Here is a 54,289-nt window from a genome sequence, read left to right as displayed (position 1 = left end):
CCGCCGAGACGTGCAGGAAGCCCGGCAGCGGCAGATCCCAGTCGGCGTGGTTGGCCGTCAGGCCGGTCATTGAGGCGCTCGCCACCGTGACGCCGTGATAGCCCTTCTGCCGCGCGATGATTTTTTTCTTGTGCGGCCGGCCAAGCGCGTTGTTGTAGTACCACGTCAGCTTGACCTGCGTGTCGTTGGCCTCCGACCCGGACGAGGTGAAGAAGATCTTCGAGGTCGGGACCGGCATCAGCTCCTTGAGGGTCTCGGCGAGCTCGATCCCCGGATCGTGGCTGCGGCCCGAGAACAGATGGGTGAAGGGCAGGCGCGCCATCTGCGCCTGCGCGGCCTCGACGAGTTCGGCGTTCGAGTAGCCGAGCGCCGTGCACCACAGGCCCGACATGCCCTCGATATAGGCGCGCCCCTCCGTGTCGTAGACGTGGACGCCCGCGCCGCGCTCCAGGACCAGGGGGCCCGTCTGTCGGTGCGTCGACAGGTTGGTGTAGGGGTGGAGCAGGGTTTCGACGTCGCGGGTCGCGAGATTCGAGAGCATCGGTCGCAAGGTCCTCGTGCGAGGGGATCCGCCGCCACACTACCGACCCGATGCACCGGCAGGTAGCCCGGCGGACCCGCCTCCGGCCGTTGTCGGATGCATGCCGGACGCGCTGTACGCCCCATGCTCAATCCCGAAGCCTTCGTCGCCCAGCCCGCCCCCGGCCGCGCCTGCGGGGCCTGCACGCTCTGCTGCAAGGTCTACGACGTGCCGGCGGTCGAGAGCGTGGCCGGCCAATGGTGCCGCCACACCAAGGCCGGGCAGGGCTGCGCCATCCACGCCACCCGCCCCGACCATTGCCGCGCCTTCCACTGCCTCTGGATGACGGAGAGCTGGCTCGGGCCGGAATGGAAGCCCGATCGCGCCAAGATGGTGCTCGCCCTCGATCCGATCAGCCGCAACATGAACGTGCAGGTCGATCCCGGGCAGGCCAATGCGTGGCGGCGCGAGCCCTATTACGGACAGCTCAAGCGCTGGGCCGCGGCCTCGGTGCCGCTGCGCCGGCACGTGCTGGTCCACGTGAACAAGACCACGACGGTCGTGCTGCCGGACCGCGACGTCAGTCTCGGGGTCGTTTCGGCCGAGGAGCGCATCGTCTCGCGGGAGCGGATGACGCCGCAGGGGCCGAGCTTCGACGTGGAGAAGGTCCCGGCCTGAGCTCAGCGTTCCAACTCGGCGGCGCGCCGCATCACGGGGGACTCGACCACCAGGAAGGTCATCTGGAACAGGATGAGGCCGGTCGCGTCGGTCACCTCGATCCGCCAGTCCTCGCCCAGGGCGACCCGATGGGCGTCATGCTTCAGGATGTCGCCGGCGATCCGCATCGCTTCGAGCCGGGCCGCCTGCGGGTCCGGGAGCTCGGTCCCCTCCGTGTCCATCGCGGAATAGCCATCATGGACATGGAAGTGGAAGCGCGGCATCAAATGACCCGGATAAAGTCTAGGCAGGGGGCGCGATCAACCCTCACTCGCAGCTGTGCCGAACCCTGTACTGCGATTGGCGGATTTATACCGATCAAGCTTCCCTGCCGCTACAATCCACATTAGATTTACGGGCCGATCCGCTGCGGCGCCCGGCCCGCGGCACACGCCACCGCGCACCTTGCGGACCGGAGCGGTTTGCCCGACAGATCCCCCATGACCACGGTCTACGATTACAGCGTCACCGCTGCCGACGGATCACCCTATCCCCTCGCGCAGCATCGCGGGCAGGTGCTCCTGATCGTGAACACAGCCTCGCGCTGCGGTTTCACCCCGCAATACGAGGGGCTCGAAGCGCTCTGGCGGCGGTACCGGGATGCGGGCCTGACGATCCTGGGCTTCCCCTGCAACCAGTTCGCCGCCCAGGAGCCCGGCGACGCCGCCGAGATCGCGCGCTTCTGTACCCTGCAATACGATGTCAGCTTTCCCGTACTGGCGAAGGTCGCGGTGAACGGATCGGGGGCCGAGCCCCTGTACGATCATCTCACCCAAGCCCGCCGCGGGCTGCTCGGCACGCGGGCGGTGAAGTGGAACTTCACGAAGTTCCTGGTCGGGCGCGACGGCCGGGTCATCGCCCGATACGCTCCCGGGACGAAGCCGGCCGCCCTGGAGGCGACGGTTCAGGCCGCGCTCTCCGCGCCGGCCTGATGCGCTGGTCCAGCGCCCGTCAGCGTCCCGTGGCGGCCCCGCACATCCGCAGCACCGTCCGCAGGGACGTGATCGGGCGGGGCCGCACCGCCTCGCGCAGGATCCCGGAGAGGAAGCGGGCTTCCGCAAGCCTGGGCAAGGTCAGGGTGGAGGCGCCCCCGGCGAATGCACGGCCTTCAAGATCCATCAAGGCATTGAAGACTGCCTAGCGATCGCGACGCTCACCGCGCGACCGCATACGCGTCATGAGCGCGAACATTTCACGCTCGAACCCGCATTGCAGAGGCTCGGCGATGCCCATGGTCGATCCGAACACGATGCGTTCCGGACCTTGAATCAGTCCCCGTGCGGTGTCAGCCGACGGATGGACCGGCGGCCAGCGCGTTTCGGATTGATGCGCGGGTGCATCGGCCGCATCAGCGCCGGAGCGCGACGAGTTCGGCCGCCGCCTCGAATTCGGCGCGGCGGGCTTCGAGGCGGGCCTCCGCTTCGGCATCGCGGCCCCAGACCTCCGCCTGATAGGTTTCGTCGACATGGGCGGCGGCCCAGGCCTCGGCGGCCGTCAGGCGACCCTCGAGCACCGCCAGCGCGATCAGGAGGGAGCCCGTCAGGGTCGTCAGCGTGTGCAGGCCGGCGAGGCGGAACGGGTCGGTCACCGCCTCCACCGCGTCGGAGAGCGCCCGCACGGTGTCGGGCGGCTGGGTGACGTGCATCACGCCCTCGCTCAGGATCACCCGGGCGCCGAACGTCTCCCGCGCCCAGGCCAGGATCGGGTCCCAGGCCGCGGCCTGCGCCGCCACCAGCCGCTCCGGATCCCCCGCCCGGTAGGCGACGAGATCGGTGCCGGCATAGGCGCACAGGTCGGCGGCGACCGCCTCCAGCCGGGGCGCGACGCCGTCGATGGCCGTGTTGACGATGCGCGTCAGGGGCATCCGGGCCGGATCGATCTGTTCCTCCTGCGCCGCCCACTCGGCCGCGACGCGCTCGGCCAGGGTGCGGGTGGGCAGCCGCAGCGGGTTGCGGGCCGGCGTGTTGGCCGGGCGGCCGTCCAGAGTCAGCCGGAACCCGTCCGGATCCTCCGCGAAGCCGGCCTCCGTGTAGAACCGCCGGGGCAGGGCGGGCTTGGCGTGGCCGCGGGCGGCCCGCACCGGATCGGGTGTCTCGTCGGTGCGGGGGTGGCCGAGCCAGTCTGTCGTCTCATCGCTCATGGGGGCGAGATAGGCCTTCCCGGGTCCGCGTGCGAGCCTTCCGGATCCGGGTTTCCAAAGGGCTCGAGCCCTTTGGTGGGTTGTGAGGGCGAAGCCCGACACCGGACGAAGTCCGGCACCGGACCAAGTCCGGCACCAGGGCTCTGCCCTGGACCCGCGAAAGGGCACGCCCTTCCAAAACCAGGATTGGTGCGACCCGCGCTCCGGCAAAGCACAGTCTCAGGGACGCGGTGCCGCGGCATCGAGGAGCCGGGCCTCCAGCGCGCCGGCGCTCGGCACCACGACGGCGGCGCCCGCCCCGTAGAGCGCCTCGGGCGGGTGATAGCCCCAGGCGACGCCGACGGCCTCGGCACCGGCCGCGACGCCCATGGCGATGTCGTAGGTGGTGTCGCCGACCATCACGGTGGCCTCGGGCGGGCAGCCGGCCTCGTCCATGGCCTGCTGAAGCATGGTCGGATCGGGCTTCGACGGCGCGTCGTCGGCGCTTTGGGTCGTCACGAACCAGTCGGTCCAGCCGTGATGCGCCACGAGCCGGTCGACGCCGCGCCGCGACTTGCCAGTCGCCAGCCCGATCAAGACGTCGTCGCGTTCCCGGAGCCGGGCCAGGAGATCGGCCATGCCGGGGAACAGCGGCTCCTCGTAGGCGGGATCGAGCCGGAGCCGGTTGTAGGCCAGCTTGTAGCTCTCGGAGAGCTCGGCGACCGGCCCCTCTTCGCCGACGAGCCGGCGGAACGCCTGCGGCAGCGAGAGGCCCACCACCGACAGGGCCTCCCGTCGCCCGGGGGCAGGCAAACCGTTCTCCGCGAAGGCGAGACCCTGCGCCGCGACGATCAGGTGCTGGCTGTCGACGAGCGTGCCATCGACATCGAAGACCACCAGCCTCATGGCCGGCATCGGGCCGGTGCGGGGCCGATAGATCGGGATGCAGCGCAGCCGGACCGGGTCACGGCTTCCGGCCCGGCTGTACCGGCTGCCCGGCGGGCTGACCCGGCTGACCGCCGACCTGTCCCGTGGATTGACCGGCGGATTGGCCTGCCTGCCCGCGGGTCCGTTCGTAGCCGAGGCGGCAGCGGATCAGGAAGCGGCGGCGCTTGCCGCCGCGCAGCCCGCGCTGATGCGAGGCGCGGTTGCAGGCCGCGTAGGAGCGGCGGCGGCGCTCGACCCGGGCGCTCGTCCCCTGCCGGGCCGGCGCGGCCGCCTCGCCGGGCGCTGGGGCCGGATGCGGCGTGGCAGACTCGGCCGGCTTGACGCCGCTTGCCGGCTTGGCGCCGTTCGCCGCCTTGGACGCCTCGCCCGGGGCTGCCTGTGCGATCGGCCCGGCGAGGCACAGGGCGGCGAGGCAGGCCAGCATCGCGAGCTTCATGCGTCAGGGTCTCAAGCCGGGGAAGGGAGCCGCGACGGATCGGCGGCGCCGGGCAGCATATGAGGCGGCGCCTCCGCTTGCCAAGACCTTGTCAAACGCAGCGCGCCGGGACTCAGCGTCTTAAGACTCACCCTTGCCAAGACGCCCCTTGCCAAGTTGAGGGCAAGACACGAGACCCCGGGCGACATCCGGATCGTGATCCGCGTTTCACCGGAGATGGCCCGGTCGCGAACGCGGCCGGGCCATGCGACGCGGGATCGGCGATGAATCTCCTGCTGCTTCCGGGCTTCATGACGGACCGCGATCTGTGGTCCGATCTCGCCGACGACCTCGCGCAGGTCGGCCCGATCACGCACGGCGATCCCAGCAGGGACGCCACGATCGGCGCCCTGGCCGACCGGGCGATCGCGGAAGCGCCGGACCGATTCGCCCTGGTGGGCTTCTCCATGGGCGGCTACGTGGCCCGGGAGATCGCCCGCGGCGTGCCGGACCGGGTCCGCGCCCTCGTGCTCATCGCCACCTCGGCCCGGGCCGATACGCCGGCCCAGGCGCAGCGGAAGGCCGCCGCGGTCGCCCATGTGCGCCACCGGGGCTTCGCCGGGCTCAGCCGCAGCGCGATCCTGCAATCGGTGCATCCGGCGCGTGCGGACGACGCCGCCCTGATCGCGCGCATCCGGGCGATGGGCGACCGGCTCGGCGGCGCGGTCTTCCTGCGTCAGGCCGGGCAGGCCCGCGAATCCGACCGCGAACACCTCGGCCGGATCACCTGCCCGACCCTGGTGGTCGCGGCCGCGCAGGATGCCCTGCGCAGCCTCGAGGAGGCGCGCGAGCTCCAGGCTGGTATTCCCGGCGCGATCCTCGCGGTGATCGACGGGTCGGGGCACATGCTGCCGCTGGAAACCCCCGCCGCCCTCGCGGCGGTGATCGTGCCCTGGCTTCGCGCTCAGGCCTCCGGCGCCTCGACGATCGGGTCGTAGCGGGCGGCGTCGAAGCCGAGGAGGTTCCAGCTCTGGGCCATGTGGGGCGGCAGCGGGGCGCTGACGTCCACGGGCCTGCCGGTGCGCGGGTGCGGGATCACGATCCGCCGGGCGAGCAGGTGGAGGCGGTTCTGGATGCCGCCGGGCAGCTCCCAGTTCTCGACCGAGAAGTACTTCGGATCCCCCACGATCGGATGGCCGATATGGGCCGCGTGGGCGCGCAGCTGGTGCGTGCGGCCGGTGACCGGCTTGAACGACAGCCAGGACAGCTTCTGGGCCGCCTGATCGACCATCGCGTAGTAGGTCAGCGCGTGGCTCGCACCCTCGTCGCCGTGCTTGGCGACCCGCATCCGCGCATCGGCGTCGGTCGGCTCCTCCTTGGCGAGGTAGGTCGAGACCCGTCCCTGGCGGACCCGCGGCACGCCGGCGGTGAGCGCCCAGTAGATCTTTCGCGCCGCGCGCGAGCGAAAACTCTTGGCGAGCGTTGCGGCGGCGAGCCGGGTCTTGGCCACGATCAGGCAGCCCGCCGTGTCCTTGTCGAGCCGGTGGACGAGGCGGGGCTTCTGGCCGTCCGGGCCGGTCAACGCGGCCAGCAGGCCATCGACGTGCCGGACCGTCCCCGAACCGCCCTGGACCGCGAGGCCGAAGGGCTTGTTGAGGATCATCATGTCGGCGTCCTCGTAGAGGATCAGCGACCGGATGAATTCGGCGTCGTCCTGCTCGCGGGCGGCGTTGCGCGGGCGCTCCGAGGGCTGTTCGAGGCGCAGCGGCGGCACGCGCACGCTCATGCCGGGCTCCAGCCGGTCGTTGGGCTTGGCGCGCTTGCCGTCGACGCGCAGCTCGCCCTTGCGGACGATGCTCTGCACCCGGGTGAAGGGCAGCAGCGGAAAGCGGGCCGTGAGAAACCGGTCGATCCGCATGCCGGCCTCGTCGGCCTCGACCGTCAGGGTCTGCACCCCCGAGGCGAGGGTCGCGGAGGCGGCGGCCCGCTGCTCGCGCCGGGTCGGGCCCGGGGCGGGCGTCTCCGGGCGCCGCGCCGCGGGATTCGGCCGCTGCGGAGCCGTTGTGTCGCGTGGCGCGGCCGCGGCGCGGCGGACCGGCGCCTTGCCGGGAACCGGGCCGGACTTCGAAGGCCGGGCCGGTGCGGCGGCGGGACCCGCGCCGCCCCAAGGATCGCGCGCGCCGGCATCGTCGCCGCGGTTGCGTGCGGCGCGCTCGGCCGCGTCCCGCGCGCTGGTGCGCGGGCCCGTGCCGGCGCGGCCGGACGCCGTTGACCGGCCGCCTGAGAATTTACCCGCCGGTGGCTTTCGCCCCTTCGGGCCGCCGCGATTGGGAGGTCGTGTCGTCATGATCTGCCGAGGCCCGTCCCCGTTCGAGACGGCGCGTCCTGCCGTGCAAGCCGCAGCGTCGCGGACGGTCCGGATCGAGGGGGGTTGCCCGGCTGTAGCACCGCCCGCGCGCAGCGGCAAAGGCGCGGGGGCGAAGCGGTCCACTCGATCCGCCACCCAAGGGCCGGCAGCCGGCCCCCGGGCGCGGCGATCACCGCGCGGCGATCACCGGGCGGCGGCTTGGCCGCGCGCGTTCCACCGGCTCATGACTTGACGTAGCGCAGCAACGTCTTGTCGGTGACGAGCTCGAACGGAATCCAATCGTATTGCTGGACCGGCTCGCGGCGGATCAGCTTCACGGCATCGTCGACGGCGCGTCCCCCTTCGAGGGTCGCATCCTGGAACACGGTCACATGGATCCGCCGTCCCTCCATGGCGCCGATCCCGTCATGCGTCCCATCCACGCCGCCGATCAGGATCTGGTCCCGCGGGATCTTGGCGGCCTCGAGCGCGTCCGCGGCCCCCATCGCCATCTCGTCGTTGTTGGCGGCGATCGCGTCGATCTTCCGTCCCCCGGCCAGCCACCGCGCGACGAGGGCGGCGGCCCGCTTGCGGTCCCAGTCCGCGGCCTCTTCCGCAACGACCGTGATGCCGGCGAAGTCCTCCAGAACCTCCTTCACGCCCTGCGTGCGCAGGGCCGAGGCCGAATGGGAGGCCGGCCCCCGGATGATCGCCATCCGGCCCTTTCCGTTCAGCATCTGGGCCAGCATGGTCATCTGCAGCCGTCCGGCCACGAGGTCGTTCGGCAGGGCGAGGGCGACGCGCCCGGCAAACCAATCCTCGCGCGGCCCGTTGTTCACGTAGACCAGGGGGATATCCGCTTCCTGCGCGAGGCGCGTGATCTCCTGCGTGGCCGCAGCCTCCACGGGGAGGATGATCAGCGCATCGACCCTCTCGCGGATGAACGCCTTGACCTGCTCGATCTGCTTCGCGCCGTCTCCGGTCTCCGCATGGGCGAACCGAACGGCCAGACCCGCATGGGTCTTCGCCCACTCCTGGATTCCGTCACGGAGGAACTGGAAGAATGCGACGGGCGGCACCATCGAGACACCGATCGTGGCAGCCGATGCGGGGATTGGCCCCCCACCCAGCGCGATCAGAAGGAGCAGGATGAGCCGCGCGCCCAGAAGGCGGGCGGCGCGAGGTCGAGCTTTCGAAATCATTGCGCGTGTCTCTCCGAATCGATCGAGGCGGCGGTCGATCACCGTCGGCCGCCGCGGTGGCGTAGGCAGCGGCGCTCAGGCAGCCCGGATGGTGCGGAGAAAGCGGTCGACCTCGCTCCCCAGCTGCTCGGCCTGGCCCGACAGCGCGTTGGCCGCCTCCAGAACCTGCGCGGCGGCGGAGCCGGCCTCCTGCGCCCGGCTCGCGACGCCGGTGATCGTCGCCGTGACCTCCCCGGTCCCGGTCGCCGCCTGGCTGATGTTGAGCGCGATCTCCTGCGTCGCGGTGTTCTGCTCCTCGACGGCCGCCGCGATCGACGCTGCCGCGTCGCTCATCTCCTGGATGCGGGTCGTGATCCCCGTGATCGCCACGACGACCTCGGACGTGGATCCCTGGATCGTCGCCACCTGGCGCGCGATATCGTCGGTCGCCGCGGCGGTCTGGCCGGCGAGCGCCTTGACCTCGGACGCGACCACGGCGAACCCGCGCCCGGATTCCCCGGCCCGGGCGGCCTCGATCGTCGCGTTCAGGGCCAGGAGGTTGGTCTGCTTGGCCAGCGTCGCGATGATGCCGACGACGTCGCCGATCTGCGACGCCGCACCGCTGAGGGCCTGCACCAGCGAGGTGGTCCGTGCGGCTTCCCCGGCGACGCTGCCGGCCATCGCGGACGAGACCTCGGCCTGACGGCCGACATCGCGGACCGACATCTCGAGATCTCCAGCCGCCGCGGCCACCATCTTGACGTTGGCCGTGGCCTGCTCGGCCGCACTCGCCACGGCGGTCGATTGCCCCGCCGTCTCACTGGCGATCCCCGTCATCGCTTCGGCCGTCTTGCGCAGCTGCGCGGACGCCGTCGAGAGCGCGGTCACGATCCCGCCGACCGCCGTCTCGAAGCGACCGGCCAGTTCGACCATGGCTTGGTGGCTCCGTTCCTCGGCCTGCCGACGGGCTTCGGTCGCCTCGCGCTCCAGGATCCTGGCGCGCTGCATGTTGTCCTGGAACACCCGCACGGCCCCCGCCATGGCTCCGATCTCGTCGGCGCGGCCGACTCCCGGAACGGCGACATCGAGCTCGTTATCCGACAGGCGCCGCATCACGCCGGTCATCGTCATGATCGGCGTCGCCACCCTGCGGACGACGAAGACGCTGACCACCAGGGTCAGGAGCGCCGCCAAGCCGAGCGCGACGGTCACCGAGAGGGTGGACGTCCGGCCCACCGCATCAGCCGCCGCGCTCCGCTCGGCCACCCGCGCCTCCCGGTGCGCGAGCACCGCATGCACCGCCGTGCGGAACGCGTCCGCGTCCTTGCCGAAGGCCCCAAACACGACTGTGTCGGCGAGGGCGTGTTCACCGGCCCGGTCGAGGGCCGAAACCTGACTCTGGATCGCGAGGAAGTGCTGCCACGCCTCCCGAAGGCGGTGTGCGAGTGCCTGCTCCTCCGGGCCGGACACGGTCGGTGCGTAGCGGCTCCAGGCGGCGGAGAAGACTTCCTGCGCCTTCTGAAGTTGCGCCGCGTAACGACGAGCCTCCGCTTCCCCGCGGGCGCTGTGGGCGAGAACACCCAGGGCGCGGAGTTCCTGGCTGACTTCGTTCATGAGGCCCAGATTCGCCACCGCGTCGATTTCACCCAAGGCCGACTGCGCCGAGTCATTGATCAGTCGAACCCGCGTGATCGCGAAAAGCCCGATGCTCATTGCAAGAAAAAATAGAATCACGAACGATCCGACGATCACCTTTCTCAGACTTAAGAAAGACCCCCAACCGAGGGAATTAAAATTCAGTCCCATGAATGAACCTGCACCGTTGGCTGATTTGCCAAATCAATTAACGTCTCGCTTTGGCCACATCAACCACAATCCACTCTGACGGAAATGAGGCTCTATCAAACTATCGACGAACTATCGCAGCGAATAGGAGATCAGATCAGACGGCCATTCAGCTCCGATGCCATGTGATATCTAATATGAAATCGTCTTGGAGAATAATAAGTTGGACATGCCGACCGCATCGGCCCAGGTCCAGGCCCTGTGTTCGGCGGCGCCTCAGGCCTTCGTGCAGGCATCCGGCGGTGCGGGCTCGGGATCGTATCGCGGGAAGCCACCGCCACGCGGGGTCGGTGTCGGCATCACCACGCGGCAACCCGCCCCCGGTGCGGGCGGGTGGGCCCGGGCGCAGGGTCCTGTGGGTCGCAGAATCTGTGAAATCGGGAAGCGAATGGCCCACCATCGCGAGCCGGCCGCGGCCAAGACGGAGGGCCGGCCATTGGGGGCCGCAGACAGCACGCGGCCCAACACGAACCAGGAGTTCGAACCCTGCGGCCCGCTTCTCAGATGTCCCCCACCGTTCGGTAAAGGGCCGAGATCACGCTTCGGCAGTACTCCGCCTGACGATCGTCCGCAGGGGCGCATCGGCCGCCGGAGGCATCGATCTGAGCCCTGAAGCTCTCGCCTGCGTCACGAGATCGGTCCGGAGCGGTTGCAAGTGCTTGCGCGCCTCGGCGATGTCGAACTGGGTTTGCAGGTCCATCAGCGTTTCCATCTCGATGCCGAATACCGTCTCGAGACGGAACGCCAATTCCGCGGTCAGGGGGGTTTTCTCGTTGAGGAAATCGAACAGGGCCTGACGCGGCACGTCCAGCAGGCTGGCGGCGTCCATGACCGTCAGATCGCGCGGCTCGATGACATTGCGAAGGACGTAGCCACCGGGATGGCCGGGGTTTTGGAGTCGATAACGCATCGTCGGCATACCTTTCACGAGAGATCTTTCCGATCCGTCCAGTTCTTGGCCGGCGATCGAAATCAGCGCTCAGAAAGCTTCTGCCCGCTTCGATTTACGAAGCAGCCCATTGCAAGACGCAGGATCAGGCCCGAAGTTCCGCGTCGCGTTCAGACCACGATTGTGGAACCGCGCGCGTATGATGCAAACTTGCTGTCGCCTCCTCCGGCGAAATCGATCGTTAACGATTTTTTAACGTTGTCCCATCATACCATTTCCAAACCTGATCAGACCGAACCGAAACCTTTACTCGAGATACGACACCAGCCCCTTGCCTCCGGTGTCGCCGCAACCCGTCCCAAGATCCGTTGACTCAGCGACGAGACGCACTCACGCGCATCCATTCGCTCGGCGCCGGCCGCCCGCAAAGGGACGACGCGCGCCCCGTCGCGGCGGAGCCAAGCGACCGTTCCCGCTCTGACCCGATCGGGAACGACACCCGGCACTCCGCGACGGGCATGTCGGTTGAAGAACTCCGGCCTGGTCTCAGGCAGCGGACCGGCCCGTGAACCGGCTCGGCTGCGAAGTCTGCTTGCTGACGAGATTCATCTGAGCCGCACGGTCGCGCTGGCGCAGGATCGTGAGGTCGTAGCGCGTCTGCATTTCCATGAGCGCCTCTGCGTTGAAGCCGAAGGACTTCTCGATCTGGAAAGCGATTTCGACCGTCAGGCTAGCCCGCTCAGCCAGGAAATCGGACAATCCTTGACGCGTCACACCGAGCGCCGCAGCGGCCCCCATGATCGTCAGGTTGCGCGGCTCGAAAATCTTGCGACGGACGAATCCGCCAGGATGGAAGGGCTTGGCCAGCGTGTAACCGGTGTTCATCGTGCAGTCCCCCAGTATTTATCGCGAGATCCCTAAGGCATAATCACTTACGTTGTTGTGTTAGGTTGCGGACCGTGCAGCTTTGATAAGCTACGCATTACACACTGTTGAAAAACAACGGCTTCTCGTTACACCTGCCCGCTTTTCTGCCTTTTTGTGACCGCGTCGGCAATTTTCCCCGGCGCGATTCAATTTTTTTTATCAGTGTCGATTTCGTAAAAATTCCGGCGATCCACCCATCTAATACTGTACTTCTCTCGCGGGTCACCGGAGATGCGTGGACTAACAAGACGCCCGGTTGCAGTCAAGCAATCAGCGGGCGGCACAGCGTGCGATGCTGCATTTTTTCTTAGATCATTTTTAAAAACGAAGCTGGCAACAGAGTTATGACTTAGAAATACAGGGTCCCAAGAGCGGTTTTACTACTGCCTGATGGCCAGATGCTGGCACGGCCTGGTCTCGTATCCGCCCTTGAAACCAATCGGCCCTGCGTTGCGCCGCCATCAAAGAAATCCACAAGCTTGACCGCGCGGGCGGAAGCACCGAAAGTCCATCGCGACGGTTCCCTTCGGGGATCAAAAGGGAACGCGGTGCGGGCTCGTCGTTGACGGCCCAAAACCGCGGCTGCCCCCGCAACTGTAAGCGGAGAGCCCTTCACCACCACGTCACTGAGTCTCGAGACTCGGGAAGACGGTGCGAGGGCGGCGACCCGCGAGCCAGGAGACCTGCCGTCAGCCGTGGTCACTCGCGAAACGCGTCGGGCGGGGTGTCCTGACGGGTGTCGAGACGCCCGTGCGCCCGCGCGGTCGGCGAGGCCTCGTTCGCGGTGACGTGCCACAGCAAGCGCGCCCGCGACCCCGTCCCGATGTCCGTCCACGCCACCGCCCTTCCGGATCCGCCCCTTCGGGACGCCCACGCGCGCCCGTCTGCGCCGAATCCTGCAGATGGCCTCGAAAGTGTAATGTTATTACACTGCGTGCGCGGTCATAGGATCCGTCGAGGCCGCGCCAGGATCCCTTCGGTCATGCCTTCTCCAACCCATCGCGCCCGCTTCCCTGCACCGCTCTGCGGCGTCCTCCTCGCAGTCCTGGCAAGCCCCGCCGTCGCGCAGGAAGCCGTCACCCTGGATCAGATCTCCGTCGAGGGTGAGGGCGGCGACTCGAACCGCGCCAGCCCGACCGGCCTCAACCTGCGCACCCGGGACCGGACCGCGAGCCGAATCGGCCTGACGCCTTTGGAGACGCCGGCCAGCCTCGACATCGTATCGGGCGAGACCGCGCGGCTGCGCGGCCAGGACACGATCGCCGAAGCCGTGACCCAGGACGCCACCGGCATCACCACCATCGCGGCGCCCGGCAACGGCAACGGCGCGTTCACCTCCCGCGGCTTCGCCGGCCCGAACTCGATCCAGCAGCTCTACGACGGGACGCGCTTCTACGTCGGCGCCAACACCGTGACCTTCCCGTTCGACACGTGGAACGTCGAGCGGATCGAGGTGCTGCGCGGGCCCGCCTCGGTGCTTTACGGCGACGGCGCCATCGGCGGCGTGATCAACGTCGTGCCGAAGCGGCCGGTCTTCGTGCCGATCAACGCCGCCCGCGCGGTGGTGGGCACGGACGGCGTCGCGCGGCTCGCCCTCGATTCCGGCGGCGGGATCGGGCAGGCGGAATTCGGCGACACCTTCGCGTACCGCCTCAACGTCAGCGGCAACCGCGCCGACGGCTGGATCCGGCCGGAGGGCGATTTCCGCAACCTCGCGGTCTCCGCCGCCCTGCTGTTTCAACCGAGCCCTGACCTCGCGTTCACGCTGAGCCACGATCTCGGCTATCAGGAGCCGGCCCGGTACTGGGGCACGCCGCTGGTCGAGGGGCGGATCCCGGACCTGATCCGGTTCAACAACTACAATGTCCGCGACGCGAAGATCACCTGGGCCGACAACTGGACCCAGCTGAAGACCGAGTGGTCGCCCTCGGCCGACCTCACGATCCGCAACACCGCCTACCGGCTCACCAGCCGGCGCCACTGGCTCGATGTCGAGCAGTATTCGTACAACCGCGGCACCGGTCTGGTCGATCGGGGCGACTATCTGGAGATCTACCACAGCCAGGAGCAGGTCGGGGACCGGCTCGACGCGACGGTCCGGGGCAGCCTGTTCGGGTTGCCGAACCAGTTCGTGGCCGGGTTCGACGTGAATCACATCGACTTCCGCCACACCAACAACTTCTACTTCGACCAGACCACCAGCGTGCCGCTCACCGGCTACGATCCGGGCTTCTTCCCGCAGAACGGCCGGGCGCGGCCGGCCTATGCCACGCAGACGAGCCAGGCCTCGGTCTTCGCCGAGGACCGGGTGATCCTGTCGGACAGGCTGTCGTTCCTCACCGGTGTGCGCCTCGACGTGCCGACGCTGAACCGCGAGGATCTTCAGACGGGGTCGCGATTCGCGAAGACCTACCGGGCGCTCGGCTACCGGTTCGGCCTCGTCTACAATCCGACGCCGGACAGTGCGCTCTACGCCCAGTACAGCGTCGCCACCGATCCGGTGAACAGCCTGATCACGCTGAACCAGTCGCTGGCCGGCTTCAAGCTCGCCACCGGCGATCAGGTCGAGATCGGCGCCAAGGGGCTGGCCTTCGACGGCGCCCTGGAATGGACGATCGCCGGCTACCGGATCGTCAAGGACAACCTGATCTCGGCGATCCCGGGGCAGCCGACGCTCGCCACGCAGGTCGGCAGCCAGTCCTCGCAGGGCTTCGAGCTGGCGCTCGGCTGGCGCTTCGCTCCGGGCTGGCGGCTCGACGGCAACCTCGCGCTGCTGCATGCGCAATATGATCGGTTCGACCAGAGCGTGAACGGCGCCACCGTCTCGTATGCCGGAAACCAGCCGATCGACGTGCCCGAGCGTGTGGCCAATCTCTGGCTGACCTGGGATATCGCGCGCGACTGGACCGCGCGGGTCGGGCTCCAGAACGTCGGCCAAGTCTACAGCGATTTCGGCAATACGGCGCGCCGCCCGGCCTACAACCTCGTGAACCTCGTCCTCGACCGTCAGGTCACGGCGGAGTCGCGCCTGTCCCTGCGGGCCTACAACCTGTTCGACAAGGTCTACGCGATCAGCGGCAACGCGGTGAACGGGGTCGGCACCAACTGGCTGCTCGGGCGCCCGCGCTCGGTCGAGGTCGCCTACACGGTGACGTGGTGAGGCTGTCGCGCCGACGCGGCAAGGCGGGGCGGCGCTGGCTGCTGCTGTTCCACCGCTGGGCCGGGATCGCCGCGGGGCTGCTCTTCGTCCTGTGGATCCTGTCCGGGCTGGTGATGCTCTACGTGCCGTTCCCGGCGCTCACCGAGCCCGAGCGCCTGGCGCGGCTCGCGCCGATCGCCTGGGATCAGGTCACGGTCGCGCCGGGTGACGCGCTCCGCAGCGGAGGGCTCGCCGGCGTGCCGGCCGCCTTCGCGTTGGAGATGCGTGGCGACGAGCCGGTCTATCGGATGGAAGCCGACGACGGCGCCCGGGCGACGGTCTCGGCCCGGACCGGCACGCGGCTCGGCCCGCTGACGCCCGCAGAGGCGCTGCATCTCGTCGCCGCCGGCGTTCCGGAGGCACGGGTCCAGACGGTCGCGCGCGATCAATGGACCGTCACCGCGCGCTACGACCCGCTTCGGCCCTTCCTGAAGGTCGCCCTCGGGGATGCGGCCGGGACCGAGCTCTACGTGTCGGAGGTGACGGGTGCGATCGCCCTCGACACCACCCGCTCTGAGCGAGCCTGGAACTGGATCGGGGCGGTGACGCACTGGATCTACCTGACGCCGCTGCGCGCCCGAAGCGCGCTGTGGCGGACGGTGCTCCTGTGGCTCTCCGGCTTCGCGGCCCTCGGGGTGCTGAGCGGCGTCGCGATCGGGCTCTGGCGCCTGCGCGTCCGGCGGCGCTACGGGGGTGGGGCGGTGACGCCCTATCGCGGGCTCGCGCGCTGGCACCACCTGCTCGGCCTCGCGGGCGGCCTCGGTCTCAGCACGTTCATCGTCAGCGGCTGGATCTCCATGAATCCGAACCGCTGGTTCGCCTCCCCCAGTCCGCCGGAGGCGATGCGCGCCGCCTATGCCGGAAGCCCGCCGGCCCTCGACCTCGCCCCTCGGGACCTCCGCGCCTTCGCCGCGCCCACCACCCGCGCCCTGCGGTTTGCCGCCATCGGCGGACAATGGTGGGTCATTGCCGAGGGGACGGATGGCCCCCGCGCCGTCCGGGTGGACGATCCGATCGCCCTCGACGCCGGCACCATCGCGGCCGCCGCCACGCGGGGTCTCGCGGATGGCCCGCTGCGGTCGATGCGCCGGCTGACGGCCTACGACGCGTACTGGTACCCGCACGGGACCGACCCGCGACCGCTTCCGGTGCTGCGCCTGCGCTTCGGCGACGGGGCGGCCACGTGGCTCCACATCGATCCCCGGGACGGCACGATCCTCCAGCGCCTGGACCGCTCGGGCCGGATCAACCGCTGGCTGTTCGACGCCGCGCACCGGCTCGACCTGCCGGGGCTCACCGACAACCGACCCCTGCACGATGCGGCCCAGTGGGTCCTGAACCTGCTGGCGGCCGGGATCGCGGGGACGGGGCTCGTGGCCGGCTGGCGCAGGCTGCGGCGCATCCTCGCCGCTTGAGGTTCATCTCGGGCGCCGTGTGCGGCGGTCGGGCCGCCGCGATCCGTGGCGTTGGCGCCGGGCACGCCCTGGGCCGTCGTCGCACCGTCGAGGGCCACCGATGCGACCGGCGCCTCGCCAAGCCTGGAACCTCTTCGGTCACCCCCGGTTGGGAGTTCGTTTCCGACAGGTTTCCGCGACTTCGGCGGCCCGGTCGTCCTGGTGGTTCGCGCAGGCGACGTACGGAGCCGATCGCGCGGCGCTCAAAAATGGTCCCTGGAATGAGGGTTATCTCCGTGTCGATCCGACATCAGCGTCCTTCCCGGTCCCGCCTCTGGGCCGCCGGTACCGCGAGCCTGATGGCTCTGGCCCTGTCGGGTACGGCCCACGCGCAATCGGTCAACAGCGCGATCGATCAGCCGACCCCGGCAACCCTGCCGAAGGGTACGCATCATCCCGACGGTGCGGCTGCTCCGGCCCATCAGCCGACGGGGCAGGTCGCACCGCCGAGCGCCATCAGCGCGTCGACCGACGTCATGAAGGGCGGCCCGGTCCAGGGCAACGGCGGCAGCGGCACGGTCAATCCGATCGAGCATCTGCCCGCGGATATGAAGCGCTGACCACACGGCCCGCTCGCGCGCCGACGGCTCCCGGGCGTGATCGTGCCCCGGGGGCCGAAAGCCCCGCGCCCCGCGCACACGACACGATGGGCGGCGCGACGCTCGGGACACCTGCAGCCCGATGAGGATTGTCCGCCAGGCGCTCGATCGCATCATGGCTTCCGTCCGGCGATCGCTCAGGGAGTTCATCGGGCTTCCCCTCGCCGTGGTGGCGGCGTTCCTGGGCCTCTTCGCGCTGACCTACCTCGTCGATGATCTCCTCTGGGATCAGCGCGGTCCGGCGCCGCTCCCGTGGCTCGCCCACCTGCTCGGCGACACCGCGGCGATCGCCAGCCTGCTGAGCACGGTCGCGTCCGGCATGATCACCGTGACGTCGATCACCTTCTCGCTGCTGCTCATCGCCGTGCAGCAGACGGCGTCCACGCTCTCGACCCAGGTGTACGACCAGTTCATCCAGCGGCGCTCGAACAAGTTCAGTTTCGGCTTCTTCGTCGGCTTGAGCGTGTTCGTCCTGCTGACACTGGGCAGCGCCAGTCCCGATCACAAACCCATCCTCGGGGCGCTGCTGTCGCTCCTGATGACGGGGGCCGCGCTGTGCATGGTGGTGATCCTGATCTACAGCACCATCGACCAGATGCGACCGCATTCGGTCATCACCGCGATCCACGACCACACGATTAAGGCCCGGGCGGCCGATCGCGACATGATCGCGGGCACGCGCCGCGCCTTGCGCAGCGGTCTGTCGTGGTCGCAGACCGTCCGCACGGACGCCTATGGCGTGGTCTGCGACGTCGATGTGCCGGCCATCGAGCGGTCGACGGCGGATTTCGACATCGACGTCGAGATCATCGCCCGCGTCGGGACCAACGTGGCCTTCCGGGATCCCCTCTACCGCCTGCACGCCGCCCGGCCGCTGGCGGCGGACGGACAGGCCAGCCTCATCGCGGCGATCAGCGCGGCCATCGCGATCGAGCCCCGCCGGACCATCGCCCGCGATGCCGGATTCGGGATCGAGCAACTCTACTCGATTGCCTGGACCACCGCCTCGACCTCGAAGCAGAACCCGCAGCCCGCCATTCTGGTCTGCCACGGCCTGCGGGACATCATCGCGCGCTGGAGCTGGGCCGACCCAATCCCGGAACGCGCCACGGCGCGGGTCGTGTACGCCGATCAGGCCGTGGACGATGCGATCCTGGCGCTCGCCGCGATCGGCGTCGTCGCCTCGGAGAGCATGCAGAACACCCTGGCCGCCGAGGTCTGGCGGACGCTCGCGACGCTCCTCGACGATGTGCCGGCCGAACGGGTGCCGGCGCTGACCGATACGGTGCGCCGGCTCCTGTCCACCCTCGGGGATCACGTGCTGACCCGGGATCTGGAGGAGGCGCTGAGCCGATGCCGGCACAGCCTCGACGGAAGGGGCGAGCCGCAGGCCGCCGGGGAGATCCGCGCGGCGGTCGAAGCGCTCGCGACCAGCATCGGCGCACTCAACGCCCGTGGGACGCGCGTGCCGACACCCGCCTGAGGCGGGGCGCTACTTCCCGTGCGCTGACGGGGTGGTCGGCTTCGGCGACAGGCCCTTCGCCTCGTGGACACCGGGCCCATGCACGGCATCGCTGCCGGTGATGCCGCCGCCCACAGAGGCGGCCGGCGGGCTGGCCCCTGCGGCTCCGGCGCCGGAATCCGGGGCCTGCCGGGTCGTCACGGTCGCCGTCCCGGCGGCGTTGGGCGCCGCCGTCTCCGCGCGGACGATGCCTGAGCCGGCGGCGACAAGGACGGCGGCGGTCACGATCTGGGACAGCATGGTGTTCTCCGGTGGGGCCCGCCTCAACGCGTGAGGATCGGGCCGGTTCGCCGGACGGCCTGCCGCTTAGCCCCCCGAGAACGGAGACGGCGGAGGCGCACGCCGCATCACCGTGATCGCAGGGTGAACCGTCCGCCTCCCCGGCGACCCGGCCTCGGCGCGGAGCGCTCCGGCCGGTCGCATCCAGCCCCTAGAACCGTGCCGTCAGGAACAGCCGGATATTCCGCCCCGGCAGCAGGATCTCGTCCTTCTTGAACGAGGTCGAATTGCGGATGTCGTCGTTCAGGAGGTTGCGGCCCTGCAAACCGAGGGTGATCGCGCTCGCCCCGTAGACGGCGGGATCGACGGCCTTGGTGTAGCTCAGCTCCGCGCGCAGGTCGTTGTAGCCGGGGGTCGGCGTCTCGAATACCGCCGTCGCGTCGTGGCTGAAGGCGTGGAGCAGGTTCACCCGGGCGAACCAGCCGTCGGCCCGCAGATAGACGCCGCCGCCGAGCCGGTAGGGCGGGATGCGCGGCACGTTGGTGCCGTTGTCGAACTGCGCGCGGACGAAATCGAACTGCGCCTCGATCCCGGCGAAGCCGTTGCCCACCGGCACGAGATCGTACTGCCCGATGATCTCGGCACCGTAGAAGGTGGCGTTCTGCTGCTGATAGACGATCTGCCGGTTATCGGTGCCGATGCCGCAGGACGCGAAATCGTCGTCGCAGGTCAGGCCCGTGTAGTTGCGGTAGATGAAGCCGGTATAGCGCGTGAAGTAGCCGGTGGCGTCGAGGCGCAGCGGCCCCTCGGCCCGGCGGATGCTGGCCTCGACCGTGCGGGCGCGCTCCTTCTTGAGGTCCGGGTTGCCGATCTCGAAGGTCGCGGTGGCGTCGTGCGGCCCCTGCGAGAACAGCTCGTAGCCGGTCGGCCCACGCTCGACATAGGAGCCGGTCAGGCTCGCCACGAAGCCGTAGGGCAGATCCTGCAGGGCGCCGATGCTGGCGCTCTTCGGGGCGAAGCGCCGGGTCCGGGCGTACTGGAACGGCTCCTGCCCGTCGACGGGTACATAGTCGGCGGGGAACTGGGCGGCCGTGCTCGACAGCCGGTCGACCTCGTAGCGCCCGGCGGCCTGGAGCCGCGTGCCGGGGCGCAGTTCCAGCTCCTCGAACAGATAGACCGCGTTGGCGCGCGATTCCGTCTTCGGCAGGAAGGATTCGAGCTGCGTGTTGATTACGCGCCGGTCCGACTGAAAGCCCAGCGCGCCGGTGAGCTTTCCGAACTCGGTGAAGACCGGGACATGCTGGAGTTCCAGGCGCCCCTCGGCCTCGCGGTTCTTGAAGATCGCCTGGACGCCCTCGATCCCGTCCGCGCCGAAGCCGACCTCGTTGTGGCGATAGACGGAATAGCCCGCCCAGTAGCGGATCACCTCGAAGGGCCCGTCGAGCGGACGATACTCGCCGCGCGACAGGACGCGGTCCTGGTTCGGAGTCAGGCGGGTCCGGTCCTGTTCGGCCACGCCGCCGGGGATCGCGTAGACCGCATCGTAGTGGCTGAACGAGATGCCGACGAAGCCGCGGTCGCCGATCGCCGAGATGCCGACCGCGCCGCCCTGCGATTCGTTGTAGGAGTTGCGCTGGATCCCGCCCGGGATCGCGTAGCTGTCGTTGGCGGTCTTGAACCCGTCGGCATGGACCGCGATGCCGTCGGAGCCGGCATCCACGGTGGCGGCGCCGAGGCGGCCGTTGTCCACGCTGGAGAAGCCGCTGGTCACCTGACCCTGCACGCCGTTCAGCGGGATGAAGGTCGGAACCCGGTTGTTGTCGGCCGAGACGACGCCCCCGATGGCGCCGGAGCCGTAGCGCAGGGTCGCGGGGCCGCGGATCACCTCGATCCGGTCGGCCACCAGCGGGTTCACCGGGACCGCGTGGTCCTCGCCGAGGTCGGACACGCCACCGTTGACGATGCCGTTCTCCTGGATACGCACCCGGGCGTTGTCGAGGCCGCGGATGATCGGCCGGGAGGCCGCGCCCGGCGCGTAGGTCGTGCCGGAGATGCCGGGCCGGTCGAACAGGGCATCGCCGAGGGTGCGCGGCTGATCGCGGGCGATCTGCTCCTGCGTCACCACCGTCACGGGCGAGAACGTGTTGGTCGCCACCGGCAGGACGCCGATCGGCACGGCGGCATCGGCCGCGACCGCCGCCCGCGTCGGCTGGATCGGGCTCGGGCTGGTGACGCTGATCTCGTCGAGGGCGACGGCCTGCTGCGCCTGCGCCGCGGAGGTGGCCATCAGGGCCGTGCAGAAGGCCGACGGCAGGATCGTGCTGGCGAGAAGACCGAAGCGACGCGAGGGAGACATCGAGACTCACATGGTGTTATAATGTTTCATTGTCCCCCGGCAGGGAGCCGGTGCAAGCCCGGACTCGCACGCCGGCCGCGACGATCGGGAAACGTTACATCATTGCAACAAAGTAGCTCCCTGCTGGCAACCGGGACCTCACCACCGTCTTGACTTTGAAACGTTATAACATTTTCTGATGCCATGACCCAGCTTGATCGCCGCCTCCCCGTCACCGTCCTCTCCGGCTTCCTCGGGGCCGGTAAGACGACCCTGCTCAACCATGTCCTCAACAACCGCGAGGGCCGCCGCGTCGCGGTGATCGTGAACGACATGAGCGAGGTGAACATCGATGCCGATCTCGTCCGCGCGGGCGGCGCCGACCTGTCCCGGACCGATGAGACCCTGGTCGAGATGACCAACGGCTGCATCTGCTGCACCCTGCGCGACGACCTGCTCGCCGAGGTGCGCCGCCTGTCGGAGGCGGGCCGGTTCGACTATCTGCTGATCGAGGGCACCGGCATCGCCGAGCCGCTGCCGATCGCCTCCACCTTCTCGTTCCGCGACGAAGAGGGCCGTTCGCTCTCGGACCTCGCCCGCCTCGACACGATGGTGACGGTGGTCGATGCGGTGAACCTGCTCAAGGATTACGGCTCGGCGGCGTTCCTGCGCGAGCGCGGTGAGACCGCGGGCGCTGACGACACCCGCACCCTCGTGGACCTGCTGGTCGAGCAGATCGAGTTCGCCGACGTGGTGGTGATCAACAAAGCGCACGACGTCACGGACGAGCACCGCGCCCTGGTGCGGTCGGTGGTGCGGGGGCTGAACGCCGACGCCCGGATCATCGAGACCGATCACGGGCGCGCGCCGTTGTCGGAGATCCTCCAGACCGGGCTGTTCGACGAGGAGAAGGCCCAGGAGCATCCGCTCTGGTTCAAGGAACTCTACGGCGCGCACGAACACGTGCCGGAGACGGAGGAGTACGGCATATCCTCGTTCGTCTACCGGGCTCGGCGGCCCTTCGATCCGGAGCGCTTCAACGCGTTCGTCAACGCGACCTGGCCCGGCCTGATCCGGGCCAAGGGCCATTTCTGGCTGGCGACGCGGCCGGATTGGGTCGGCGAATTCTCCGTGGCGGGCGCGGTGGCGCGCGTCTCCGCCATGGGCTTCTGGTGGTCGGCGGTGCCGCGCAAGCGCTGGCCGGAGATGCCCGAGTTCCGGGAGCGGCTGCACACGGTCTGGAGCGAGGTCTGGGGCGACCGGCGCCAGGAGCTGGTCTTCATCGGCACGGGCATGGATCAGGCCGCGCTCACCGCCGCGCTCGATGCCTGCCTCATCGAGACGGGAGCCGACGCCGGCCCGTTCGATCCCACGCCCTACCGCAATTTGCCGGATCCGTTCCCGGCGTGGCGCAGCGCCGCTTGATGCCGGTCCGTCGGGGCCCTGGGTTTACCAGGGCTTCAAGCCCGGCCCGTCCCAGGTGGTTGGGGATGCGCCGGGACACTGACCAAACGGGCGTTTCCCCCCTTGGCGCAGCGAAATCGGCGGTTGCGGGTGGCGCATAGGGCATCGCCGCGCTCGGCTCTGCATCACCCTCACACCGGCCCCTCTCTACGAGGAGAAGGGAAAAAGTCGCCCCCATTCCAAGCGTCAGGGCCACGGATCGTGACCCGTGCAGCCCAGCCTCGACACCTGAATAGGACGGGGGCGCAGCGCCGTGACGGGTGCTAGCGGCGGAGCCCTGAGATTTGGGGCAGGTCCGTGCAGTGCGTAGGCCTCTACGCTCCGAACCCGCGCCGATCAGATCGACAGCGCCTCGGCCTCGTCGTCCACCTCGGCCTCGATCTCGGCATCGACATCGGTGGATTCGCCGGCGGCCCCCGCCGCCTCGGCGAGGCCGCGCGCGGCCTTGCGCAGGAGCTTGCGGAGCCGGCGACGGTCGGTCTTGTCGAGATGGTCGAGCAGTTCCGCCTCGACCTCCTCCTGGATCTGCTCGATGGCCTCGGCCTTCGCCAGCCCCGCCGGGGTCAGCTGGACCCGGACCACGCGCCCATCGCCCGATTCGGCCCGCCGCTCGACGATGCCGAGGGCGGCCAGCCGGGTCACGGTCTTCGAGGCTGTCGGGGGCCGGACCCGGAGGAGGGCGGCGAGATCGCCCATCGTCATGGTCCCGGCGCTGGCGAGCGCCTGCACCACCTGTTCCTGGCCGGCGAACAGGCCGAGCTTGGCCAGACGGTCGCCCGTGCGGGCGCGGTGCAGGCGGGCCGCCTGCACGAGGGCCCAGCCGACGCTGCGCACGCCGGGCGGCCGCATCTTCTTGGACGTCAGCTCCTGGGCCGCCGCCTCGCCATCCTGTCGATCACGTTTCTGCTTGTCGCCCACCGGAGCGCCCGAGGTTGTGCCGGCGGCCGCCGGGAGATCCAGAGTCTGCACGGTCCACTCCCATCTCCGCCCGCCCCAGACCCTGTGGCTGCAGCTGGTGACGGTGAGATGACGGGCTGGCGCCGGCGATCGCTCAGCAGTGCATCAGGCGTTGAAGACGATCGAGGATGTCCTGGCCCGTGCAGGGCCGCGCGATGAACTCGGCATGCTCGGGCATGCGGGCCGGGTCGGGCGCGGCCCGGCCGGACACGATCAAGATCGGAAGATTCGGGCGCGCCTCCGCGACCGAGCTGGCGAGGTCGAAGCCGTCCGTCTTGCCCGAGAGCTGGACGTCCGTCACGAGCCCGCAAATATCCGGGCGCGCCTGGAGTATGCTGAGCGCCCGCTCGGCGGAGGCGCACTGGACGGTGTCGTAGCCGCCTTCCTCCAGAACGTCGCCGAGGTCCATGATCGTCAGCGCCTCGTCCTCGACAAGGAGGATCACCGGCCGATTGCCACCCGAACCCGTCTGCTCACCCGCCACTGTGCACTCCCTCTGGCAACGTCCGGCTGCGAGGGCCGCCGCACGCGTCATCAGCCTTCAGGTCCAACGGCAGAAACGGTTCCGGGTTGCAGGCCGATGACGCGGGGGCTGACAGGCGGCAGCCACCTGTGCTCAGGCCGTCACGGGTGCCTGCTCGGTCACCACCGCGGCGACCGCCGCGATCAGGCGATCGAGGTCCGCCGTACCGATGGTGAGCGCGGGCGTGAGATACACGATGTCGCCGAACGGCCGGACCCAGACGCCCCGGTCGAGGAGGCGGCCCTTGAGAGAGGCAAAATCGGGCGCCCGGGCGAACTGGACCGCCCCGATGGCGCCGAGCACCCGGACATCCGCGACACCGGGCACACGCCGCAGGGGTTCCAGCCCGTCGGCGAGCTTGGCTTCGATCGCCTGGGCCTGGGCGAGGCGCGGCTCGGTCTCGAACAGGTCGAGGCTGGCATTGGCGGCCGCGCAGGCGAGCGGATTGGCCATGAAGGTCGGGCCGTGCATCAGCGCAGCCGCGGGATCGTCCGACCAGAACGCCTCGAATACCTCCGTGCGGGCGATGGTGGCGGCGAGCGCCATCGTGCCGCCGGTCAGCGCCTTCGACAGGCACAGGATATCGGGAACGATTCCGGCCTGCGCACAGGCGAACAGGCTACCGGTGCGCCCGAAGCCGGTGAAGATCTCGTCGGCGATCAGCGGCAGGCCGTGGCGGCGGGCGAGGCGCGCCACGGTGGCCAGCACTTCGGGCGGGTGCATGCGCATGCCGCCCGCCCCCTGCACCAGCGGCTCGACGATCACGGCCGCCAGGGTGTCCCGGTGGGCCACGAGGGTGGCGTCGAGCGCTTCGGTCTCGGCGGCCGTCCGCGGCAGGTCGCAGAAGATCTGAGTCGGTAGGTAGGCGCCGAAACGGCGGTGCATGCCCTCCTCGGGGTCGCAGACCGACATCGCTCCCATCGTGTCGCCGTGATAGCCGCCGCGGAAGCCGAGCACCTTCGTGCGGCCGCTCACCCCGCGGTTGAGCCACATCTGCGCCGCCATCTTGAGCGCGACCTCGACGGCGACCGATCCCGAATCGCTCAGGAACACGTGGTCGAGATCGCCCGGCAGCAGGGCCGCGAGCCGGGCCGCCAACCGCTCGGCCGGCCGATGGGTGAGGCCGCCGAACATCACATGGGGCATCCGCGCCAGCTGGTCGGCGACGGCGGCGGCGATGTGCGGGTGATTGTAGCCGTGAACCGCCGTCCACCAGGAAGCGATGCCGTCCACGAGTTCGCGGCCGTCGGCCAGCACGATGCGGCTGCCGTGCGTCGCCACCGCTTCGAGGGGTGGGGCGGCGTGGCGCATCTGGGTGTAGGGCCGCCAGAGATGCCGGTTGGAGCGATCGGACGTCATGCCTAGGGGATGCGCGGCGGGGATGGGGTGGGTCAAGCGCGGACCGCTTTGCTACCGTGCCAGCGTGGCAAACCTGATTCTCGATTGCTCCACACGACGATGAGCCTGATTCATAACGAGCGCACGAAGCTTTCTGCGACGGCGCTGAACGGGACTGCACTTGCCTCGATCGCCGCCGGCTTCATCACACCGCTGGCTGCTATCTCCTTCGATGTCCCAGGTTCGGCCGCCCGCGGCGCGCTGACGACCACGCTATTCGCGCTCGCTTGGCTTGTGACGGGCGGCGTCTTACATCTGGTAGCACGGTCCCTGCTCGGGAGACTGCGGGAATGAGTTGGTCAACCCTTTATCTCATGGCGCTGGGACCCATTCTCGCGCTGGTAGCCGGCCTGTTCATCTTCGTGACGGCGACGCTGGGCGAGCGGCGGCACGACCGGAAGGCCCTTGGACGCGGCAACAACCATCAGGCCGTCCCGCAGGGGGCTGAAAGGCGGTAGTACCGGGGCATCCCGCTTGACACCCGGCCCGCCCGCGGCCTCATCCCCACCGGATGAACAGCCTCGACGCCTTCGCCCGCACCAAGCTCGATGCCCTCGAGGCCGGCAGCCTGCGCCGCCGTCTCGTGCCGACCGAGCGCGGGACCGGCGCGGCGGCGGCGCGGCGGGGCAGGGCGCTCGTCTCGTTCTCCTGCAACGACTATCTCGGCCTCTCGCACCATCCGCGCGTGATCGCGGCCGCGCAGGCAGCGGCGGCGGCCTACGGCGCCGGGGCGGGCGGGTCCCGCCTCGTAACCGGCGACCATCCCTATCTCGGCGCGCTGGAGGAGCGCCTCGCGCGCCACAAGGGCACCGAGGCGGCCCTCGTCTTCGGCAGCGGCTACCTCGCCAATCTCGGCATCACCCCGGCGCTGGCGGGCCGGGACGACCTGATCGTGCTGGACGAACTCTCCCATGCCTGCATGTGGGCCGGGGCGCGGCTGTCCGGGGCGCGGGTGCTGACCTTCCGCCACAACGACCCCGCCGACCTCGCGGCGATCCTGGGGGCGAACCGCGCCCGGCACGGCCGAGCCCTGGTGCTGACCGAGCGGGTCTTCAGCATGGACGGCGACCGGGCACCGCTCGCCGACATCCTGGGCGTCGCGCAGGACCACGATGCCTGGACGCTGGTGGACGACGCCCACGGGATCGGCGTGGTCGAGGACGGGCCGCGGGCGCCCCTGGAGATGGGGACCCTGTCGAAGGCGCTGGGCTCCTACGGCGGCTATCTCTGCGCGTCGCGGCCGGTGATCGACCTGATGGTGAGCCGCGCCCGCAGCTTCGTCTACACGACCGGCCTGCCGCCGGCCTCGGCCGCCGCCGCGCTGGAGGCCCTGACGATCCTGGAGGCGGAGCCGGAGCGGCGCGCTCGGCCCCTCGATCTCGCGCGGCGCTTCACGGCGCGCCTGGGCTTGCCCGAGGCCGAGAGCGCCGTCGTGCCGGTGCTGGTCGGCGAGGCGCAGCGCGCCCTCGACATCTCGGCGGCCCTTGAGGCGCAGGGCTACCTCGTCGTGGCGATCCGCCCGCCGACCGTGCCGGCCGGGACCGCACGGCTGCGGGTCGCCTTCTCGGCCGCCCATGACGCCGCGCAGGTCGACGGCCTCGCCGAAGCTTTGGCGGCCCTGATCGGCTGAGTCCGCGCGCTTTCCGTCGACCGCGCCGGCCCCTATACCGCTGATCCGACGCGTTTCGCGCAGCCAAAACCCGATCCGGCGCGGCCGAGATCGGGACGGGATCATCGAGAGGACGACGCCATGGACGCCACAGCGCTCCGAGCCCTCCAGGCTCCGATCAAGGACACGTATCGCGCGAACCCGGATGCGGCGGTCATCACGCTGAAAGCCAAGGGCACGCTCGACGACACGAAGATCGCCTGCAAGGTCGAGACCGGCCGGGCGATCGCGGAGGCCGGGCTCCATCCGGCGACCGGCGGATCGGGGATGGAACTGTGCTCGGGCGACATGCTGCTGGAGGCGCTGGTCGCCTGCGCGGGCGTGACGCTGAAGGCGGTGGCGACCGCGCTGGAGATCCCGCTGCGCTCCGGTACGGTCAGCGCCGAGGGCGATCTCGATTTCCGCGGCACGCTCGGCGTCGACAAGGAGGCGCCGGTCGGGTTTCGCAACATCCGCCTGTTCTTCCAGCTGGATACGGATGCCTCGGAGGAGAAGCTGGCGCAGCTCCTGAAGCTCACCGAGCGCTACTGCGTCGTGTTCCAGACGCTCAACCACAAGCCCGAGCTGTCGGTGGCGGCCACCACGGCCTGAGGGAGGATCGGCCATGGCGGGCGGCATCACCCAGACCGAGTACTGGAACGGCGAGGTCGGCACGCGCTGGGCTCGCAATCAGGCGGTGCTCGACGCGGTGTTCGCGCCGCTGACCGAGGCGCTGTTCGACCGCGCGGGGCTCAAGACCGGGGCCTCGGTGCTCGATATCGGCTGCGGCTCGGGGGCGACGACCCTCGAGGCCGCGCGCCGGGTCGGAGCCGCCGGCCGCGTAACGGGGGCGGATATCTCGGCGCCGCTCCTGGCGGTCGCCCGGGCTCGCATCAGCGGCGAAGCCCCCGGCGCCGCGCCGATCACCTTCACCGAGGCCGACGTGGAGCAGGCGGATCTCGGCAGCTTCGACGCGGCCCTGTCGCGCTTCGGCGTGATGTTCTTCCCGGATTCGCCCCGCGCCTTCGCCAACATCCGCCGGATGCTCCGGCCGGGCAGACAGCTGACCTTCCTGTGCTGGCGGGCGCTTGCCGAGAACCTGTGGGTTCAGGTGCCGCGCGAGGCCGTGATGCCGCTGTTGCCCGAGGTGCCGCCGCCGCCGGCGCCCGATACGCCGGGGCCGTTCCGCTTCGCGGACGCGGACGCGCTCGGCGCGCTGCTGCGGGGCGCGGGATTCGGGTCCGTCACCTGTGAGGCGCTCGACCGGGACGTTGTGCTCGGCCGGGGTGAGACCGACGCGGAGGCCGCCGCGGCGGCGGCCCATGTGGCGCTGAACCTCGGCCCGAGCTCCCATCTCGTCCGCGAGGCCGAGCCCGATCTCCGGGCCCGGGCCGAGGCGGCGGTGACCGAGGCCCTGCGCCGGCACGCGTCGGGTGGCACGGTGGGCCTGCGCGCGGCGTGCTGGCTCGTTCAGGCTGGGTGAGGGGTTGGCGTCCGGCTACTGCTACGAGCCGCTTCGCGGCGCACGTTGTGCTGGGTCCCGGGACGCCTTCCGCTGACACTGCATGCGCCCGGGAAAAGGGGGCGCTTGATCCTGAACCGCCCTTTCCAGACAGGTGAAGCGACAGCGGAATCTGATCCGGGAACCAGCACAAGACGTGCTGCGAAGCGGCTCGATATTCCCCCTCAAAGACCCAGCGCACCGCCATCCGAGCGCGGATCGTGCGTGGCCTCGATCCGCCCATTGCGCGGGTGGCGCACCAGCATCCCAGCATGGCCCAACGAGTCGATATAGGGCCCGCCCAGCTCCTCGATCTCGTGGCCCAACCGGCCAAGCGCCGCGATGCAGGCCGGATCGAACCGGTCCTCCACCTTCACGCTGAGCGAGGGCGCGCCCCAGGTCCGGCCGTAGAGCAGGCGCGGAGCATCGACGGCATCGGCCACCGACATCCCGTAATCGGCGTAGCGGCTGAAGATCTGCGCCTGGAACTGCGGCTGCCCGTCGCCGCCCATGCTGCCGTAGCTCATCACCCGTCCGTCGTCGAAGGCGGCGAGCGCCGGGATCAGGGTGTGGAACGGGCGCCGGCCCGGCTCCAGCGGGTTCACGGCCTTCGGATCGAGGGAGAACGACATGCCCCGGTTCTGCCAGCAGATGCCGGTGGACGGCAGCACCGTGCCGGAGCCGTATTCCCAGTAGACCGACTGGATGTAGGAGACCGCGAGCCCATCCGCGTCGATCGCCCCCATCCAGACCGTGTCGCCGTGGCCCGGATCGGGCAGGGGCACCTGAGCGGCACGGCCCCTATCGATCAGCGCGGCTTCCCGGGCGAGGCGCTCCGGCGTCAGGAAGACGGCGGGGTCGTGCCGCAGGCGGCTGAAGTCGGTGACCACCCGGTCGCGGATCGCGAAGGCGCGCTTCGTCGCCTCGATCAGACCGTGATAGTGGGCGGTGGTCTCCGGCTCGGCGACGTTCAGCCGGTCGAAGATGCCCAGGATCAGCAGGGCCGCGAGCCCCTGGGTCGGCGGCGGGAAGTTGTAGAGCGTCGCGTCGCGGCGGCGGATCGACAGGGGCGCCCGCTCGACCGCCGCGAAGGCTTCGAGATCCGCCCGGGTCACCGGTGCGCCGAGGCGTTCCAGATCGGCGGCGATCTCGCGGCCGATATCGCCCCGGTAGAAGTCGACCAGCCCCGCATGGGCCAGCTGCTCCAGGGTGGCGGCGAGGAGCGGGAGGGCCCGGGTCTCGCCGGCTGGGTAGGGTTTGCCGTCCTTCAGGAAGGTCTTCGAAAAGTTCGGTGCGTCGTGGAGCGTGTCGAGTTCCTGGGGCACGTAGCGCGCCTCGGAAGGCGAGACCGGCACGCCCTCCCGCGCCTGCTTGATCGCGTCCGCCAGCAGCGCCTCCAGGGGCAGGCGGCCGCCGAGCGCCCGCGCCAGATCCAGGGCGAGGCGCCAGCCGCCGACGGCGCCCGCCACCGTCACCATCGCGTCCGGGCCGCGCGCGGGGATCGCGTCGAGTTCCTTCTCGCGGTAGCGCTGGATCGTGGCGAGGCGCCCGGCCGGGCCGCAGGCCTCGATGCCGCGCACCCGGCCCCCGCGCTCGCGCACCAGCCAGAACCCGTCGCCGCCGATGCCGTTCATGTGCGGGTAGACCACCGCGATGGAAGCGGCCATCGCCACCATGGCCTCGATCGCGTTGCCGCCCTGGGCCAGCACGGTCTGGCCGGCCTGCGCGGCAAGATGATGGGGCGCGGCGACGGCGGCGGCGGTGAAGACGGGGGTCTCGGGCATCGCGACTCCTGTGGTGTTCGGGCCGCAGGGTTAGGCGAGCGGGTGGATCCTGCAAAGGGCGGGCGCATACAAGACATCCGCCGTGCTATGCTGCGCCGATCCCGTCCCGCAGAAGCGGCCGATGTTCCGGAAGCTCACGCCCCGTCTCGCGTTCGGTCTCGGCTTGGCGGCCACGCCAGCCGCGGCGCAGCAGCATGTGCCGAGTGTTTTCGAGGGCGCAGGCGGCGACCCGCGCATTTCGGTCTCGCAGCCCGAGACCACCAGCCAGGCGTCGGGGGGCTTCGTTCGTTCGGTCGAACCCTACCTCGGCCCGCTGGGCGATCCCCTCGGGATCCGGCCGGTGCTGAAGGAACGCGGCATCCAATACAGCCTGACCTACATCGTCGACATCCTCGGCAACCCGGTCGGCGGCCTTCGCCAGGGCGCGATCGTCGAGGACCGCCTGAACCTGCGGCTCAATCTCGATCTCGACCGGCTGGCGGGGTGGGCGGGGGCCACGATCCACGCCAACGCCTACTTCATCCATGGCACCGGCCTGTCCCGCTACTACGTGGGCAACCTGCTGACCACGAGCGTCATCGAGGCGCTGCCCGCCTCGCGGCTCTACGTGCTCTGGTTCGACCAGAGCCTGATGGACGGCCAGCTCGGGATCCGCATCGGCCAGCAGGCCGCCGACACCGAGTTCTTCGTCAGCCAGACCGCGACCCTGTTCGTGAACTCCACCTTCGGCTGGCCGGCGATCACCGGGCTCGACCTGCCGAGCGGCGGCCCGGCCTATCCGCTGGCGGCCCCGGCGATCCGGGCCAAGTACGTGCCCGGCAACGGCTTCTCCCTGCAGGTCGGGCTCTACGACGGCGATCCGGCCGGGGCGAACCGGCCGGGCCAGGATCCGGAGGCGCAGCGCCTCGACCGGACCGGCACGAATTTTCGCCTGAACGATCCGGCCCTGCTCATCGCGGAGGCGACCTACGCCTACAACATCGCGCCGGGCTCCAAGGGCCTGCCCGGCGACATCACCCTCGGCGGCTGGCATCATGGCGGCCGGTTCGACAGCCTGCGCTTCGACATCACCGGCGTGCCGCTGGCCGACCCGAACGCCACGGGGATCGGTCGGCCGGTGCGCGGCAATGCCGGGCTCTACGTCATCTACGATCAGACCCTCTATCGGGAATCGGGCAAGGACGACGAGGGCCTGGGCTTCTTCGTGCGTGCCGCGTGGTCGCCGACCCGGTCCAGCCTGATCGACGCCTACGTGGATACCGGGCTCGCCTACAAAGGCCTGTTCGAGGGCCGCGATGACGACACGCTGGGCATCGGCTTCGCCTATGCCCGGATCAGCGACGAGGCCCAGCGCGCCGACCGGGACACGATCCTCTATTCGGGCCAGCCGATGCCCCGGCGCCGGGCCGAGAGGGTGCTGGAGGCGACCTATCAGGCCGTGGTCGTGCCGGGCTTCACGGTGCAGCCGGACGCGCAATACATCATCCGCCCGGGCGGCGGCGTCGCCGGTCCGGACGGCCGCCGGCTGCGCAACGCGGCGGTGCTCGGGCTGCGCGCGACCGTGCAGTACTGACCCGCTCTGCGACGGCGGCGCAGGGAACGGTCCCGGCGCCCCGCCTCTTTCAGAAGCATGTTGATCTTCGAGTGGGTTGTCGGCGTCCTGTTCGGCGCCGTCCTCCTGGCCGGTCTGGCGCGTCGCCTCGGAGCCCCCTATCCGGCCTTCCTGGCGCTCGGGGGCATCGGCCTCGCCTTCGTGCCCGGCGTACCGAACCTGCGGCTCGATCCGGACCTCGCCCTCGCGCTGTTCCTGGCGCCCGTCCTCCTCGATGCCGGCTTCGACGCCTCCGTGCGGGACATGAAGGTGAACTGGCGCCCGGTGCTCGGGCTCGCGGTCGGTGCGGTCGTGGTGACGACCCTCGCGGTCGCGATCGTGGCGCGCCTGATCGTGCCCGACATGCCGTTCTCGGCCTGCATCGTCCTCGGCGCGGTGGTGGCGCCCCCCGACGCGGTGGCGGCTTTGGCGGTGCTCAAGCACGCGCCGATGCCCCACCGGCTCGCCACGATCCTGCGCGGCGAGAGCCTGCTGAACGATGCCGCCTCGCTGCTGATCTACCGGCTCGCGGTCGCGGCCGCGATGGCGGGCAGCTTCCATCCGGCCGAGGTGGCGCCGGCCTTCCTGCTCGGCGTCGTCGCGAGCCTTCTGGTCGGCCCCGTCGTCGGCCTGCTCTTCGTCGCGCTGACCCGGCGGGTCACCGATCCGGCGAGCGCGATCGTGATGCAGTTCGTGGTCGCGTTCGGGATCTGGCTGGCGGCCGAGCGACTCGAACTGTCGGGGGTTCTGACGATCGTGACCTTCGCGGTCACGGTCGCCCGCCGGGCGCCGGGGATCACGGCCCCCCGGGCCCGGGTGATCTCCTACGCGGTCTGGGACACGGCGGTGTTCGTGCTCAACGTCCTGGCCTTCGTGCTGATCGGCATCCAGATCGGCCCGATCCAGGAGCGGCTGTCCGGCGCGGATGCGTGGCAGGCGCTGATCCTGGCCGCCGCGACCTTCGCGACCGTCGTGGTGACCCGGCTCGCCTGGGTGATGCCGACCACCGGCCTGCGGGGCTTCGGCCTGCGGCAGGCCGGGGCCCGGGCCCGGCTCGGCCCGGGCCTCGCGCTTTCCTGGGCCGGGATGCGCGGCATCGTGACGGTCGCGGCCGCCCTGGCCCTGCCCGCCGAGTTTCCGCGCCGGGATCTCGTGGTGGTCGCGGCCTTCGTCACCGTCCTGGGCACGCTCGTGGTGCAGGGCCTGACCCTGCGCCCCCTGCTGGCGCATCTGAAGCTGGAGGACGACGACCCCGTGGGGCGCGAGACCGGCCGCGCCCGGGCAACCGCCTACAAGGCGGCCCTCGATTCGCTCGCGGAGGCGGAGGATGAGCCGGCCACCGACGCCCTGCGGGCCGAGTTCCGCACGGCGCTCGCGGAGGCCGAGGAGCACGAGGAGGGCCGGGCCCCGGAGAGCCTGCCGGCCGATGCCGCCCGGCGCCGGGCCGTCGAGGCGGCCCGCGACGCGGTTCTGGCCCTGCGCCACCGCGGCCGGATCGGCGACGACGCCTATTACCTGCTGGAGGAGGAGTTCGACTGGGCCGAACTCAGCGCCACGCCGAAGGCGGAGACGTGAGGGGCGCGATCACACGCCCTTGCGCGCCGCGATCCGCGCCTCGATCGCGTCCCAGACCGCCACCGAGAGGTCGGGCCCGCCGAGCCGCTGGATCGCCCGGATGCCGGTGGGGGAGGTGACGTTGATCTCGGTCAGGTGGCCGTCGATCACGTCGATCCCCACGAGGATCAGCCCCCGGCGCGCCAGCTCCGGCCCGATCGTGGCGCAGATCTCGCGCTCGCGCTCGGTCAGCTCGGAGGCCGAGGCCGCGCCGCCCCGGACCATGTTGGAGCGGATGTCGTTCGCCGCCGGCACGCGATTGACCGCGCCCATCGCCACGCCGTCCACCAGGATGATCCGCTTGTCGCCCTCGGTCACCCGGTCGAGATAGCGCTGGACGACCCAGGCCTCCCGGAAGGTGGTGGCGAACAGGTCGAACATCGAGCCGAAATTCGGGTCCTTCTCGGTCACCTTGAACACGGCGGCACCGCCATGCCCGTGCAGCGGCTTCATCGCCACCGTGCCGTGCTCGAGCCGGAACGCCTCGATCTCCGCCTTGTCGCGGCTGATCAGGGTCGGCGGCATCAGCTCGGGGAAGTCGAGGACGAACAGCTTCTCGGGTGCGTTGCGCACCTCGAAGGGGTCGTTCACCACGAGCGTCTGCGGGTGGATCCGCTCCAGCATGTGGGTGGCCGTGATGTAGGCCATGTCGAAGGGCGGGTCCTGGCGCATCAGCACCACGTCCGCCTCGGCGAGGTCGATCCGCTCCGGCGGCGTCAGGGTAAAGTGCGCGCCCTCGACGTCCTGAACGGTCAGTCGCTCGACACGGGCCGTCACTCGGCGACCCTGCATCGAGAGCCGGTCCGGGGTGTAGTATAAGAGGGAATGCCCCCGCCGCTGGGCTTCCAGCAGCAGGGCGAAGGTGGTGTCACCCGCGATCCGGATATTCTGGATCGGGTCCATCTGGACGGCGACGGTCAGGCCCATCGGAAACGCCCCTGGTCAGCGGCGCGCATCGCGACCGGTTGCCGGCTCAATCGTCGGACAGCGACTTGCTGCCCGTGCGCTTGTCGTAGCTGGTGATCGCCGAGCGGCATTCGGGCGAGAGGCGCTTGCGGTTGCGCACCATGCACTTGTCGGCGTCGGGGCTGTTCGGGTCGACGCCGGCGCAGAGGCGGAAATAGTCGTTCGCGCAGCCGAGTTGCAGGCCCTGGTCCTCGCGCTGGGCGTAGGCGGGGCTCACGGCGAGCGCGAGCAGCGCCAGCGCAGGCAGCCCAGTGCGGCGGACGGCGCGCAGGGATCGTTCCGGAACCAGTCGCATTCAGCGGTGTCCTCAAATCTCGTTCGGGCGGAGAACCGATCCGGCGGTCCCCCCTCCACCCGCATCCGGCATATCGGTCGCGCCGGGCGGTAGGCAAGCGCCGGGGGTTCGACGGAGTGCCGCGCAGCACCGTCGCAGGTCGGCTTCACGCCAGTGTGGCCGCGGCGCCGCAGGGCGATACGGCGGCCTGTGCGGGTCCCTCAGAAAGAAAGGGCCCCACCCGGATCCGGGCAGGGCCGCAAGTCGAAGGGAGGAAACGCCCGCCATGGGCAGATGTGCTGAAGCAAGTCGCACGCCAACCCACTTTAAGAACATCGATACCGGTCCATCGGGCGGAAAGAGTCCGTTAACCACCCCGTGATGCATTGCCTTCGTAGCCCTTGCCGACGCCCTCGCTGGGCCCGGGCCGGATGCTCGGACAGCCGACAGGAGCCGGAGACCATGACGCCTTTCAAGTCGCAGGAGACCCTCGACCGCCCGCGGACCCGGGTGGTCGCAATGGGTGACACCGCCCCGGCCGCGCACGCCATCGTGATTCCCTTCCCCGGGCCCGAGGCGCGCCGGGCCCATCGGATCCCGCGCTCGGGGGAGCCCCGCGGCGAAATCCTGCTGTTCCTCGGCGTGCGCTACGAGCGCCTCGCATCCTGACGGCGGCTGGGGATGCCCGCGCGGCGACGCGATCTGCCCGGCGACGTGGCGAGCCCGACCCGGGCCGGTGGCCGCTCGGTCCGTCTCCTGCCCGCCGGCGCGGCGCTGGCGCTGCTCGCCGCCTGCACGCAGAACGGCGATTTCGGACGGCCGCGCACGAGCGTCTGGAACGGCCTGATCGACACCACCGGCAGCTTCAGCACCCATGACCGCGGGCGGCTCCTGCTCGATTCGGGGCTGACCGACGACGAGCTGGCCCTGCGCGACCGGGCGTGGCGCTTCGTGCAGCCCGCCAGCACCTTCGCGGCCTTCCAGGATCTGCTGCTCGGCCTCGCCAGCGCCCACGCGATGCCGCCGACCTGGCGCTACGACGAGATCGGCGCCTACTACGACACCCTGACGGCCGAGCCGTCGCGCTCGCCGGTCTCCCGCTACCGGCAGCTCGGCGACGACGCCACGGCGGATGCCCGGCTGATCCCGCTGTTCACGGCGCTCGCCGCCCGGGTGATCGACGCGGATGCCGCGCGCCTGCGCAGCCTGCCCTTCGCCAAGACCCTCGACGCCGCCGACGTGCGGGACGCCGCCCAGCGCGTCGCCGAGAACCGCTGCCTGATCGCCTGGGTGCGGATCGAGGCCGGCCTGCGGCTGGCGCGCTACCGCTTCGCCCTGGAGCACCTGTTCGCGGCCGCGCCGGCGCAGGAATCGGTCTCGGCCGAGCGGGCGCTGATGATGCTGGCAGCCCGGCGCAACCTGCTCGATCCGCTCCTGCCGGCGGATGCCGCCGCGCGCTGCGGGCTGGAGGCCGTACCGCTGCCGGTGGCACAGGCCGGGCCGCTGGTGGTGAAGGACTGAGCGCTTGTGACGAAGGCGTGAATGCGTGCGGATTGCTTTGGGTGGTTTTCCGCCCGTCCGCTTACGGGTGGCGGTGTCCCTCAGCGGACACAGCCTCGTAGGCCGCTTGTGCCCAAGCGGCGAGGTCGCTTAACACTTAACAAATCAATTTTGCGATATCTAATTAATGAGTTCTAAAAAAATGCACTAGAGTTGACAATATCAGGTTGTGCCGTGCCTTTGAAAGAAAAATTACACTATTCATTTTCAGCCAAAGACCGGTCGCAAGCACGTGAAATGCCCAATGCACCTCTGCGACAGATTATAGCCATCCCTCAACGAAATAAATTGAGTCCGGCTCTGCTCTGGCGCTCGCTCGTACTCGCTACATTTCTTCTCCCTATTTCATGGCAATTATATACGAAAGTATATCCAAAGAAAGGCACGTCTTCAAGCTTTGATGATGTCGAGATCACCGGCTCTATCAGTGCCCTAGATCCTTGTTCGACGAAGAATCCGATACTTCACAGGACAGAGCACGATAAGTGACAAGAGGCCGTCGGCATACAGCCCAGCAGGCTCGCAGCCCAGCCGGAGACAGGCCGTCGGTTTGATTTGAATGCACTTAAACCAGATCGCCCGTCGCTGGCTTACATGCGCGGTGTCGGCCACAGAGCTGAATCGGCCGGTCGCCCGACCAATAACCGCTTTTGGAAGGCCTGGACACCGTCATGAACGGCCTGGTTGGCTCGATCGCAGCCGGCTGACAAAACAAGTCGGCTCATCAACCCCGCTACCGCCCCGCACCCTTCCCCGAAGACTCCTTGCCCGCCGGCGCATCGTCCGTCGCCGTGTCGGTGGTGCAGGAGACCGCCTGGATCGCGGCATTCGCCGCCGGACGCTGACTCGGCAGGCCGGCGATCACCCGCACCACCACGAAGCCGCGCGTGTCGGGCGCCACGATGCGCACGTCGCGGCTCGGGTCGTTCTCGTCGTCGTCGGCCAGCGCCTCGTCGTACTGGGCGCGGGTCAGGATCACGAGGTCCAGGGCGCCGCGGACCGCCGCCTGATCGGTCACCGCGTAGAAGGCGCCGCGTCGGGCATGGGCGGCGAGCGACAGGGACAGGGCGCCGGTCCGCGCCGAGACGCGCATCGGCCCGTCGGCCAGATCGTAGGCGCAGACGCCGACCGCCACGGCGGGGTCCGGGATCGGCAGCCACGCCTCGGGCGGGGAGGAGTCGTCGCCCGTCGCCACCGTGTAGATCGGCTGCGGATGATCCAGGCTCTCGCTGGTCCGGGCGCGCGAGACGGCATCCTTCTCCGACAGGACAGGGATCGCCAGCACCGCCGCGATGTGGACGATCCCGGCCAGCACGAGGCCGATCAGCGTGGCATAGACGAAGCGCAGGCTCACGACGCGCATCCCAGGCGGGTGATGGCCGGCACCGAAGTCCGGTCGAGGGAGCCGACGCTGGCGGCCGCCGGCGTGTCGTAGAGGCGCAACGCCAGCCGCACCGGGCCACTCGCCCGGGGGCTCGGCAGCCAGTTGCCGGGTTGGACGTCGGGCGCGAGCGCGATGGCGAACCGCCCGTCGGCCGAGCGCAGCACCTCGGTGGAGGTGAAGCCCTCGCGCACGGTCGGGCGGCCGGGCTCCCGGGGCCCGCGACCGGCCACCGTGATGGTCCAGGCCCGGGCGGGCGGTGTTCCGCCGCCGATCCGGTAGGTGCAGGTGGCGTCGAGCGCCTGGCCGGAATCGTCCACCGCCGCGGTCAGCAGCAGGCCCTCACCCACCGCGAGGGGGATCTCGCCCCGGCGGGCGTTGACCGCCCGGGTATAGGGATCGGCATTCGCGGCACCGGCCCGCGGCCAAGCCGTCCAGGCGCCGACCTGCACGCCGCCGAATGGATAGCCGCCGCGCGTCGCCCAATCGGCGCTGGCGAGGCCGAGGGCGCCGCCGAGCGCCACGGCGTAGACGGCGAGCCCGGCGATCGAACTCTTGCGCCACAGGTGCCGGACGAGCCGGATCCCGCTTCGGCGGGGGGGCTTCTCGGACGCGCCGGTATAGCCGCCGGGCGCTGGAATCGCGTCCCTCATGGGCTTACCGGACCTCGACGAAGCCACCGGGGGCGCGTTCGCCCGCCGCCATCGCCCGCGCCCTGTCGAGGGGGCTGGCGGCGGCGCGGTCGTCGGGCTTGCGGGCCCCCTTCTGGGCGTCGCCCGCGCCGGACTTGTTCGCCGGCTCGGCCGACGGCACGCGCTCGACCGTGCGGAACAGGCCGTTCAACCCGCTGATCACCTCGAAGGAGCGGCGCGAGAGCTTGCCGTAGGCGCTGGCATTGGGGTCGATCGGGGCGGTGGGCCCGCCGGAGGCCTGCTGCTGCGCGGCACGCGGGCTTTCCTTCAGCCCCGGCAGGGGCTTGATCTCGATCCCCTGGTGGGCCGGCTCCATCACGTCGTGCCAGGTCTGGGCCGGGAGCGAGCCGCCGGTCAGCTTGTTGGTCGAGGTGTGGTCGTCGTTGCCGAACCAGACGGCGCCGACGTAATTGCCGGTGTAGCCGACGAACCACGCGTCCCGGTAGGCGTTCGTCGTCCCGGACTTGCCCGCGACCTTCACGCCTTCGAGTTGCGCCCGCTTGCCGGTGCCCTCCTCGACCACCTTGTTGAGCATGAAGTTCATGTCGGCCACGACCTGGGGCGACAGCACCCGCTCGGGCGCCTCGTCGGCGTGGCGGTAGATCACCTCGCCGGAGGAGTTCTTCACCTCCATGGCGGCGTAGGGCTTGGCGCGGAAGCCGCCGTTGGCGAAGACTGCGTATCCCGCCGCCTGGTCGATCACCGTCACCTCGTCCGAGCCGATCGGCATCGAGACCGTGTCGATCAGGTTCGAGGTGATGCCCATCTTGTGGGCGAGGTCGATGATCTTGGCGCGGCCGGCCTTGGCGGCCTTGGCCTCGTGGGTGATGCCCATGCCCTTGCCCAGCGCGATCGAGATCTTGATCGGGATCGTGTTGATCGACTTCGCCACGGCGAGCCACATCGGCACCCGGCCGGCATAGGAGCGGCCGTAGTTCTGCGGGCACCAGTTGCCGATGCAGACCGGGCTGTCGACCACCACGGTATCGGGCTTGAACAGGCCGGAATTGAGCGCCGCCGAGTACACGTAAGGCTTGAACGAGGAGCCCGGCTGGCGCAGCGCGTCCGTGGCGCGGTTGAACTGGCTCTCGCCGTAATCCGCGCCGCCCACCATGGCGCGCAGCGCCCCGTCGGGATCGAGGATCACCATGGCGGCCTCGTCCACGTCCATGGCGTCGCCGGACTTGCGCAGGATGTCGGCCACCACCTCGTCGGCCCGCTTCTGGATGGCGAGGTCGAGGGGCGTCTTTACGGTCAGCACGCGGTCGTTGCGCAGCTTGCCCGCGTCGGCCATGGCCTTGATCTCGCCGAAGGCCCAATCGAGGTAGTAGTCGGCGGTGATGTCGCGGGTGCGGGTCACCGGCGTCGCCGGGTTGCGCAGCGCCGTCTGGATCTGGCCCTCGGTGACGAAGCCCGCCTCCACCATGTTGTGCAGCACGTCCGCCGCCCGGGCGCGGGCCGCGGGCAGGTTGACGTGCGGGGCATACTTGGTCGGCGCCTTGAACAGGCCCGCCAGCATGGCGGCCTCGGCGAGGCTGATGTCCTTGAGCGGCTTGCCGAAATAGTAATCCGCCGCCGCGACCGCGCCGAAGGTGCCGCCGCCCATATAGGCGCGGTCGAGGTAGAGCTTCAGGATCTCGTTCTTGGTGAGGTGGCTCTCCAGCCACAGCGCGAGGAAGGCCTCGTTGATCTTGCGCTCCAGCGAGCGTTCGTTCGTCAGAAACAGATTCTTGGCGAGCTGCTGGGTGATCGACGAGCCGCCCTGCGTGCCGCTGCCGCCCTTCGAATTGTTCACAAGCGCGCGCAAAGTCCCGATCGGGTCGATGCCCCAATGCTCGTAGAAGCGCCGGTCCTCGGTGGAGACCAGCGCCTTGATCATGATGTCGGGAAACTCGTCGAGCTTGAGCGAGTCGTCGTGCTTGATGCCGCGCCGGCCGACCGCGGTGCCGTAGCGGTCGAGGAAGGTGACCGCCAAGTCCTGCTGCTTCAGCCAGTTCTCGCTGGTGAGCTGGAAGGCGGGCTGGGCCAGCGCCAGCATCAGCACGGCGCCGCCGGTCCCGATGGTGACGCCCTCGCTGGTCAGGTCGAGGGCGGCGCGCTTCCAGCCGCGCACGGCGAAGCGGCCCATGAAGCGCCGGAAGCGCTCGTAGGCCTCGCCGGTCGAGCGACCGCTGTCGTACAGGCTGGCGTTGACCCACGCATCGAAGGCGAGGGCGGCCCGCTCCAGGCGGACCTTGATCTCGGTGAGCGTCGGCAGGCGCACGATGTCGAACCCGGCTTGTCGAGCGCCTCTGCGGCGGGGAGTGGAGCGTCCGCACCGCAGACACGGCGCCTGCGGCCGGGCCACCGCACGGCATCCTCATCCATAGCAGGATCCGGAACCGCGGGCGAGGCTCTGCGCAGTCTCGCGAATCGCCGCGGACGCGCGGGGGCGTAACGCGCGCGACCGCGATCGGGTCGCACGCCCGCGGCCGCGGCGACGCTTGATCCACAGGCGCGGCTCGGGCAGAGAGACGCCCTCCCAACCGAGAGACCTCATCGATGCCCAAGCCCGAGGCGGTGCGCCACGGGGCGGCCGAGCCGTTCTGGCAGACCAAGACACTCGAAGCCATGACCCCCGCCGAGTGGGAGAGCCTGTGCGACGGCTGCGGCCGGTGCTGCCTCCTGAAGCTCGAGGATGAGGATACCGGCGAGGTTCACCACACCGATATCGGCTGCACGCTGCTCGACGGCCTGACCTGCCGGTGCCGCGACTACGTCCGCCGCCAGAAGCGGGTGCCCGATTGCGTCCGGCTGACGCCCGAGGCGGTGCGGACGATCGCCTGGCTGCCGCAGACCTGCGCCTACCGCCTCGTGCGGGACGGCGAGCCGCTCTATCCGTGGCATCCCCTGGTCTCGGGACGGGCCGCGAGCGTGCACGAGGCCGGCATCTCGGTGCGCGGCCGGCTCGCCGGCAACGAGGAGGAATTCTCGGACGAGGAATACCCGGACCGGATCGTCGACTGGCCGGCCCTCGATCCGCAGGCCGGTTGAAGACGACGCGACAAGTCCTGGTTTCGAAAGGGCGAGCCCTTTCGCGGGTCCAGGGCAGCGCCCTGGTCTCGGGCGAAGCCCGAGCTCAGGGGCTCCGCCCCCGAACCCCTGCCCAAGGGCTCGCCCTTGGGAAACCCAGGATCTCGGGTCAGGCAGGCTCCGAGCCGCTGCGCTCGGCACGCGCGGACGGGGCGAGCAGCCGCCCCCCGGCCAGACCGTTCACCGCGATCACGATGGCGACCGCCGCCACGTGCATCAGGAGATCCGTGGCGGTGGCGTCGTGCGGATGGACCGGCATCAGCAAGGCCGCCGCCGCCGCCGACACCGCGAGCCCGCCGAGCGCCGCCGTCAGGTTCGGCCGCAGCGGGCAGGCGCGGCGCAGCATCACGACGATCAGCGCCGACAGCGGCACGGAGACGCAAATCAGGAAGCTGAAGCACCCCGTGACCGCGTAAGCGCCCGGAAGGTCGGTTCCGGGGGCGATCCAGTCGCGCAGGCAGCCGAGCCCGCTGGCGCCGATCCAGAGGGCGAGCGGCGGCAGCGGCAGCAGCGCCCAGCGGCCGGACCGGCCCGGGACGCTGGTGGCGAAGGCCGCGTAAGCCGCCGTGATCGCCGTCAAAACGGCGCCGACCGCCGCCAGGGCGAGATCCGGAACATGCATGCGCAGCATGAAGCCCGTCATCCCGGCTTCGGCCACGAGGAGCAGCCCGGCCAGCAGCGCCGCGCCGAGCCACAGCGCCGCACGGATCCCCGGCGCGGGCAGCGGCCGGACCGGCTCCAGGCCACCGGCGAGCGCTTCGACGAGCCGATCATGACGGGCGGCTTCGCAGCCGGCGCGCTCGGCCATCACTCCACCTCCCGCGTCAGGCTGGTCCGGAGCGCCTTCAGCGCCCGATGCAGATTCACCTTGAGCGCGCCCTTGGTCCGGCCGGTCAGCGCCGCGGCCTCGTCGAGGGACAATTCGCGCAGCCCGAGCTGCTCCACCGCCTGCCGCTGCCCCTCGGGCAGGGACGCGACCGCGCGGGCGAGGGCGACGGCCCGATCCCGCGCCTCCAGGCCCTGTCCGGGGGGCGGGCCGGGATCGACCTCCGCCTCGTAGGCGAGGGGATCATTGACCTCCCGGGGGCGCCGACCCGCCCGGCGCAGCCGGTCGATCGCCCGCCTCTGGGTGATGGCCCGCAGCCAGGGCATGAACGGGCGGGCGGGATCGTAGCTGGCCCGCGCCCGGTGGACGGTCATCAGCGTGTCCTGCACGACATCGTCCACCGCCTCGCCGCGCACGCCCTGCGCCCGGGCGATGCCTGAGACCACCGGAAGGCAAGCCTTCAGTAGGGCGCGATAGGCGGCCGCGTCGCCGCACTGCGCCGACACCATCAGACCCGCGAGTTCCTCTTCGAGCACCATCCGGGCTCCGCCGCCGTTCCGCCCCCCGGCTCGGGGCGCATCTTGCCCGGCCTCGGAGCCCGGCGCCAGCGACCAGCCGGGAAAACCGCTCGGCACGGCGAGGATCATCGCAGCGCCTCGCGCCGGGAGCCGTCCTGGTCGAGGCGCGCCGCGCCGAGGATGCGCCCGTCCTCCGCCTGCAGCAGGACGGCCGCCGCATCACCCGCCGGGCGCGCCGCCGCGAAGGTCGCGGCGCCCCCCGACCAGCGGCCGAGATCGTGGATCGCGCGGACGACGTTGGCCTGCTCCAGGGTCCGCCCGGCATTCTCGCCGCGCAGCACCCGGGTCGTGTGGCTCGGGTCGAAGCCGACCAGCAGGACCCGCGCCGCGCCGGTCCCGGGGCCGACCCGCACGTCGAGCCGGTCGCCCTGGCGGGCCAGCGCCACCGGGATGGCGGGGCCGGCCGCCCGGGCGCGCGCGACCGCGTCGCGCAGCGCCGCCTCGTCGGATCCGACGAGGCCGACCGTCCCGTCGATCACGGCCTGGGGCGTGTAGCTGGGGCCGCCGAGCCGGGCCGCGTAGGCATCCTGCCGTGCGGTCGCCTCCGTCAGGGCGTAGGGGTCCCGCCAGTTGAGATGGTTCCAGTATGTGACGTGGAACGCGAGCGGGAGGACGGCGCCGCCCTCGTGCGCGAGGCGCCCGATCAGCGCCTCGGCGGGCGGACAGGACGAGCAGCTCTGCGAGGTGAAGAGCTCGACGACGACGGGGCGCTCCGCCGCCGCGGCCGGGCCGAGGGCGGCACCGAGGAGAGCGAGGGCGACCGGGACGACAGGGCGCATGGCGGGAGTTCCTGCGCGCCGGCAGATCGATCCGGCGCACCCTCTTTTTCGCCCCGCGCGGGTCCCGGTTACGCCGGGCCGGCCCCGTCGAGCGCGAAGGCGTCCACGTCGCGCAGCAGCGCCACGAAGGCCTCTGCCCCGTGCGCCAGGGCCGCGCGACCGGCCTCCGCGGTGCCGAGCCGCGCGTCGCCGATCGCGCCCGAGGGGTGGAGATCCTGGGCCTTCCAGGCGAAGGCGGCGGGGCGACCGGCGCGCAGATGGGTGAAGTCCCGGACCATCGCGCGCGTCCGGGGCGGGAAATCGGCGATTCGGTCGGTCCGCACGAGGTCCGGCCGCAGGGCCAACATCAGCGCGGTCTCGACGCCGCCGGCATGGATGCCATGGGCGACCTCGTCGGCCGGGAACAGGCCCTCCGGATAGCCGAACCGCGCCCAGGCGGTGGTCACCGCCACCATGGCGTGCCGGGCGCGCAGTTCCGCCGCCACGAGGTCGATGAGCGCGCTGTTGCCGCCGTGGCTGGTGACGATCACGAGCTTGCGGCAGCCGGCCCGGTGAAGGGCCGCGCCGATCCCGGTCCAGGCGGCGAGCGCCGTCCCGGTGTCCAGGGAGAGCGTCCCGGGGAAGGCGTCGTGCTCGTCGGACTTGCCGATCGCCTGCACGGGCAGGATCAGCACGTCGAGCTCGTCCGGAACGCGCGCGCGCACGCCGGCAAGGTAGCCCTCCGCGATGATCGTGTCGGTCCCGAGGGGCAGATGCGGGCCGTGCTGCTCGATGGCGGCCACCGGCAGCACCGCGATGGCGCGCCGCATGGCGCGCCGCCTCAGCTCCTCCGTCGTGAAATCGGACCAGAACCGCGCCGCCATGCCTGCCGGGACCTCCCCCTGACGCCGGGCGGCGACGGGTCGCCGGAACCCTTAACCGGCGCGGAGCCGGCGAGTCGACGGCCTGCGGACCCGATTCGCCTCAACCGAACAGCGCGTCGATGTCGTCCTGGGACGGCACCGCGGCGTCGGCCTGGGGGCCGTTGAGCATCAGATCCTCCGCGCGGGCCCGGCGGGCGCGCTCGACCGGGTCGGCCGTGGCGGCGTCACGCGCCTTCACGGCGCCCACGAATCGGGCCAACCGCTGCTCGAACAGCCGCAGCGATTCGACCACCTTGGCGATCCGCTGACCGGTGATGTCCTGGAACGCGCAGGCCTCGAAGATCGTGTTGATGCGTTCCTCGACCGCCTCGCGGTAGCCCGGCCCGTCGGGCAGCCCGAGCATGGTCTCGGCCGCTTCCATGATCGTGTTGGTCGCACCGGCCGTCGCCGCGACGACGCTGCCGAGTTCCTCGTGCGCCATGGGGATCCGATCGCGACTCATCTCGTTCGCGCGGAGCGCCCCGATCTCCTCGCGGAGATGCGCGATGTACTCGGCGATCTCGCTCAGCTCGGCGATGACGGCCTGCGGTTCCCGGAGCCGCACTTCGGAGTGCCGGGGGACGGCTAACGACATGCTGTTCTCCTGAGATCGGCATCCGTCCGGATCACCCGCGCCGCGGGCGAGCGTCTTTCGACGCGTCGACGAGACGGCTGGACGGCGCGGGGAGCGTGTCATCGATCCCAATCAGCTGCCGCAGACGGCTTCGATCTTCGATTTCAGCGTCGCGGCGTTGAACGGCTTGACGATATAATTGTTCACGCCCGCCTTCTTGGCGGCGATGACGTTCTCGGTCTTCGATTCGGCCGTCACCATGATGAACGGCGTGGTCCGAAGATTTTCGTCGGCGCGCACGTGCCGGAGCAGCTCGTACCCGGTCATCGGCTCCATGTTCCAGTCGGAGATCACGAGGCCGTACTTGCGGTCCTTGAGACGCGCAAGAGCTTCCGTACCGTCAGAAGCGTCATCGACCTCCTCGAAGCCGAGCTGCTTCAAAAGATTGCGGATAATGCGGACCATCGTCTGGTAATCGTCGACAACGAGGATCGGCATGCTCAAGTCGAGAGCCATCGAACCACTACTCCGTAATTGCCCGGCGGGAAGCCGCGGCGGCTCCCGGAAAGATTAACGCTTCGCTAAGGCTGCAATTTAGCTGCGCCGCACGTCATTTTAAATAGCGCTTGCGCATTGCGAAGCCGTTAATTGACGCCGGCACCGCATAGCTTGGCAGGGTGTTGCCCCGCCGCACCCGACCCTCGCTTGACCCTCCGGGCGCCTTTCGGCAGGGTCCGGTCGCGTCGGACCCCCAGCCAGCACGGCCTGCGATCCGAATCCGACCATCCGAGTATCCGACCCCGACACAATGGCCCCAGGCGACGACACGGCGGCGCGGTCCTTCACCATCTGCCGTCCCGACGCGCCGGTCCCGCCGGCGCTCGCGGGGGCCGTGGCGGCGATCGGCAATTTCGACGGCGTCCATCTCGGCCACCGCGTCCTCGTCGAGAGCGTGCGGGCGGCGGCCCGGGACGCCGGGCGGCCCGCCGTGGTCCTGACCTTCGAGCCGCATCCGCGGGCCTACTTCACCCCCGACGCGCCGATGTTCCGCCTGACCAGCCTCCCCGCCAAGGAGATCGTGTTCCAGCGCCTCGGGCTCGACGGGGTGATCGTGCGCCGGTTCGACGGGGCGCTCGCCGCCACGGGGGCGCGCGCCTTCGTGGTCGACTTCCTGAAGGGCTCGCTCGGCCTGTCCGGCGTGGTGGTCGGCCACGATTTTCATTTCGGCCGTGGCCGCGAGGGCACACCCGCGATCCTGGCCGACCTGTGCCGGGAGGCGGGCCTGAGCTGCCGCATCGTGGCGCCGGTCGCCCTCCCCAGCGAGGCCGAGCCGGTCTCGTCGAGCGCCATCCGCGCGGCGCTCGCCGCGGGGGACGTCGCCCGGGCCAACGCCCTGCTGGGCTATCGCTGGTTCGTTCTCGGCCCCGTCCGCCACGGCGACAAGCGCGGCCGGCAGCTCGGCTTCCCCACCGCCAACGTGATGCTGACCGATTGCAGCCTCGCGCACGGGATCTACGCGGTGCGGGTGCGCCTCGCCTCGGGTGAGTTCCGCGACGGCGTCGCCAGCTACGGCCGCCGCCCGACCTTCGACGACGGGGCGCCGCTCCTGGAGACCTACCTGTTCGACTATGCGGGCGATCTCTACGGGCAGGAGATCGCCGTGGAGTTCGCGGGCTACATCCGCGGCGAGGAGCGGTTTGCCAGCGCCGACGCGCTGGTCGAACGGATGCACATCGACGCCGATGCGGCCCGGTCCCTGCTGGCGCGCGATGAAACCCGGTCCATGCTGGACTGATTCCCAAGGCGATCGGTGGGGGATCGCCGGCCGCGCCGATCGTGTAGAAGGGCGGCATCGAGCAGGAGGCGGACGTGCTGGGTCGTTACGAGCGCGCGAACAACGGCGAGGCGGTGGTCGAGTACGGCGACGGCACGATGCGGGTGATCAAGCCCGGCAGCTTCGTGCGCTGCGCGGTGACCGGTGAGCCGATCCCCCTCGACGCCCTGCGCTACTGGAGCGCGCTGCGCCAGGAGGCCTATTCCTCCCCCGAGGCGATCCTGAAGCGGCTGCAGGAGACCGGCCGGCCCTGACCGTCACGGGGTCCCGGTCAGCGCCCGCACGAGCTGGCGGCGCAGGGCCCCCGGGTCGTCGAACGCGAGGCGCACGCGCAGCACCCGTACCCGGGCCGCGAAGGCGGCGGGCAGGCGCACCGCGTCCTTCTCGGTCGTGACGAGCACGGCATCGCGCCGGTCCGCCTCCGCGGCCAGAGCGGCCAGTTCACCGTCCCGATAGGCGTGATGATCCGGGAAGGCGCGTTTTGCGGCGATCACCGCGCCCGCCTCGGCCAGGGTGGCGAAGAACTTCTCCGGGCGCCCGATCCCCGCGAAGGCCACGCAGCGCCGATCCGCCCAATCCTCCGCCTCCCGGACGAGGCGCGCCCGGTGGACCGGCAGGCCCCGGCCCTCGGCCGCCCGCGCGATGGCATCGCCCGGCGCGCCGTCGCCGATCACGATCAGGCCGCCGACATGCCGCCATTGCCGGGCGAGCGGCGCCCGCAGCGGCCCCCCCGGAAAGGGCAGGCCGTTCCCGAGGCCGACCGGCGCATCCACCACGGCGAGGCTGAGATCCTTCGCGAGGGCAGGGTTCTGCAGCCCGTCATCCATCACGATGACGTCGGCCCCGACCCTCCGGCACAGGGAAGCCCCCGCCGGCCGGTCGCGCGCCACGATCGTGGGCGCCCGGCGGGCGAGCAGCAGCGGCTCGTCGCCGACCGCCGCGGCGGCGTGCCGTTCCGGATCGACCTGCACGGGACCGGCCTCCCGTCCGCCATAGCCGCGGGACAGGAAGGCCGGCCTGCGCCCAAGCTCGGCGAGCAGCGTCGCGACGGCGAGCGCCGCGGGCGTCTTGCCGGCACCGCCGAGGGTGAAGTTGCCCAGGCACAGGACCGGACAGCCCGGCCGCACGCCCGCCCGGTCCATGCGCCGGGCCACGAGCGCCCCATAGGCCGCCCCGGCGGGCGCCAGGATCCGCGCCAGCGGGTGATCCGGGCCGGAGGTCCAGAAGCCCGGCGGCCGCATCAGGCCCGCGCGAGCGGGCGCACGCGGCCGCCCCGATCGAGGCGCTGCAGCTTCATCTGCGCGACGAACGGGTCCAGCACCGCGAGGGTGCGGGCCACCGCCCCCTCGAAGGGGCGCAGGGCGCTCTGCCCGGCCTGCGCCATCGTGGCGAGCCGGGTCTGATCCGCGAGAAGTTCCCCGGCGATCGCGGCCAGCTCGACCCCGTCCTGCACCGGCACGGCCCCGCCGGCGCGGTCGAGCGCCTGGTAGACGGCGCCGAAATTGTCGGTGTGCGGCCCGTGCAGCACCGCCGTATCGAGGCGCACCGGCTCGATCGGGTTCTGGCCGCCCCGCGGGACCAGCGAGCCGCCGAGGAACCCGAGGGGAGCGAGGCGATAGAACAGGCCCAGCTCACCGATCGTGTCGGCGACGTAGATGTCCACGGACGGGTGAGGCCGTCCGCTGGCGGAGCGCCGGGCGCTGCGCAGGCCCAGGGTGGCCGCGCACTCCACCACCTCGGCGCCCCGGGCCGGGTGCCGCGGCGCGATCAGGGTGAGAAGCTGCGGGAACCGCTCCTTCAGCAGCGCGTGCGCGTAGGCGATGACGGATTCCTCGCCCGGGTGGGTGCTGGCCGCGATCCAGATCGGCCGGCCGGCGACCATTGTGCCCAGATAGGCGAGTTGCTGCGGATCGGCCGGGGGCACCGGCGCGTCGAACTTCAGGTTGCCGGAAATGCTGACCCGGGGCGCACCGAGCGTGGCGAAGCGGGCGCCGTCCTCCTGGGTCTGGCTGAGGCAGATCGCGATCCGCGACAGGAGCGCCTTGGCGGTGCGCGGGCAGCGCTCCCAGCCGCGGAACGAGCGCTCCGACATGCGGCCGTTGACCAGGATGAGCGGGATCTCGCGCTCGTCGAGCGCCAGGATCATGTTGGGCCAGATCTCCGACTCGGCGACGACCGCGAGGTTCGGCTGCCAATGGTCGAGGAAGCGCGCCATCCAGCGCGGGGCGTCGAGGGGCATGTACTGATGGACCGCGCCGACCGGCAGGCGGGCGCCGATCAGGTCGGCGGCCGCGCGCGTTCCCGTGGTCACCAGCACGGAGAAGCCGCGGGCGATCATGCCCTCCACGAGGCCGATCAGCGACAGGGCCTCGCCGACGCTGGCGCCGTGCATCCACACCAGCGGGCCGACCAGTCGCGCCCGCCCCGGCAGGCCGCGCCGCTCCGGAAGCCGCCGCGGATCCTCCTTGCCGCGCTGGGCCCGCCACGCGAGGAGACCCGACAAGGCCGGCTCCCCGATCCACAGGCCGGCCCTGTAGGCCTGCAGCGGCAGGGTCACGGAGGGGCGCCTCATACCCGTGGCCCCCGACGCGTCAGGGGCGTTCCGCCGCTCGGGCGGCGACGCGCCTCCGCGCTGGCCGACGGCCGGAAATCGCATGCCTTGACGTCTGCGGCCGTCGGTTTCATGCGGCGTCTCCCACCGGCGCGGCGGCCTCGACCGCGGGCGCCTCGCGGTAGAGCGCCGCCCGGTCGGCGCGCCCGACCAGGGCGTAGGCGCGGGCATGGACCCGGTTCATCTCGGCCTCGACGAAGCGCCGCAGCGTCTCGAAGGCCTCGCCGGCGCTGTCGCGCGGCACGTAGACCGGATCGCCCAGCACGATCGCGCCGCGCCCGAACGGCAGGCCGAGGCAGGCGCGGTCCCAGGACTTGAAGCGCAGGTGCCGGCTCGTCACCACGGCGGCCGGCACGATGGGGCGGCCCGAGAGGCGCGCGAGGGTCAGGATGCCGGCATCGCACCGGCGCGACACCTTCGGCACATCCGCGCTGAACGCCACGGACTCGCCGTCCTTGAGCGCGCGCAGCATGGCCCGCAGACCCTCGGCCCCGCCCTTGGCCCGCACATCCGTGGCCCGGCTCCGGCCGCGGGCGCCGGAGGCCCGCATCACCCGCACGCCGAGCCGCTCCAGCGCGAGGGTGTTGATGTTGCCGTCGACGTTGCGCGAGATGATCGTGGCGACCCGGTCGGTGGGCCGGCGCATCAGCGGCATCATGATGTGCTGGCCGTGCCACATGCCGATGATCAGCGGCGTGCGCGCGTCGATCCAGGCGTTGGCCTGCCGGGCGGTCACGTCGCCCGCCTGGATCGTGAAGCGGTTGGTCCGCCGCACCAGGCGCAGGTAGGCCGCCGCGAGACGGCCGAGGAGGCGCTGCACGGCGGGTCGACGAAGGAAACGCTTGCCGAGGCTCATGTCACGCCTGGGATGGCTGGGCCGCCATCCGCTCAGTTCCGGATCGAGATCGATCGCACATGCTCTAGCCCCCGCGCATGAGACGAGACAATCGGCCCGGATCACAACTTGCGCGCTAACGCGCCGACGCCGCCGCCGGACCGGGGCGACGCGGATGCTCCTGGGGCACGGCGAAAACACGGCGGGACACCTTGTTTAGATTTATTCCAGACTATAGATTGGAATCGATCCAAATAAGGAACGCCCCTGATGACAGCCGTCCTCGAGAGCACCGCCGCGCTGGCCGCGGAGGCCCGCCGCGCCTTCGTCCTGCGCTACGTGCAGCCGGGCCTCGCGGGCCTGATCGACGGTTCGGTCTCGACCCTCGCGCCGATCTTTGCGGCGGCCTTCGCCACGGGTCACAACACCGCGACCTTCCTGGTGGGGCTCGCGGCCTCGGTCGGGGCGGGGATCAGCATGGGGTTCACCGAGGCCCTGTCGGACGACGGCAGCATCACCGGTCGCGGCGATCCCTGGATCCGCGGCCTCGTCTGCGGCGCGATGACGACGCTCGGCGGCCTCGGCCACACGCTGCCCTACGCGATCCCCGACACGCTGCCTGCGGGCTGGCCGAACCCCTTCTGGCTCGCCACGAGCCTCGCGGTGCTGGTCGTGGTTGTGGAGCTCGTCGCGATCGCGGCGATCCGCACCCGCTACATGGCCACCCCGTTCCCGCGCGCGGCCCTGCAGGTCATGCTCGGCGGCGCCCTCGTTCTGGGCGTGGGGATGCTGATCGGAAGCGCGTGACCGGCGGCGCTTGACGGCGGCGCCCGCGCCCGCGATTCGAGGGCTGTTTCCCGGCCGGTCCCGGCCCGTCCCGTGCGTGATTCCCGGCGTTGACCTTCCGCCTCGCCCATCTCAGCGACCCGCATGTCGGCCCCCTGGGCCGGGTGCGCCTGCATCAGCTCATCGGCAAGCGCGCCACCGGCTACGCCAACTGGCGGCGCGGCCGGTCACGCAGCCACGACATGACGGTGCTGGAGGCCCTGGTGGCCGACCTGAAAGGGCAGGGGGCGGAGCACGTCGCCTGCACGGGCGACCTGTGCAACATCGGCCTGCCGAGCGAGTGGGCCACCGCGCGCACGTTCCTGGAAGCCCTGGGCACCCCCGATTCGGTGAGCTTCGTGCCGGGCAACCACGACGCCTATGTCCGCGGCTCCCTGGAGGGGCTGCTCGACGCCTGCGGCGCCTATACGGGCGACGATTCGGGATCGGTGGGCCGCTTCCCCTACCTGCGGCGGCGTGGGCCGCTCGCCCTGGTCGGCCTGTCGAGCGCCATCCCGACGAAACCCTTCGTCGCCACGGGACGCCTCGGCGCGCCGCAGCTGGCCGCGGCCGAGTCCCTGCTCCGGGCGCTTGCCACCGAGCCGGGCCGGCCGTTCCGGGTCGTGATGATCCATCACCCGCCGCAGCCGGGCGGCGCGGCGGCGGGCCGCGAGCTGACCGACGCGGCGGCCTTCACGGCGATGATCGGGCGCGCGGGTGCGGACCTGATCCTGCACGGCCACAACCATGTGACCAGCACCGCCCGCATCCAGGGGCCCGACGGGCGCGGCGTCCCCGTCGTCGGCGTGCCGTCAGCCTCGGCCCGGCCGGACGGGCACGGGGCGATCGCCACGCGCCGGGCGTCCTACATCGTGTACGCGGTCGCCCGGGCGGGGGACGGCTACGCGCTCGAGGCGCGGCGCCGGGGACTGAGCGCCGAGGGGACGATGTGCGACCTCGGCCCCGTCGATGTCGCCTGATCCGATCAGGCGGCGGCTGGGCGCCGCTGCCGGTTGAGGCTGGCCTCGTAGCGCTCGGCCTGAAGCCGGGTCAGGCCGCAGATCACGGCCAAAGTCCCGCGATACACGGTGTACGTGCCGTCATGCGTCGGCTTGACGCGAATCACCTCTGCCATGGGTCTCTTCCTGTGTTGGAGGTTACTTGCCGTGGACTGAGGAGATCGTTCCTCCCTCATGATTGGGCCTGTTGAACGCGCGAACAAGGCCAGGTTATCGATCGAACGGACCGTGGCAAGGACCGGATACGGTTGAATGCTTAGGTATTTCCGCTGCAACGCGGCAAATCGTTGACGCGGCTGGCAATCCGCCAATGCCGAAAAAAGCGGCGGATGGCGTGCATTTTGAATACGCTGATGCCACCCCGCCCGGCGACGCGAATCGGGGGCGGATCTGGCCCGATCGGGGCGCGCGAAAGGAATTCCGATGCAGCTCTGGCGTCTGACGGCGACCGACCTCGCGGCCCTGATTCGGAGCGGACAGGCCTCGGCCCGGGAGGTCGCGCAGGCGGCGCTGGACCGGCTGGACGCCGTCAACGGCCGGATCAATGCCGTGGTCGAGCATCGCCCGTCCGAGGTGCTGGAACAGGCCGACGCGATCGATGCCGCCCGTGGCCGCGGCGAGACCCTGGGTCCGCTGGCGGGCGTGCCGGTGACCGTGAAGGTCAACGCCGATCAGCGCGGCTTCGCGACCACCAACGGACTGCGGCTCCAGCGCGATCTCGTGGCCCGGGACGACAACCCCGTGGTGGCCAATCTGCGCCGGGCCGGCGCGGTTCTGCTCGGGCGGACCAACACGCCCGCCTTCTCGCTGCGCTGGTTCACCACCAACCAGATCCACGGCGACACCAAGAACCCGCGGGATCCGGCCCTGACGCCGGGCGGCTCGTCGGGCGGGGCCGGGGCCGCGGTGGCGGCCGGGATCGGGGCGATCGCCCACGGCACCGACATCGCCGGCTCGGTGCGCTACCCGGCCTATGCTTGCGGCGTCCACGGCCTTCGCCCGAGCCTCGGCCGCATCCCGGCCTGGAACCCGTCCTCGCCGGAGCGCGGGATCGGGCCGCAGCTGATGGCGGTATCGGGGCCGCTCGCCCGCAGCATCGCGGATCTGCGTCTCGGGCTGGCGGTCATGGCGGCCCCCGATCCGCGCGATCCCTGGTGGGTGCCGGCGCCGCTGGTGGGTCCGGAAGTCCCGCGGCGGGTCGCCCTGTGCGTCCGGCCCGGAGGCCTTGCCGTCGTGCCGGAGGTGGAGGCCGCCCTGCGGGACGCGGCCCGCCGGCTGGCTGAGGCCGGCTGGACGGTAACGGAGATCGCCGACACGCCCCCGATCCGCGAGGCGAGCGAGCTCCAGCTCCAGCTCTGGCTGGGCGACGGCTACGCGGCGGTCCGCGCGGCAGCGGAGCGCGAGGGCGACCCGGCGGCGATCGGCCTGCTCGAGAGCTTCCGCGGGCGGGCCGAGGCGATGAGCCCCGACGCCATCGCCAAGGCTCTGACCCGGCGGGCAACGCTCGCCCGGGACTGGTCGCTGTTCCTGGCCGAGAACCCGGTGCTGCTCGTGCCGGTCTCGGCCGAATTGCCGTTCCCGGACGGGCTCGACCGGACGGAGGCGGGCGTGGCCCGGGCCTTCGAGGCGAACCTCCTCCAGGTCGGGCTGGCGCCGCTCGGGATTCCGGGGCTGACGGTGACCACGGGCCTCGTCGGGCGCACGCCCGTGGGCGTGCAGCTCGTGGCGGCCCGCTACCGGGAGGACCTGTGCCTCGCGGCCGGCGCGGCGATCGAGGCCGCCGGGGTGCCGGAAATGCCGGTCGACCCGGCTTGAGAGACTGTTCAACCCTGGGTTTCCAAAGGG

The 54,289-nt window shown here is 70.7% G+C and carries 55 protein-coding genes, 1 pseudogene and 1 riboswitch (1 of these 57 only partly in view); of the genes and pseudogenes, 23 read left to right on the top strand and 33 right to left on the bottom strand.

From position 1 onward, the window contains the following. Positions 1–541: the 5' end (the start) of an aminotransferase gene (locus AAHG09_RS04280; RefSeq protein WP_342105621.1), read on the bottom strand. The gene continues 848 nt to the left of window position 1, outside the view; the window shows 541 of its 1,389 coding nt (coding positions 1–541); it begins with the start codon at positions 539–541; its stop codon lies beyond the left edge, outside the window. A 123-nt stretch (positions 542–664) separates the two neighbouring features. Here AAHG09_RS04280 and AAHG09_RS04275 point away from each other — a divergent pair, with 123 nt between their 5' ends. After that, positions 665–1,198 (top strand): hypothetical protein, encoded by a 534-nt coding sequence (locus tag AAHG09_RS04275; protein WP_342105620.1) that lies wholly within the window; start codon positions 665–667, stop codon positions 1,196–1,198. A 2-nt stretch (positions 1,199–1,200) separates the two neighbouring features. Here AAHG09_RS04275 and AAHG09_RS04270 read toward each other — a convergent pair whose 3' ends face one another. Next, a complete protein-coding gene (locus AAHG09_RS04270) occupies positions 1,201–1,461 on the bottom strand; it encodes a DUF6894 family protein (protein ID WP_342105619.1) in 261 nt (86 codons plus the stop codon). Positions 1,462–1,677: 216 nt separating this feature from the next. Between AAHG09_RS04270 and AAHG09_RS04265 the strand changes: the two genes are divergently transcribed. Beyond that, entirely contained in the window at positions 1,678–2,169 is a 492-nt protein-coding gene (locus AAHG09_RS04265; RefSeq protein ID WP_342105617.1) for a glutathione peroxidase, read from the top strand. 19 nt (positions 2,170–2,188) lie between these two features. On the opposite strand, the gene AAHG09_RS04260 is transcribed toward AAHG09_RS04265, so the two are convergent. The 4 genes from AAHG09_RS04260 to AAHG09_RS04245 form a co-directional block, all read right to left on the bottom strand. Next, a complete protein-coding gene (locus tag AAHG09_RS04260; protein WP_342105616.1) occupies positions 2,189–2,356 on the bottom strand; it encodes a hypothetical protein in 168 nt (55 codons plus the stop codon). Positions 2,357–2,585: 229 nt separating this feature from the next. After that, positions 2,586–3,377 carry an ATP12 family chaperone protein gene (locus tag AAHG09_RS04255; protein ID WP_342105615.1) on the bottom strand — a complete coding sequence of 264 codons (792 nt, stop codon included), beginning with the start codon at positions 3,375–3,377 and terminating at the stop codon, positions 2,586–2,588. Between the two features lie 219 nt (positions 3,378–3,596). Further along, on the bottom strand, positions 3,597–4,262 hold the full coding sequence (locus AAHG09_RS04250; RefSeq protein WP_342105614.1) for an HAD-IA family hydrolase: 666 nt from the start codon (positions 4,260–4,262) through the stop codon (positions 3,597–3,599). A gap of 58 nt (positions 4,263–4,320) precedes the next feature. Next, complete coding sequence (locus AAHG09_RS04245; protein ID WP_342105612.1) at positions 4,321–4,740, bottom strand: hypothetical protein; 420 nt, start codon at positions 4,738–4,740, stop codon at positions 4,321–4,323. 263 nt (positions 4,741–5,003) lie between these two features. On the opposite strand from AAHG09_RS04245, the gene AAHG09_RS04240 reads away from it, so the two are divergent. Then, positions 5,004–5,717 carry an alpha/beta fold hydrolase gene (locus AAHG09_RS04240; RefSeq protein ID WP_342105610.1) on the top strand — a complete coding sequence of 238 codons (714 nt, stop codon included), beginning with the start codon at positions 5,004–5,006 and terminating at the stop codon, positions 5,715–5,717. On the opposite strand, the gene AAHG09_RS04235 is transcribed toward AAHG09_RS04240, so the two are convergent. From AAHG09_RS04235 to AAHG09_RS04210, 6 genes are all read right to left on the bottom strand, one after another. After that, positions 5,684–7,066 carry an RluA family pseudouridine synthase gene (locus tag AAHG09_RS04235; protein ID WP_342105609.1) on the bottom strand — a complete coding sequence of 461 codons (1,383 nt, stop codon included), beginning with the start codon at positions 7,064–7,066 and terminating at the stop codon, positions 5,684–5,686. The genes AAHG09_RS04240 and AAHG09_RS04235 overlap by 34 nt on opposite strands. A 242-nt stretch (positions 7,067–7,308) precedes the next feature. Further along, positions 7,309–8,148, bottom strand: coding sequence for a substrate-binding domain-containing protein (locus AAHG09_RS04230; protein WP_342105608.1), 840 nt, complete (start codon positions 8,146–8,148; stop codon positions 7,309–7,311). Positions 8,149–8,343: 195 nt separating this feature from the next. Further along, the gene (locus tag AAHG09_RS04225) at positions 8,344–10,053 is read right to left on the bottom strand and encodes a methyl-accepting chemotaxis protein (RefSeq protein ID WP_342105607.1); all 1,710 of its coding nucleotides are present in this window, start codon (positions 10,051–10,053) and stop codon (positions 8,344–8,346) included. Between the two features lie 574 nt (positions 10,054–10,627). After that, a complete protein-coding gene (locus AAHG09_RS04220; RefSeq protein ID WP_342106194.1) occupies positions 10,628–11,011 on the bottom strand; it encodes a HigA family addiction module antitoxin in 384 nt (127 codons plus the stop codon). A 516-nt stretch (positions 11,012–11,527) separates the two neighbouring features. Continuing rightward, on the bottom strand, positions 11,528–11,866 hold the full coding sequence (locus AAHG09_RS04215) for a HigA family addiction module antitoxin (protein ID WP_342105606.1): 339 nt from the start codon (positions 11,864–11,866) through the stop codon (positions 11,528–11,530). 542 nt (positions 11,867–12,408) lie between these two features. Further along, a riboswitch (cobalamin riboswitch) is annotated at positions 12,409–12,613 on the top strand. After that, positions 12,608–12,748: a hypothetical protein gene (locus tag AAHG09_RS04210; RefSeq protein ID WP_342105604.1), complete on the bottom strand. Its 141-nt coding sequence runs from the start codon at positions 12,746–12,748 to the stop codon at positions 12,608–12,610. (Overlaps the previous riboswitch by 6 nt.) Before the next feature lie 142 nt (positions 12,749–12,890). Between AAHG09_RS04210 and AAHG09_RS04205 the strand changes: the two genes are divergently transcribed. The 4 genes from AAHG09_RS04205 to AAHG09_RS04190 all read left to right on the top strand — a co-directional run bounded on the left by AAHG09_RS04205 (position 12,891) and on the right by AAHG09_RS04190 (position 18,643). Next, positions 12,891–15,068 (top strand): TonB-dependent receptor, encoded by a 2,178-nt coding sequence (locus tag AAHG09_RS04205; RefSeq protein WP_342105603.1) that lies wholly within the window; start codon positions 12,891–12,893, stop codon positions 15,066–15,068. Beyond that, on the top strand, positions 15,062–16,522 hold the full coding sequence (locus AAHG09_RS04200; protein ID WP_342105602.1) for a PepSY domain-containing protein: 1,461 nt from the start codon (positions 15,062–15,064) through the stop codon (positions 16,520–16,522). Before AAHG09_RS04205 ends, AAHG09_RS04200 begins: the two co-directional genes overlap by 7 nt. Positions 16,523–16,860: 338 nt before the next feature. Then, positions 16,861–17,121 carry a hypothetical protein gene (locus AAHG09_RS04195; RefSeq protein ID WP_342105600.1) on the top strand — a complete coding sequence of 87 codons (261 nt, stop codon included), beginning with the start codon at positions 16,861–16,863 and terminating at the stop codon, positions 17,119–17,121. Between the two features lie 154 nt (positions 17,122–17,275). Then, a complete protein-coding gene (locus AAHG09_RS04190) occupies positions 17,276–18,643 on the top strand; it encodes a DUF2254 family protein (RefSeq protein WP_342105598.1) in 1,368 nt (455 codons plus the stop codon). Between the two features lie 9 nt (positions 18,644–18,652). Here AAHG09_RS04190 and AAHG09_RS04185 read toward each other — a convergent pair whose 3' ends face one another. After that, positions 18,653–18,922, bottom strand: a complete 270-nt coding sequence (locus AAHG09_RS04185) for a hypothetical protein (protein ID WP_342105596.1) — start codon at positions 18,920–18,922, stop codon at positions 18,653–18,655. Positions 18,923–19,112: 190 nt separating this feature from the next. Next, on the bottom strand, positions 19,113–21,257 hold the full coding sequence (locus AAHG09_RS04180; protein WP_412759984.1) for a TonB-dependent receptor: 2,145 nt from the start codon (positions 21,255–21,257) through the stop codon (positions 19,113–19,115). Positions 21,258–21,440: 183 nt separating this feature from the next. Between AAHG09_RS04180 and zigA the strand changes: the two genes are divergently transcribed. Beyond that, complete coding sequence (gene zigA, locus AAHG09_RS04175; protein ID WP_342105595.1) at positions 21,441–22,661, top strand: zinc metallochaperone GTPase ZigA; 1,221 nt, start codon at positions 21,441–21,443, stop codon at positions 22,659–22,661. A gap of 375 nt (positions 22,662–23,036) precedes the next feature. Here zigA and AAHG09_RS04170 read toward each other — a convergent pair whose 3' ends face one another. From AAHG09_RS04170 to AAHG09_RS04160, 3 genes are all read right to left on the bottom strand, one after another. Further along, positions 23,037–23,669, bottom strand: a complete 633-nt coding sequence (locus AAHG09_RS04170) for a MarR family winged helix-turn-helix transcriptional regulator (RefSeq protein ID WP_342105592.1) — start codon at positions 23,667–23,669, stop codon at positions 23,037–23,039. A gap of 82 nt (positions 23,670–23,751) precedes the next feature. Continuing rightward, positions 23,752–24,141, bottom strand: coding sequence for a response regulator (locus AAHG09_RS04165; protein WP_342105590.1), 390 nt, complete (start codon positions 24,139–24,141; stop codon positions 23,752–23,754). A 132-nt stretch (positions 24,142–24,273) separates the two neighbouring features. Further along, positions 24,274–25,539, bottom strand: a complete 1,266-nt coding sequence (locus AAHG09_RS04160; protein ID WP_342105589.1) for an adenosylmethionine--8-amino-7-oxononanoate transaminase — start codon at positions 25,537–25,539, stop codon at positions 24,274–24,276. Between the two features lie 99 nt (positions 25,540–25,638). Between AAHG09_RS04160 and AAHG09_RS04155 the strand changes: the two genes are divergently transcribed. From AAHG09_RS04155 to AAHG09_RS04135, 5 genes are all read left to right on the top strand, one after another. Then, positions 25,639–25,872 carry a hypothetical protein gene (locus AAHG09_RS04155; RefSeq protein WP_342105587.1) on the top strand — a complete coding sequence of 78 codons (234 nt, stop codon included), beginning with the start codon at positions 25,639–25,641 and terminating at the stop codon, positions 25,870–25,872. Next, positions 25,869–26,036 (top strand): hypothetical protein, encoded by a 168-nt coding sequence (locus tag AAHG09_RS04150; protein WP_342105585.1) that lies wholly within the window; start codon positions 25,869–25,871, stop codon positions 26,034–26,036. Before AAHG09_RS04155 ends, AAHG09_RS04150 begins: the two co-directional genes overlap by 4 nt. Positions 26,037–26,089: 53 nt before the next feature. Beyond that, complete coding sequence (locus tag AAHG09_RS04145) at positions 26,090–27,208, top strand: aminotransferase class I/II-fold pyridoxal phosphate-dependent enzyme (protein WP_342105584.1); 1,119 nt, start codon at positions 26,090–26,092, stop codon at positions 27,206–27,208. A gap of 120 nt (positions 27,209–27,328) precedes the next feature. Continuing rightward, complete coding sequence (locus tag AAHG09_RS04140; RefSeq protein ID WP_342105583.1) at positions 27,329–27,838, top strand: OsmC family protein; 510 nt, start codon at positions 27,329–27,331, stop codon at positions 27,836–27,838. A 13-nt stretch (positions 27,839–27,851) separates the two neighbouring features. After that, complete coding sequence (locus tag AAHG09_RS04135; protein WP_342105582.1) at positions 27,852–28,709, top strand: class I SAM-dependent methyltransferase; 858 nt, start codon at positions 27,852–27,854, stop codon at positions 28,707–28,709. Between the two features lie 203 nt (positions 28,710–28,912). Here AAHG09_RS04135 and AAHG09_RS04130 read toward each other — a convergent pair whose 3' ends face one another. After that, the gene (locus AAHG09_RS04130; RefSeq protein ID WP_342105581.1) at positions 28,913–30,511 is read right to left on the bottom strand and encodes a gamma-glutamyltransferase family protein; all 1,599 of its coding nucleotides are present in this window, start codon (positions 30,509–30,511) and stop codon (positions 28,913–28,915) included. Positions 30,512–30,632: 121 nt separating this feature from the next. Between AAHG09_RS04130 and AAHG09_RS04125 the strand changes: the two genes are divergently transcribed. After that, entirely contained in the window at positions 30,633–32,084 is a 1,452-nt protein-coding gene (locus AAHG09_RS04125; protein WP_342105580.1) for a carbohydrate porin, read from the top strand. Positions 32,085–32,141: 57 nt separating this feature from the next. Next, entirely contained in the window at positions 32,142–33,677 is a 1,536-nt protein-coding gene (locus tag AAHG09_RS04120; protein WP_342105579.1) for a cation:proton antiporter, read from the top strand. A 9-nt stretch (positions 33,678–33,686) separates the two neighbouring features. Here AAHG09_RS04120 and gshB read toward each other — a convergent pair whose 3' ends face one another. Next, on the bottom strand, positions 33,687–34,643 hold the full coding sequence (gene gshB, locus AAHG09_RS04115) for a glutathione synthase (protein WP_342105577.1): 957 nt from the start codon (positions 34,641–34,643) through the stop codon (positions 33,687–33,689). Between the two features lie 46 nt (positions 34,644–34,689). After that, the gene (locus tag AAHG09_RS04110) at positions 34,690–34,977 is read right to left on the bottom strand and encodes a hypothetical protein (RefSeq protein WP_342105575.1); all 288 of its coding nucleotides are present in this window, start codon (positions 34,975–34,977) and stop codon (positions 34,690–34,692) included. 441 nt (positions 34,978–35,418) lie between these two features. Here AAHG09_RS04110 and AAHG09_RS04105 point away from each other — a divergent pair, with 441 nt between their 5' ends. Together AAHG09_RS04105 and AAHG09_RS04100 are read left to right on the top strand one after the other, a co-directional pair. After that, positions 35,419–35,625: a hypothetical protein gene (locus AAHG09_RS04105; protein ID WP_342105573.1), complete on the top strand. Its 207-nt coding sequence runs from the start codon at positions 35,419–35,421 to the stop codon at positions 35,623–35,625. Positions 35,626–35,637: 12 nt separating this feature from the next. Next, the gene (locus AAHG09_RS04100; RefSeq protein ID WP_342105572.1) at positions 35,638–36,477 is read left to right on the top strand and encodes a hypothetical protein; all 840 of its coding nucleotides are present in this window, start codon (positions 35,638–35,640) and stop codon (positions 36,475–36,477) included. Positions 36,478–37,249: 772 nt separating this feature from the next. On the opposite strand, the gene AAHG09_RS04095 is transcribed toward AAHG09_RS04100, so the two are convergent. The 3 genes from AAHG09_RS04095 to AAHG09_RS04085 are packed head-to-tail and all read right to left on the bottom strand — an operon-like array spanning position 37,250 to position 40,852. Next, positions 37,250–37,879: a DUF1254 domain-containing protein gene (locus tag AAHG09_RS04095; protein ID WP_342105570.1), complete on the bottom strand. Its 630-nt coding sequence runs from the start codon at positions 37,877–37,879 to the stop codon at positions 37,250–37,252. Next, the gene (locus AAHG09_RS04090) at positions 37,867–38,550 is read right to left on the bottom strand and encodes a DUF1214 domain-containing protein (protein WP_342105569.1); all 684 of its coding nucleotides are present in this window, start codon (positions 38,548–38,550) and stop codon (positions 37,867–37,869) included. Before AAHG09_RS04090 ends, AAHG09_RS04095 begins: the two co-directional genes overlap by 13 nt. Before the next feature lie 4 nt (positions 38,551–38,554). After that, positions 38,555–40,852: a transglycosylase domain-containing protein gene (locus tag AAHG09_RS04085; protein WP_342105568.1), complete on the bottom strand. Its 2,298-nt coding sequence runs from the start codon at positions 40,850–40,852 to the stop codon at positions 38,555–38,557. A 278-nt stretch (positions 40,853–41,130) separates the two neighbouring features. Between AAHG09_RS04085 and AAHG09_RS04080 the strand changes: the two genes are divergently transcribed. After that, positions 41,131–41,622 carry a YcgN family cysteine cluster protein gene (locus AAHG09_RS04080; protein WP_342105566.1) on the top strand — a complete coding sequence of 164 codons (492 nt, stop codon included), beginning with the start codon at positions 41,131–41,133 and terminating at the stop codon, positions 41,620–41,622. Between the two features lie 148 nt (positions 41,623–41,770). Here the strand turns inward: AAHG09_RS04080 and AAHG09_RS04075 are convergent, their stop codons facing one another. The 6 genes from AAHG09_RS04075 to AAHG09_RS04050 form a co-directional block, all read right to left on the bottom strand. Beyond that, positions 41,771–42,469 (bottom strand): NrsF family protein, encoded by a 699-nt coding sequence (locus AAHG09_RS04075; RefSeq protein ID WP_342105565.1) that lies wholly within the window; start codon positions 42,467–42,469, stop codon positions 41,771–41,773. Further along, a complete protein-coding gene (locus AAHG09_RS04070) occupies positions 42,469–43,134 on the bottom strand; it encodes a sigma-70 family RNA polymerase sigma factor (protein ID WP_412759983.1) in 666 nt (221 codons plus the stop codon). Before AAHG09_RS04070 ends, AAHG09_RS04075 begins: the two co-directional genes overlap by 1 nt. Next, positions 43,131–43,844: a DUF1223 domain-containing protein gene (locus AAHG09_RS04065; protein WP_342105563.1), complete on the bottom strand. Its 714-nt coding sequence runs from the start codon at positions 43,842–43,844 to the stop codon at positions 43,131–43,133. The genes AAHG09_RS04070 and AAHG09_RS04065 overlap by 4 nt, the downstream gene beginning before the upstream one ends. 68 nt (positions 43,845–43,912) lie before the next feature. Next, on the bottom strand, positions 43,913–44,707 hold the full coding sequence (locus AAHG09_RS04060; RefSeq protein WP_342105561.1) for a creatininase family protein: 795 nt from the start codon (positions 44,705–44,707) through the stop codon (positions 43,913–43,915). A 100-nt stretch (positions 44,708–44,807) separates the two neighbouring features. Next, positions 44,808–45,341, bottom strand: a complete 534-nt coding sequence (locus AAHG09_RS04055; protein WP_342105560.1) for a protein phosphatase CheZ — start codon at positions 45,339–45,341, stop codon at positions 44,808–44,810. Positions 45,342–45,452: 111 nt separating this feature from the next. Continuing rightward, positions 45,453–45,836, bottom strand: a complete 384-nt coding sequence (locus tag AAHG09_RS04050; RefSeq protein WP_091719055.1) for a response regulator — start codon at positions 45,834–45,836, stop codon at positions 45,453–45,455. 292 nt (positions 45,837–46,128) lie between these two features. Between AAHG09_RS04050 and AAHG09_RS04045 the strand changes: the two genes are divergently transcribed. Together AAHG09_RS04045 and AAHG09_RS04040 are read left to right on the top strand one after the other, a co-directional pair. Next, a complete protein-coding gene (locus AAHG09_RS04045; RefSeq protein ID WP_342105558.1) occupies positions 46,129–47,115 on the top strand; it encodes a bifunctional riboflavin kinase/FAD synthetase in 987 nt (328 codons plus the stop codon). Positions 47,116–47,189: 74 nt separating this feature from the next. Further along, positions 47,190–47,408: a DUF2093 domain-containing protein gene (locus AAHG09_RS04040; RefSeq protein WP_342105557.1), complete on the top strand. Its 219-nt coding sequence runs from the start codon at positions 47,190–47,192 to the stop codon at positions 47,406–47,408. Positions 47,409–47,411: 3 nt separating this feature from the next. Here the strand turns inward: AAHG09_RS04040 and lpxK are convergent, their stop codons facing one another. The 3 genes from lpxK to AAHG09_RS04025 form a co-directional block, all read right to left on the bottom strand. Then, on the bottom strand, positions 47,412–48,395 hold the full coding sequence (gene lpxK / locus AAHG09_RS04035; protein ID WP_342105556.1) for a tetraacyldisaccharide 4'-kinase: 984 nt from the start codon (positions 48,393–48,395) through the stop codon (positions 47,412–47,414). Next, on the bottom strand, positions 48,395–49,726 hold the full coding sequence (locus tag AAHG09_RS04030) for a 3-deoxy-D-manno-octulosonic acid transferase (protein ID WP_342105554.1): 1,332 nt from the start codon (positions 49,724–49,726) through the stop codon (positions 48,395–48,397). The genes lpxK and AAHG09_RS04030 overlap by 1 nt, the downstream gene beginning before the upstream one ends. A gap of 109 nt (positions 49,727–49,835) precedes the next feature. After that, the gene (locus AAHG09_RS04025) at positions 49,836–50,621 is read right to left on the bottom strand and encodes a lysophospholipid acyltransferase family protein (protein ID WP_342105552.1); all 786 of its coding nucleotides are present in this window, start codon (positions 50,619–50,621) and stop codon (positions 49,836–49,838) included. A 294-nt stretch (positions 50,622–50,915) separates the two neighbouring features. Between AAHG09_RS04025 and AAHG09_RS04020 the strand changes: the two are divergent. Continuing rightward, a pseudogene (locus AAHG09_RS04020) lies at positions 50,916–51,407 on the top strand (VIT1/CCC1 transporter family protein); the annotation flags it as partial. 89 nt (positions 51,408–51,496) lie between these two features. Then, complete coding sequence (locus tag AAHG09_RS04015) at positions 51,497–52,405, top strand: metallophosphoesterase family protein (protein WP_342105550.1); 909 nt, start codon at positions 51,497–51,499, stop codon at positions 52,403–52,405. 5 nt (positions 52,406–52,410) lie between these two features. Here the strand turns inward: AAHG09_RS04015 and AAHG09_RS04010 are convergent, their stop codons facing one another. Then, positions 52,411–52,560 carry a hypothetical protein gene (locus AAHG09_RS04010; RefSeq protein WP_342105549.1) on the bottom strand — a complete coding sequence of 50 codons (150 nt, stop codon included), beginning with the start codon at positions 52,558–52,560 and terminating at the stop codon, positions 52,411–52,413. A gap of 307 nt (positions 52,561–52,867) precedes the next feature. On the opposite strand from AAHG09_RS04010, the gene AAHG09_RS04005 reads away from it, so the two are divergent. Beyond that, on the top strand, positions 52,868–54,259 hold the full coding sequence (locus AAHG09_RS04005; RefSeq protein ID WP_342105548.1) for an amidase family protein: 1,392 nt from the start codon (positions 52,868–52,870) through the stop codon (positions 54,257–54,259). Positions 54,260–54,289 lie beyond the last annotated feature (30 nt).

Origin of the sequence: Methylobacterium guangdongense (assembly GCF_038442355.1) — a bacterium.
Taxonomy (GTDB): Bacteria; Pseudomonadota; Alphaproteobacteria; order Rhizobiales; family Beijerinckiaceae; genus Methylobacterium; species Methylobacterium guangdongense.
This window is presented reverse-complemented; position numbering and strand designations above follow the sequence as displayed.

Coding starts and splice junctions, on each gene's coding strand:
- AAHG09_RS04150 (WP_342105585.1), top strand. CDS start 25,869: ATGAGTTGGTCAACCCTTTATCTCATGGCGCTGGGACCCATTCTCGCG.
- AAHG09_RS04145 (WP_342105584.1), top strand. CDS start 26,090: ATGAACAGCCTCGACGCCTTCGCCCGCACCAAGCTCGATGCCCTCGAG.
- AAHG09_RS04160 (WP_342105589.1), bottom strand. CDS start 25,539: ATGACGTCCGATCGCTCCAACCGGCATCTCTGGCGGCCCTACACCCAG.
- AAHG09_RS04125 (WP_342105580.1), top strand. CDS start 30,633: ATGTTCCGGAAGCTCACGCCCCGTCTCGCGTTCGGTCTCGGCTTGGCG.
- AAHG09_RS04275 (WP_342105620.1), top strand. CDS start 665: ATGCTCAATCCCGAAGCCTTCGTCGCCCAGCCCGCCCCCGGCCGCGCC.
- AAHG09_RS04205 (WP_342105603.1), top strand. CDS start 12,891: ATGCCTTCTCCAACCCATCGCGCCCGCTTCCCTGCACCGCTCTGCGGC.
- AAHG09_RS04100 (WP_342105572.1), top strand. CDS start 35,638: ATGCCCGCGCGGCGACGCGATCTGCCCGGCGACGTGGCGAGCCCGACC.
- AAHG09_RS04215 (WP_342105606.1), bottom strand. CDS start 11,866: ATGAACACCGGTTACACGCTGGCCAAGCCCTTCCATCCTGGCGGATTC.
- AAHG09_RS04265 (WP_342105617.1), top strand. CDS start 1,678: ATGACCACGGTCTACGATTACAGCGTCACCGCTGCCGACGGATCACCC.
- AAHG09_RS04050 (WP_091719055.1), bottom strand. CDS start 45,836: ATGGCTCTCGACTTGAGCATGCCGATCCTCGTTGTCGACGATTACCAG.
- AAHG09_RS04230 (WP_342105608.1), bottom strand. CDS start 8,148: ATGGTGCCGCCCGTCGCATTCTTCCAGTTCCTCCGTGACGGAATCCAG.
- AAHG09_RS04045 (WP_342105558.1), top strand. CDS start 46,129: ATGGCCCCAGGCGACGACACGGCGGCGCGGTCCTTCACCATCTGCCGT.
- AAHG09_RS04065 (WP_342105563.1), bottom strand. CDS start 43,844: ATGCGCCCTGTCGTCCCGGTCGCCCTCGCTCTCCTCGGTGCCGCCCTC.
- gshB (WP_342105577.1), bottom strand. CDS start 34,643: ATGGGCCTGACCGTCGCCGTCCAGATGGACCCGATCCAGAATATCCGG.
- AAHG09_RS04005 (WP_342105548.1), top strand. CDS start 52,868: ATGCAGCTCTGGCGTCTGACGGCGACCGACCTCGCGGCCCTGATTCGG.
- AAHG09_RS04245 (WP_342105612.1), bottom strand. CDS start 4,740: ATGAAGCTCGCGATGCTGGCCTGCCTCGCCGCCCTGTGCCTCGCCGGG.
- AAHG09_RS04105 (WP_342105573.1), top strand. CDS start 35,419: ATGACGCCTTTCAAGTCGCAGGAGACCCTCGACCGCCCGCGGACCCGG.
- AAHG09_RS04110 (WP_342105575.1), bottom strand. CDS start 34,977: ATGCGACTGGTTCCGGAACGATCCCTGCGCGCCGTCCGCCGCACTGGG.
- AAHG09_RS04240 (WP_342105610.1), top strand. CDS start 5,004: ATGAATCTCCTGCTGCTTCCGGGCTTCATGACGGACCGCGATCTGTGG.
- AAHG09_RS04080 (WP_342105566.1), top strand. CDS start 41,131: ATGCCCAAGCCCGAGGCGGTGCGCCACGGGGCGGCCGAGCCGTTCTGG.
- AAHG09_RS04250 (WP_342105614.1), bottom strand. CDS start 4,262: ATGAGGCTGGTGGTCTTCGATGTCGATGGCACGCTCGTCGACAGCCAG.
- AAHG09_RS04120 (WP_342105579.1), top strand. CDS start 32,142: ATGTTGATCTTCGAGTGGGTTGTCGGCGTCCTGTTCGGCGCCGTCCTC.
- AAHG09_RS04195 (WP_342105600.1), top strand. CDS start 16,861: ATGGCTCTGGCCCTGTCGGGTACGGCCCACGCGCAATCGGTCAACAGC.
- AAHG09_RS04090 (WP_342105569.1), bottom strand. CDS start 38,550: ATGAGGGACGCGATTCCAGCGCCCGGCGGCTATACCGGCGCGTCCGAG.
- lpxK (WP_342105556.1), bottom strand. CDS start 48,395: ATGCGGCCGCCGGGCTTCTGGACCTCCGGCCCGGATCACCCGCTGGCG.
- AAHG09_RS04270 (WP_342105619.1), bottom strand. CDS start 1,461: ATGCCGCGCTTCCACTTCCATGTCCATGATGGCTATTCCGCGATGGAC.
- AAHG09_RS04185 (WP_342105596.1), bottom strand. CDS start 18,922: ATGCTGTCCCAGATCGTGACCGCCGCCGTCCTTGTCGCCGCCGGCTCA.
- AAHG09_RS04235 (WP_342105609.1), bottom strand. CDS start 7,066: ATGACGACACGACCTCCCAATCGCGGCGGCCCGAAGGGGCGAAAGCCA.
- AAHG09_RS04225 (WP_342105607.1), bottom strand. CDS start 10,053: ATGGGACTGAATTTTAATTCCCTCGGTTGGGGGTCTTTCTTAAGTCTG.
- AAHG09_RS04180 (WP_412759984.1), bottom strand. CDS start 21,257: ATGTCTCCCTCGCGTCGCTTCGGTCTTCTCGCCAGCACGATCCTGCCG.
- AAHG09_RS04135 (WP_342105582.1), top strand. CDS start 27,852: ATGGCGGGCGGCATCACCCAGACCGAGTACTGGAACGGCGAGGTCGGC.
- AAHG09_RS04220 (WP_342106194.1), bottom strand. CDS start 11,011: ATGCCGACGATGCGTTATCGACTCCAAAACCCCGGCCATCCCGGTGGC.
- AAHG09_RS04060 (WP_342105561.1), bottom strand. CDS start 44,707: ATGGCGGCGCGGTTCTGGTCCGATTTCACGACGGAGGAGCTGAGGCGG.
- AAHG09_RS04140 (WP_342105583.1), top strand. CDS start 27,329: ATGGACGCCACAGCGCTCCGAGCCCTCCAGGCTCCGATCAAGGACACG.
- AAHG09_RS04010 (WP_342105549.1), bottom strand. CDS start 52,560: ATGGCAGAGGTGATTCGCGTCAAGCCGACGCATGACGGCACGTACACC.
- AAHG09_RS04070 (WP_412759983.1), bottom strand. CDS start 43,134: ATGATCCTCGCCGTGCCGAGCGGTTTTCCCGGCTGGTCGCTGGCGCCG.
- AAHG09_RS04075 (WP_342105565.1), bottom strand. CDS start 42,469: ATGGCCGAGCGCGCCGGCTGCGAAGCCGCCCGTCATGATCGGCTCGTC.
- AAHG09_RS04025 (WP_342105552.1), bottom strand. CDS start 50,621: ATGAGCCTCGGCAAGCGTTTCCTTCGTCGACCCGCCGTGCAGCGCCTC.
- AAHG09_RS04095 (WP_342105570.1), bottom strand. CDS start 37,879: ATGCGCGTCGTGAGCCTGCGCTTCGTCTATGCCACGCTGATCGGCCTC.
- AAHG09_RS04190 (WP_342105598.1), top strand. CDS start 17,276: ATGGCTTCCGTCCGGCGATCGCTCAGGGAGTTCATCGGGCTTCCCCTC.
- zigA (WP_342105595.1), top strand. CDS start 21,441: ATGACCCAGCTTGATCGCCGCCTCCCCGTCACCGTCCTCTCCGGCTTC.
- AAHG09_RS04255 (WP_342105615.1), bottom strand. CDS start 3,377: ATGAGCGATGAGACGACAGACTGGCTCGGCCACCCCCGCACCGACGAG.
- AAHG09_RS04055 (WP_342105560.1), bottom strand. CDS start 45,341: ATGTCGTTAGCCGTCCCCCGGCACTCCGAAGTGCGGCTCCGGGAACCG.
- AAHG09_RS04155 (WP_342105587.1), top strand. CDS start 25,639: ATGAGCCTGATTCATAACGAGCGCACGAAGCTTTCTGCGACGGCGCTG.
- AAHG09_RS04030 (WP_342105554.1), bottom strand. CDS start 49,726: ATGAGGCGCCCCTCCGTGACCCTGCCGCTGCAGGCCTACAGGGCCGGC.
- AAHG09_RS04130 (WP_342105581.1), bottom strand. CDS start 30,511: ATGCCCGAGACCCCCGTCTTCACCGCCGCCGCCGTCGCCGCGCCCCAT.
- AAHG09_RS04260 (WP_342105616.1), bottom strand. CDS start 2,356: ATGGATCTTGAAGGCCGTGCATTCGCCGGGGGCGCCTCCACCCTGACC.